Source organism: Variovorax sp. 05L425 (assembly GCF_056397705.1).
Genome location: NZ_JBFTNY010000038.1, coordinates 1 through 41,602, shown reverse-complemented (window position 1 = coordinate 41,602; position 41,602 = coordinate 1). Strand labels below are relative to the sequence as shown.

At 66.2% G+C, this 41,602-nt stretch carries 41 protein-coding genes; 13 read left to right on the top strand and 28 right to left on the bottom strand.

The window, feature by feature from the left end; translation table 11 throughout:
* Positions 1–220 precede the first annotated feature (220 nt).
* The gene (gene urtE / locus AC1DN9_RS28155; protein ID WP_478105464.1) at positions 221–913 is read left to right on the top strand and encodes an urea ABC transporter ATP-binding subunit UrtE; all 693 of its coding nucleotides are present in this window, start codon (positions 221–223) and stop codon (positions 911–913) included.
* Here urtE and AC1DN9_RS28150 read toward each other — a convergent pair whose 3' ends face one another.
* Positions 914–1,594, bottom strand: coding sequence for an anti-sigma factor family protein (locus AC1DN9_RS28150; protein WP_478105462.1), 681 nt, complete (start codon positions 1,592–1,594; stop codon positions 914–916). It lies immediately after the preceding gene.
* On the bottom strand, positions 1,581–2,156 hold the full coding sequence (locus AC1DN9_RS28145; RefSeq protein ID WP_478105460.1) for a sigma-70 family RNA polymerase sigma factor: 576 nt from the start codon (positions 2,154–2,156) through the stop codon (positions 1,581–1,583). The genes AC1DN9_RS28150 and AC1DN9_RS28145 overlap by 14 nt, the downstream gene beginning before the upstream one ends.
* Before the next feature lie 142 nt (positions 2,157–2,298).
* Here AC1DN9_RS28145 and AC1DN9_RS28140 point away from each other — a divergent pair, with 142 nt between their 5' ends.
* On the top strand, positions 2,299–3,510 hold the full coding sequence (locus AC1DN9_RS28140) for a YVTN family beta-propeller repeat protein (protein ID WP_478105458.1): 1,212 nt from the start codon (positions 2,299–2,301) through the stop codon (positions 3,508–3,510).
* On the opposite strand, the gene AC1DN9_RS28135 is transcribed toward AC1DN9_RS28140, so the two are convergent.
* Positions 3,497–4,399 (bottom strand): LysR substrate-binding domain-containing protein, encoded by a 903-nt coding sequence (locus AC1DN9_RS28135; RefSeq protein WP_478105456.1) that lies wholly within the window; start codon positions 4,397–4,399, stop codon positions 3,497–3,499. The genes AC1DN9_RS28140 and AC1DN9_RS28135 overlap by 14 nt on opposite strands.
* Positions 4,400–4,500: 101 nt before the next feature.
* On the opposite strand from AC1DN9_RS28135, the gene AC1DN9_RS28130 reads away from it, so the two are divergent.
* The 3 genes from AC1DN9_RS28130 to AC1DN9_RS28120 all read left to right on the top strand — a co-directional run bounded on the left by AC1DN9_RS28130 (position 4,501) and on the right by AC1DN9_RS28120 (position 7,768).
* On the top strand, positions 4,501–5,667 hold the full coding sequence (locus AC1DN9_RS28130; RefSeq protein WP_478105454.1) for a mandelate racemase/muconate lactonizing enzyme family protein: 1,167 nt from the start codon (positions 4,501–4,503) through the stop codon (positions 5,665–5,667).
* 25 nt (positions 5,668–5,692) lie between these two features.
* The gene (locus AC1DN9_RS28125) at positions 5,693–6,667 is read left to right on the top strand and encodes a tripartite tricarboxylate transporter substrate-binding protein (RefSeq protein WP_478105452.1); all 975 of its coding nucleotides are present in this window, start codon (positions 5,693–5,695) and stop codon (positions 6,665–6,667) included.
* A gap of 156 nt (positions 6,668–6,823) precedes the next feature.
* Entirely contained in the window at positions 6,824–7,768 is a 945-nt protein-coding gene (locus tag AC1DN9_RS28120; protein ID WP_478105450.1) for a VTT domain-containing protein, read from the top strand.
* Here the strand turns inward: AC1DN9_RS28120 and AC1DN9_RS28115 are convergent, their stop codons facing one another.
* The 12 genes from AC1DN9_RS28115 to modB all read right to left on the bottom strand — a co-directional run bounded on the left by AC1DN9_RS28115 (position 7,769) and on the right by modB (position 21,507).
* The gene (locus AC1DN9_RS28115; protein ID WP_478105448.1) at positions 7,769–9,193 is read right to left on the bottom strand and encodes an MFS transporter; all 1,425 of its coding nucleotides are present in this window, start codon (positions 9,191–9,193) and stop codon (positions 7,769–7,771) included.
* Positions 9,194–9,219: 26 nt separating this feature from the next.
* Positions 9,220–10,050 carry an urease accessory protein UreD gene (locus AC1DN9_RS28110; RefSeq protein ID WP_478105446.1) on the bottom strand — a complete coding sequence of 277 codons (831 nt, stop codon included), beginning with the start codon at positions 10,048–10,050 and terminating at the stop codon, positions 9,220–9,222.
* A gap of 36 nt (positions 10,051–10,086) precedes the next feature.
* Entirely contained in the window at positions 10,087–10,557 is a 471-nt protein-coding gene (locus tag AC1DN9_RS28105) for a group II truncated hemoglobin (protein ID WP_478105444.1), read from the bottom strand.
* Positions 10,558–10,632: 75 nt separating this feature from the next.
* Positions 10,633–13,380: a winged helix-turn-helix domain-containing protein gene (locus tag AC1DN9_RS28100; RefSeq protein ID WP_478105442.1), complete on the bottom strand. Its 2,748-nt coding sequence runs from the start codon at positions 13,378–13,380 to the stop codon at positions 10,633–10,635.
* 30 nt (positions 13,381–13,410) lie between these two features.
* The gene (locus AC1DN9_RS28095; RefSeq protein ID WP_478105440.1) at positions 13,411–14,592 is read right to left on the bottom strand and encodes a lipid-transfer protein; all 1,182 of its coding nucleotides are present in this window, start codon (positions 14,590–14,592) and stop codon (positions 13,411–13,413) included.
* Positions 14,589–16,472: an acyl-CoA synthetase gene (locus AC1DN9_RS28090; RefSeq protein ID WP_478105438.1), complete on the bottom strand. Its 1,884-nt coding sequence runs from the start codon at positions 16,470–16,472 to the stop codon at positions 14,589–14,591. Before AC1DN9_RS28090 ends, AC1DN9_RS28095 begins: the two co-directional genes overlap by 4 nt.
* 7 nt (positions 16,473–16,479) lie before the next feature.
* The gene (locus tag AC1DN9_RS28085) at positions 16,480–17,613 is read right to left on the bottom strand and encodes a DUF5938 domain-containing protein (RefSeq protein WP_478105436.1); all 1,134 of its coding nucleotides are present in this window, start codon (positions 17,611–17,613) and stop codon (positions 16,480–16,482) included.
* A 28-nt stretch (positions 17,614–17,641) separates the two neighbouring features.
* Positions 17,642–18,412, bottom strand: a complete 771-nt coding sequence (locus AC1DN9_RS28080) for an SDR family NAD(P)-dependent oxidoreductase (protein ID WP_478105435.1) — start codon at positions 18,410–18,412, stop codon at positions 17,642–17,644.
* On the bottom strand, positions 18,409–19,170 hold the full coding sequence (locus AC1DN9_RS28075) for an SDR family NAD(P)-dependent oxidoreductase (protein ID WP_478105433.1): 762 nt from the start codon (positions 19,168–19,170) through the stop codon (positions 18,409–18,411). The genes AC1DN9_RS28080 and AC1DN9_RS28075 overlap by 4 nt, the downstream gene beginning before the upstream one ends.
* Before the next feature lie 109 nt (positions 19,171–19,279).
* On the bottom strand, positions 19,280–20,059 hold the full coding sequence (locus AC1DN9_RS28070) for an ABC transporter ATP-binding protein (protein ID WP_478105430.1): 780 nt from the start codon (positions 20,057–20,059) through the stop codon (positions 19,280–19,282).
* Positions 20,056–20,805 carry a molybdate ABC transporter substrate-binding protein gene (gene modA, locus AC1DN9_RS28065; RefSeq protein ID WP_478105428.1) on the bottom strand — a complete coding sequence of 250 codons (750 nt, stop codon included), beginning with the start codon at positions 20,803–20,805 and terminating at the stop codon, positions 20,056–20,058. Before modA ends, AC1DN9_RS28070 begins: the two co-directional genes overlap by 4 nt.
* Positions 20,806–20,823: 18 nt before the next feature.
* A complete protein-coding gene (gene modB / locus AC1DN9_RS28060; RefSeq protein ID WP_478105425.1) occupies positions 20,824–21,507 on the bottom strand; it encodes a molybdate ABC transporter permease subunit in 684 nt (227 codons plus the stop codon).
* 110 nt (positions 21,508–21,617) lie between these two features.
* Here modB and AC1DN9_RS28055 point away from each other — a divergent pair, with 110 nt between their 5' ends.
* Positions 21,618–21,842: a hypothetical protein gene (locus AC1DN9_RS28055; protein ID WP_478105423.1), complete on the top strand. Its 225-nt coding sequence runs from the start codon at positions 21,618–21,620 to the stop codon at positions 21,840–21,842.
* Positions 21,843–21,845: 3 nt separating this feature from the next.
* Here AC1DN9_RS28055 and tsaA read toward each other — a convergent pair whose 3' ends face one another.
* Genes tsaA through AC1DN9_RS28040 form a run of 3 tightly spaced genes read right to left on the bottom strand, consistent with a single transcriptional unit; the run spans position 21,846 to position 23,577 of the window.
* Positions 21,846–22,331: a tRNA (N6-threonylcarbamoyladenosine(37)-N6)-methyltransferase TrmO gene (gene tsaA, locus AC1DN9_RS28050; protein WP_478105421.1), complete on the bottom strand. Its 486-nt coding sequence runs from the start codon at positions 22,329–22,331 to the stop codon at positions 21,846–21,848.
* A complete protein-coding gene (locus tag AC1DN9_RS28045; RefSeq protein ID WP_478105419.1) occupies positions 22,328–22,675 on the bottom strand; it encodes a winged helix-turn-helix domain-containing protein in 348 nt (115 codons plus the stop codon). The genes tsaA and AC1DN9_RS28045 overlap by 4 nt, the downstream gene beginning before the upstream one ends.
* Positions 22,672–23,577, bottom strand: a complete 906-nt coding sequence (locus AC1DN9_RS28040; protein WP_478105417.1) for a LysR family transcriptional regulator — start codon at positions 23,575–23,577, stop codon at positions 22,672–22,674. Before AC1DN9_RS28040 ends, AC1DN9_RS28045 begins: the two co-directional genes overlap by 4 nt.
* A 102-nt stretch (positions 23,578–23,679) precedes the next feature.
* Between AC1DN9_RS28040 and AC1DN9_RS28035 the strand changes: the two genes are divergently transcribed.
* Both AC1DN9_RS28035 and AC1DN9_RS28030 read left to right on the top strand, forming a co-directional pair.
* Complete coding sequence (locus AC1DN9_RS28035) at positions 23,680–24,546, top strand: oxidoreductase (RefSeq protein WP_478105414.1); 867 nt, start codon at positions 23,680–23,682, stop codon at positions 24,544–24,546.
* Positions 24,543–24,686, top strand: coding sequence for a hypothetical protein (locus AC1DN9_RS28030; RefSeq protein WP_478105412.1), 144 nt, complete (start codon positions 24,543–24,545; stop codon positions 24,684–24,686). Before AC1DN9_RS28035 ends, AC1DN9_RS28030 begins: the two co-directional genes overlap by 4 nt.
* A gap of 4 nt (positions 24,687–24,690) precedes the next feature.
* Here the strand turns inward: AC1DN9_RS28030 and AC1DN9_RS28025 are convergent, their stop codons facing one another.
* Positions 24,691–25,212, bottom strand: coding sequence for a nucleoside deaminase (locus AC1DN9_RS28025; protein ID WP_478105410.1), 522 nt, complete (start codon positions 25,210–25,212; stop codon positions 24,691–24,693).
* Between the two features lie 195 nt (positions 25,213–25,407).
* Between AC1DN9_RS28025 and AC1DN9_RS28020 the strand changes: the two genes are divergently transcribed.
* Positions 25,408–26,499 carry an aromatic ring-hydroxylating dioxygenase subunit alpha gene (locus tag AC1DN9_RS28020; RefSeq protein WP_478105408.1) on the top strand — a complete coding sequence of 364 codons (1,092 nt, stop codon included), beginning with the start codon at positions 25,408–25,410 and terminating at the stop codon, positions 26,497–26,499.
* A gap of 15 nt (positions 26,500–26,514) precedes the next feature.
* Positions 26,515–26,913, top strand: coding sequence for an OsmC family protein (locus AC1DN9_RS28015; protein WP_478105406.1), 399 nt, complete (start codon positions 26,515–26,517; stop codon positions 26,911–26,913).
* A 19-nt stretch (positions 26,914–26,932) separates the two neighbouring features.
* Here AC1DN9_RS28015 and AC1DN9_RS28010 read toward each other — a convergent pair whose 3' ends face one another.
* The 5 genes from AC1DN9_RS28010 to AC1DN9_RS27990 form a co-directional block, all read right to left on the bottom strand.
* Positions 26,933–27,247: an EthD family reductase gene (locus tag AC1DN9_RS28010; RefSeq protein WP_478105404.1), complete on the bottom strand. Its 315-nt coding sequence runs from the start codon at positions 27,245–27,247 to the stop codon at positions 26,933–26,935.
* A gap of 74 nt (positions 27,248–27,321) precedes the next feature.
* Positions 27,322–28,092 (bottom strand): ABC transporter permease, encoded by a 771-nt coding sequence (locus AC1DN9_RS28005; protein ID WP_478105402.1) that lies wholly within the window; start codon positions 28,090–28,092, stop codon positions 27,322–27,324.
* A gap of 6 nt (positions 28,093–28,098) precedes the next feature.
* A complete protein-coding gene (locus AC1DN9_RS28000; protein ID WP_478105400.1) occupies positions 28,099–28,953 on the bottom strand; it encodes an ABC transporter ATP-binding protein in 855 nt (284 codons plus the stop codon).
* Entirely contained in the window at positions 28,953–29,981 is a 1,029-nt protein-coding gene (locus AC1DN9_RS27995; RefSeq protein WP_478105398.1) for an ABC transporter substrate-binding protein, read from the bottom strand. The genes AC1DN9_RS28000 and AC1DN9_RS27995 overlap by 1 nt, the downstream gene beginning before the upstream one ends.
* A gap of 103 nt (positions 29,982–30,084) precedes the next feature.
* A complete protein-coding gene (locus AC1DN9_RS27990) occupies positions 30,085–31,002 on the bottom strand; it encodes a LysR family transcriptional regulator (RefSeq protein WP_478105396.1) in 918 nt (305 codons plus the stop codon).
* Positions 31,003–31,208: 206 nt separating this feature from the next.
* On the opposite strand from AC1DN9_RS27990, the gene AC1DN9_RS27985 reads away from it, so the two are divergent.
* Positions 31,209–32,531, top strand: coding sequence for an MFS transporter (locus tag AC1DN9_RS27985; protein ID WP_478105394.1), 1,323 nt, complete (start codon positions 31,209–31,211; stop codon positions 32,529–32,531).
* Between the two features lie 20 nt (positions 32,532–32,551).
* The gene (locus AC1DN9_RS27980; RefSeq protein WP_478105392.1) at positions 32,552–33,781 is read left to right on the top strand and encodes a M20 aminoacylase family protein; all 1,230 of its coding nucleotides are present in this window, start codon (positions 32,552–32,554) and stop codon (positions 33,779–33,781) included.
* A gap of 115 nt (positions 33,782–33,896) precedes the next feature.
* On the opposite strand, the gene AC1DN9_RS27975 is transcribed toward AC1DN9_RS27980, so the two are convergent.
* From AC1DN9_RS27975 to gcl, 4 genes are all read right to left on the bottom strand, one after another.
* A complete protein-coding gene (locus tag AC1DN9_RS27975; protein WP_478105390.1) occupies positions 33,897–36,197 on the bottom strand; it encodes an NADP-dependent malic enzyme in 2,301 nt (766 codons plus the stop codon).
* Positions 36,198–36,850: 653 nt separating this feature from the next.
* Complete coding sequence (locus AC1DN9_RS27970; protein WP_478105388.1) at positions 36,851–37,747, bottom strand: 2-hydroxy-3-oxopropionate reductase; 897 nt, start codon at positions 37,745–37,747, stop codon at positions 36,851–36,853.
* A 24-nt stretch (positions 37,748–37,771) separates the two neighbouring features.
* Positions 37,772–38,551, bottom strand: coding sequence for a hydroxypyruvate isomerase (hyi, locus tag AC1DN9_RS27965; RefSeq protein WP_478105386.1), 780 nt, complete (start codon positions 38,549–38,551; stop codon positions 37,772–37,774).
* 19 nt (positions 38,552–38,570) lie between these two features.
* Positions 38,571–40,364: a glyoxylate carboligase gene (gene gcl, locus AC1DN9_RS27960; protein ID WP_478105384.1), complete on the bottom strand. Its 1,794-nt coding sequence runs from the start codon at positions 40,362–40,364 to the stop codon at positions 38,571–38,573.
* 110 nt (positions 40,365–40,474) lie between these two features.
* On the opposite strand from gcl, the gene AC1DN9_RS27955 reads away from it, so the two are divergent.
* The gene (locus tag AC1DN9_RS27955) at positions 40,475–41,377 is read left to right on the top strand and encodes a LysR family transcriptional regulator (protein ID WP_478105382.1); all 903 of its coding nucleotides are present in this window, start codon (positions 40,475–40,477) and stop codon (positions 41,375–41,377) included.
* The last annotated feature ends 225 nt before the right edge of the window (positions 41,378–41,602 follow it).

The following is a 41,602-nucleotide window of genomic DNA, read 5'->3' as shown; positions in this document are numbered from 1 at the left end:
AGCTTCAGGCGGATCAGGGCCGCGTGTGTTTGAGCGAAGCGAGTTTCACGCGGACCCCGCCTGAAGCGAGCACCGCAGGTTGCCCGAAGCGAAGCGCAGGGACACGCACAGTGGGGTCGCCTTTCTTTTGCTTACTTTTCTTTGGCGAAGCAAAGAAAAGTAAGTCGCCCGCCGGGGCGAGACCCGGCCAACAGCCGAACAACCCCAACGGAGCCCAAAAATGCTAACCGTAAAAAACATCCACCAGTACTACGGCGGCTCCCACATCCTGAGAGACGTCAGCCTACAAGCCCACCTAGGCAAAGTCACAGTCCTCCTAGGCCGCAACGGCGTAGGCAAGACAACGCTGCTCAAGTCCCTCATGGGCCTGGTCCCCATCAAAAGCGGCACCATCGAATTCAACGGCACCCCCATCCAAAAAAAGACCCCCTACGAAAGAGCCAGATCAGGCATGGGCTTCGTCCCCCAAGGTCGCGAAATCTTCGCCCGCCTCACGGTAGAGGAAAACCTCCGCATGGGCCTGGCCTACAAATCCGGCAGCACCCCCATCCCCCCGGAGCTCTACGACCTATTCCCCGTCCTCAAGCAGATGCTCAACCGCCGCGGCGGCGACCTCTCGGGCGGCCAGCAGCAGCAACTCGCCATCGCCCGCGCCCTTGCGCCGAAGCCCAAGCTCCTGATCCTCGACGAACCCACAGAAGGCATCCAGCCCAGCATCATCAAGGACATCGGCCGCGTGATCCGCATGCTCGCCGACCGTGGCGACATGGCCATCGTGCTGTGCGAGCAGTACTACGACTTCGCGCAGGAACTGGCCGACGACTACCTCGTGATGGAGCGCGGCGAAGTCATCGCGCGCGGCCTCGGCAAGGACATGGAAGCGCAGGGCGTGCGCCAGCTGGTCGCGATCTGATCAGCGCGCAGGCGGTTCCGCAGACGCCATCCGCTCTCGCGCGAGCTTCGCGAAGGCCTGCAGCTCGGCGGCGTTGAGATCCGACACAGCCCACGCCTGCATCCCGTCTTCCGTCCACTGCACGAGGTTGTAGCCGCGTCGCGCAAGAAGCCGAGGCGGCTTCGACTTGTCGGCAGGTGCAGGCCAGACGAAGAGATTGACGATGTGCTGCCCGGACCGATAGACCATCGCGGCGACCGGCCGGCCGTCGATGAAGTCGAGACGGGCCCCGACCAGAGGCTGACCCTCCGCACCGAGGTCGACCACCGGCGGCGAGAAATCGAGCTTGCCCGCGAACCACGGCTTGACGGTGTGATGGTCCGACGACGCAACGTCGGTGAGATGGGCCGCCATGAGCGAACGCACATGACTGTCGGTAACGGCATCACCGAGCGCTTCCGGTGCGGGCCCGAGCAGCAGGGTGAACGCAAGGCCCCAGGCCGTGGCTGCACCAGCGCCGAAAAGAGCGATCGCCTGCAGCCAGCGCCAAGACCTGGCCGGGGGCGGCCGGCGGACCACCGCCTGCATGTCCGAATTGCGCAGTTCGGCACGGATGCGGTCGGCCAACCCAGCGGGCGGTGCATGCCGAGTCGCCTCGCGACGAATCAGCAAGCCCAGTTCGTCGTCTTCAGGTGCTTGCATCGCGCTGCGCTCCGGGTTTCGCGGGGGGTGCTTCTTCGCGCAACGCCTCGCGCAGCAGGGCGCGGGCGCGCGACAGGCGCGACATCACGGTGCCGACGGGAATGCCGGCGATGCGTGCGATCTCTTCATACGACATCTCTTCCAACTCCCGAAGCACGATCACCTCCCTGAACGGTGGCGCGAGCGCTTCAATGGCGGTATCGACGCGCCGGCCGAGCGCGCGGCGCTCCCACGTCGTCGCCGGATCACCGCCGTCGCGCGGACGGGACCCGATGCCCGGCTCGTCCACGCCGCTGTCGCGCACCTCGTCGAACTCGACCTGATCGGCGAGATGGCGGTGCTGGCGCATCGCGTCATAGCACGCGTTGCGCACGATGCCCAGGAGCCATGGCCGGGCGCTCTCGCCGCGCAGGTCGTCGTAGAAGCGAAAGGCGCGCAGACAGGCCTCCTGCACCGCGTCCTCGGCCTGCTGGTCGTCGCGCAGCAGCCAACGCGCCAGGTTGTAGGCGGCGGGCAGGTGCGGCAGGGCCGCGGTCTCGAATCGGCGCGTGCGGTCGTTCAACGAATTCCTTCCCTGTATGACGGGACGCGTCGCCGATTTATTCCGTCAGTCGCAAAAGCGGGAATCGGGAATAGGCAAGGGCCGCGGGCCGTCATGCGTGATGGCGATTCTGTCCCTTCTCGCTGCATCAAGGAGCCCCTTCATGAAACCTTCATCGATCCTCGTCGCCGCACTTGCGGCTATCTGCGTGGCCGCCTCGGCCGCCGCCGCGGGCCCCAAGGCCTATGTGGGCAACTTCAAGGACAACACCGTCAGCGTCATCGACACCGGCGCCGGGAAAGTCGTCGCGACAGTGCCGGTGGCGACCGGCCCTGACGGCATCGCGGTCACGCGCGACGACGCGCAAGTCTTCGTCAGCGGCTCCGGGGCGACCAGCCTCAGCGTGATCGACACCGCGAGCGACAAGGTCACGGCCACCGTCGAAGTCGGCAAGGGGCCGCAGGGCCTCGCGCTCACGCCGGACGGCCGCTGGCTGCTGGTGGCAGTCAACGGCGACGACCGTGTCGCCGTGGTCGACACCAAGACGCATGACATCGCCGCCACCGTGCCGGTGCCCAAACCGCACACCATTGCGGTCCGGCCCGACGGAAAGCAGGCCTATGTCTCTTCGCAGGCGCCGGGGAACTTCGCGCTGGTGGTCATCGACCTGACTTCGCGCACCGTGGCAACCAGCGTGCCGGTCGAGAAGACGCCGCGAGACCTCGAATTCGGGCCCGACGGCAAGGCGCTCTACGTCACATTGGCGGGCGTCAGCGCGGTGCAAGTGTTCGACCCCGCATCGAACAAGGTGGTGGGCGAGATTCCGACTGGTGTCTCGCCGCATGTGGCGCACCATTTCGCCGACACACGCTCGGGCGTGGTGGTGGTGCAGGGGCCGGGTGAGCTGATGCTCTTCGACCCTGCCACGCGATCTGCAACCGGCAGCGTCGCCGTGGGCAAGCAGCCGCACTGGGTCGATGTGCTGCCCGATCACGCGAAGGTGATGGTCACCAACGAAGGATCAAACGACGTCAGCGTGGTGCCCCTGGCTGGTGGGCCGGTTGCGACCATTCAGGTCGGTACGGCGCCGCGCAAGATCGCCATCCAGCACCGGGCCAGTGGCGGGACCACGGCCAAGGTCTCGATCGACAACTTCGCCTTCGGGCCGGCCCAGCTCGCGGTCGCCGCCGGCCAGCGCGTGACCTGGACCAACCACGACGGTGCCCCCCACGGCATCGCCTTTGCCGACGGTGCGCCGGGCATGGACCTGATGCTGCCGGGGCAGGACTTCAGCCGCACCTTTGCGAAGCCGGGCGTCTACGACTACGTCTGCGCCGTGCATCCCTACATGACGGCGCGCGTCATGGTGAACTGAGCGCCGTCTTCCAGAACGCCTCGGCAGCCTTTCCCAGGGGTTCGCCGTCGCGATAGAGCCGGATTTCCAGGGGGACGTTCCAGTCGTCGCCTGCGGCGGCTACGAGTCGACCCTGCGCGATGTCTTCTTCCACCAACGTCCGGGGCAGCCACGCGACGCCCCTCCCGTCCAGCACCATCGTCCTGAGGACGGAAGCGAGATGGGCCGTGAAAACGAACTGCACCGTCGAGGGCTCCAGCCTGCGGCCGACGACGGCCCGCATGATCCGTCCCAGCCCTGACTCCTCCGTGTACTGGAGCACCGGCAAAGGCAATCCGCCGCGGCGCGCCAGTTGATGGCGCGCTTTGCCCGATCCGTCCGGCGCCGACACCGCGATCAACATGTCCTCGCCGATCCGCGCCGACCGGTACGGCTCCGCATCCAGCGCTCCCTGCGCCTTGATGTGCGCATGGGTCAACACGAACTGGACCTTGCTCTGCAGCATCAGTGCTTCGCAACGCTGCAGAACATCGGACATGAGCTGCACCGGCCCGAGTGTCGTGTTCGACTCGAGGCTTCGCAGCCACCGCGGCAGGAACGTGAAGGAGAGCGCGTGTGTGGAAGCGATGCGCAATGTGACCGAACTGGCCTCGGCGACCTTCCTGGCTTCCCCCGGGACACGGGCGACCCTTGTGATCAATTCCTGCGCTACGCCTGCGAACCACTCGCCGACTTCTGTCAGCCTGGCTGGCTGCGAACTTCTGTCGAAGAGATCGGCACCGACCCACTCCTCCAGGGCGCGGATGCGTCGGCTGAACGCAGGCTGCGAGCTATGGCGGTCTTCCGCCGCGCGCGAGAAATTTCCCGTCGCGGCAAGCGCCACGAAGTCCTCAAGCCAGATCAGATTCATGAGCGGTTCGTCAGGTGCATGGAAGCAGCGAAAAAGAGCATTGGCCGAAAGAATCGGCATGGCGGACCATTCGGGCGATCAAGAACCATCTGGGACCCCGCATGAAGATCGTCGAAATTCGAGAGAAAACCATTCCCATCAGCTCGCCCATACGCAATGCCTACATCGACTTTAGCAAGATGACACTGAGCCTTGTCGCGGTGATCACCGACGTGATCCGCGACGGCAAGCCGGTGGTTGGCTACGGCTTCAACTCGAACGGCCGCTATGGGCAGGGCAAGCTGATGCGCGAGCGGTTCGTCCCGCGCATTCTCGAAGCCGATCCGGCTTCGCTCGTCGACGCGACGGGCGACAACCTCGACCCGCACAAAGTCTGGAACACCATGTTCACCAACGAAAAGCCGGGCGGCCACGGTGAACGCTCCGTGGCGATCGGGACCATCGACATGGCGGTCTGGGATGCGGTTGCAAAGATCGAGGGCAAGCCGCTTTTCCAGTTGCTCGCGGATCGCTACGGAGACGGCAAGCCGAACCGCAAGATCTTCGTCTATGCGGCCGGCGGCTACTACTACCCAGGGCAGGACCACAACAAGCTGAAGGACGAGATGCGCAGCTACATCGACCGGGGCTACACCGTGGTCAAGAAGAAGATCGGTGGTGCTTCGCTCGACGAGGACTTGCGCCGGATCGATTCGATCCTGAGCGTGCTGCAGGACGGGCAGAAACTGTGCGTCGACGCCAACGGTCGCTTCGACCTCGACACCGCCATCCAGTACGCGAAAGCGCTCTCGCAATACGACCTCTTCTGGTACGAGGAACCGGGCGATCCGCTCGACTTCGAGCTGCAGGCGACCTTGCGCAACTACTACAAGAACCCGATGGCCACGGGCGAAAACCTGTTCTCGATGCAGGACGCCCGAAACCTCATCCGATACGGCGGCATGCGCCCCGACCGCGACTGGCTGCAGTTCGATTGCGCGTTGAGCTACGGCCTGGTCGAGTACCTTCGCACGCTCGACATGCTGAAGGAGCATGGCTGGTCGGCCAGCCGCTGCATTCCGCACGGCGGCCATCAAATGTCGCTGAACATCGCGGCGGGTCTCGGACTGGGCGGCAACGAGTCTTATCCGGACCTGTTCCAGCCCTTCGGCGGCTTCCCCGACGGGCTGAAGGTCGACAACAGCCATGTGACCCTTCCGGACCTGCCGGGGATCGGCTTCGAGGGCAAGGCGGATCTTTACCGAGAGATGCAGGCATTGTCGGCCTGAGTAAATGAAAACAACTGGAGACAAAATGAAGCTGTTTCGAAACGCGCTGGTGGTCAGTCTGCTGGCAGTCAGCGCACTGGCCCGCGCCGATTTCCCCGACAGGCCGATCACGCTGGTCGTGCCATTTGCGCCGGGTGGACCAAGCGACAAGATCGCGCGCGATCTGGCCGAGGCGCTGCGCAAGCCGCTGGGTCAGACGATCATCGTGGACAACACGGCCGGCGCCGGCGGCACGATCGGATCGGCCCGCGTGGCACGGGCCAAGCCCGATGGCTACACGCTGCTCGTGCACCACATCGGACTCGCGACCTCGCCATCGCTGTATCGAAAGCTCAGCTACAAGACGCCGGACGACTTCGAGTTCCTGGGGTTGATCAACGAGGCGCCGTCCACCCTGATCGGCAAGCCGATGCTCCCCGCAAGGAGCTTTGCCGATCTGCGCAAGTGGATCGATGCCAACAACGGCAAGGTGAATCTGGCAAATGCCGGGCTAGGTTCGGCATCGCACCTCTGTGGCCTGATGCTGCAAAGCGCGCTCAAGGTCGAAATGACCCCGGTTCCGTACAAGGGCACGGGGCCGGCGATGACCGATTTGATGAGCGGTCAGGTCGATCTGATGTGTGAACAAGCAACCAACGCGGTGCCGCAGATCGAAGGGCACACCGTCAATGCGTACGGGGTCACCAGCCTGCAGCGCCTCAAGCTGCCGGCGTTGCAGTCGGTCCCGACGTTGGCCGAATCCGGATTGCCCGATTTCAACGTGACCGTGTGGCACGGCCTCTACGCCCCGCACGGCACTCCGCCAGAAGTGATCGCAAAACTCAACGCCGCCCTTCGCGTGGCGTTGAAAGACCCGGAGCTGATCAAACGCGAAGAGGCGCTCGGCCTCACGATCGTCAGCGATGACCGGCTCAGTCCGGCTGGGCACAGGAAATTCGTGGAGACCGAGATGGCGCGCTGGTCGAAAGTCATCAAGGACGCCGGGCAATACGCGGATTGAGTCGGAAATCGGGCCGGTAGATCGCGCCCACTTCCGACATCTGCATACCCCTGCGTTCCCGCCCCGGACGCGCTACGCTCGGGGTTGATCCACAGCCCGAGACCCCGCCATGTCCCTGCGTCCGTCCGATCGTCCAATGCCATCCGGGAGCGCCGCGTGGACCGATTGACCGCGCTCATGGTGGAACACGCGGTGATGGTGGTGTTCATCGCCACTTTCGTTTCGCGTGTCGGGTTGCCCCTGCCGGCGGCGCCCTTGCTCGTGGTGGCCGGTGCGCTGGCCGCCGTGGCGCAGCCGGCGGTGCTCGTGGCCCTGGTGGTCGCGTCGTGGCTCGGCAGCGTGCTGGGCAACGGGATCTGGTTCTACCTGGGCCGCCTCTACGGCTATCGCTTCATGCGGCTTCTTTGCAAGATCTCGATCTCGCCCGATTCCTGCGTCCGCAGCAGTGAGACGCTGATCGGACGCTGGGGCGGCCTCTCGCTCGTGGCGGCCAAGTTCGTCCCCGGCGTCTCGGTCGTGGCGCCGCCGATGGCTGGTGCGCTGGGCATGTCGTCATTGCGCTTCCTCGCGTTCGAGACGGCGGGCGCGTTGATGTGGGCCGCGATTTTCATGGCCCTGGGCTGGCTCTTCCGCGACCAGATCCAGGCCGTGCTGGAGGCGCTGTCCGAGGCGGGCAGCATCGCAGGCGTTGCGCTGGTGGTGGTCGTGGCCGTGTTCGTGGCGTATCGCTACTGGCGACGCCGCACCATGCTGCGCCTCACGGGATTGCCGCGCGTCACCGTCGGCGAACTGCTGGGATTGATGAAGGGCGAGCCGCCGCCGATCGTGATCGACGTGCGTGGCGAAGGGGGCGTTCAGGTCGATCCGAGGCGTATTCCCGGTGCCTTGCCGATCTCGCTCAAGGAGATCCAGCAGCGGCGGGCCCAGCTTCCCTTCGAGGGCGAGGACCGCGAGATCATCCTGTATTGCAGCTGTCCGAACGAGATCTCGGCCGCGTTGGGGGCGCAGGTGCTGCTGGCGCGAGGGATGAAGCGTGCGCGGCCGTTGGCGGGCGGGCTGGAGGCCTGGGTCGAGGCCGGGCATCCGACCTTGCAATACTGATCAGCGATCGCCGGCGCCCAGCGGCGGCGCAATCTCTTCGAGCGGCTTGCGCTCCGCGTCCACCGCCCAGCGCAGCGCGAGAAGCCCTGCCACGATGACGAGCGCGGCGCCCACCGCATAGCCCGCGGCGACGGCGCCGCGGCTGCCGGTCTCGATCAGCGCGCCGAACAGCACCGGCGCGACGAAGCCGCCCGCACCGGTGCCCACCGCATAGAAGATCGAGATCGCGACCGCGCGCATCTCCAGCGGAAAGACTTCGCTGACCGTGAGATAGGCCGAGCTTGCCGCCGCCGAAGCCAGGAAGAACACCGCCGACCAGCACAGCGCCTGGCTGCGCGCATCGAGCCAGCCCTCCATGAAGGCCCAACCGGTCAACGCGAGCCCGACGCCCGAGAGGACATAGGTCAGCGCGATCATCCGGCGGCGGCCCACGCGGTCGAAGAGAGGGCCGAGCACCAGAGGCCCCAGCACATTGCCGAGTGCGAAGGGGAAGATGTAGAGCCCGACCTTGCCTTCGGGCACGCCATGGAAGCGCGTCAGCACCAGTGCGTAGGTGAAGAAGATTGCGTTGTAGAAGAAGGCCTGCGAAATCATCAGCGCCAGCGCGACCATGCTGCGCCGCGGGTAACGCCGCAACAGGACACCCGCAACTTCGCGCCAGCCCGGACGTGCGCTTCCGCCGAAAGTCACGTGGCCCACGGCGGCAGGCAGCGGGCCGTGTTGCGATGCCACCTCCGCCTCGATCTGCCGCACGATGGCTTCCGCCTCGTCCGCGCGGCCATGCGCCATCAGCCATCGCGGGCTCTCGGGCACGTCGCGCCGCACCAGCAGGATCGCCACTGCGAGCAGCGCGCCGAGCGCGAAGCCTGCGCGCCAGCCCAGGACCGGGCCGAGCACGCGCGGATCGAGCAGCCACAGGCTCAGGCCCGCGCCGAGCGCCGCACCGACCCAAAAGCTGCCATTGATCGCCAGGTTGACGCGGCCGCGCACGCGCGCGGGGATCAGCTCGTCGATCGCGGAATTGATGGCCGCGTATTCGCCGCCGATCCCCAGGCCGGTCGCGAAGCGGCACACGGCGAAAAAGGTGAAGCCGGGCGAGAAGGCCGTGGCCAGCGTCGCGGCCGCATAGATGGCAAGGGTGAGCAGGAAGAGCCGCTTGCGCCCCAGCCGGTCGGCGAGCCGCCCGAACACGAGCGCACCGATCACGGCGCCGGCAATGTAGAGCGATCCGGACGCGCCGATCTGTGCCGCATTGAGTGCCAGCGTGTCAGGCCGCTCCAGAACGCCGCCAATGGAGCCGACCAGCGTGACCTCGAGCCCGTCGAGGATCCATGCCACGCCGAGCGCAATGACGACGCGCCAGTGCCAGCGCGACCAGGGCAGGCGGTCGAGACGGGCCGGGATGTCGCTGCGCGTGGCGTCCATGTCGGCGTCGGTCCGGCCGCCTCCGTCTACATCGCCCAGATGCGCGGCGGCTGGCTGGGCAACTTCCAGAGTTCTGAACGCCAGGCCATCCAGACCCTGCGCAGCAACTGCATCGCCGGTTCGACCACTGGCGCGAGCGCCCGGAGGACGATGACTTCCGCGTGCGGGCTGGTGGCGCCTGCGCTCTCCTGCAACGCGTGGCCGTCGATCAGCGATCTCGCGACGTCGAGCGCGGCCTCGCGCCGCTCGCGTGCGATCGGCGAACCGGCGACGAAGAAGATCGATGCGATGCAGCGATGGCCGGCGAATCCCAGGGGGCTCTGGAGCAGCCGATGGTCGGACGCATCGATCCGGCCGCGTTCCAGCCACACGCCGGGCGCTTCGATGTGCTGCTGCAGCGTGCCTTGTTCGAAGGGCTTGCCGGCGTTGGGCAGGCCCAGGGCGGTAACGTCCCAGCCGATCAACTCGGCACCGGGCGCGGCGCGCAGCGTCAGGCGGTTCTCTGCGCGGCAGCCGCTGAAGCAGATGGCTTCGAGCGGCAACCATTCGAGCCGCGCGCCGGCGTCCAGCGTCAACTCGGCGCGTTGCAGCGCCAGTTCGCCATCGGAGCGGTAGAAGCGGCTCGCGCCCGGTGTCGTGATCAGGCCATGGCTACCCGCTGCGGCATGCACGCGGATGTCCAGCGTGTCGCCGCCCACCAGGCCGCCCGGCGGATGAACCAGCACGTTGTGGCAGACGGCATCGCCCTCGGGGTAGAGGCTCTGGAGGATGCGCAAGGGGCCGTCATGGGTGAATCGCGCAACGCTGCGGCGGTTTTCAAGCTGATAGTCGAGTTCGAGTCGCGCGTGCCATGGCATGGGCCAGAGTGTAGGCGCCATGCATCGGACCGAACTTCACCCGGTATAGGGCCCCTTGACCTCACCCCAGCCCCAACGGGGCATGGGCGCATCGGCGTCCACGGTGACGCCGGCCTGTGAGTTCATGACTGCGAGCCGGGAGCCCCACTCGAGATAGGCGACCAACGCCGATCGGAATTCGGGATCGTCCGGCATCGCCAGTTCATCTGCCGTTTCCAGAAGCAGCGCAACCCAGCGGCGACGCTGGTCTTGCTGCAAATGGCGGTTCAAGTGCTGCCGGATCATGTGCGGGTGCCCCCCGTGGCTCTTCGAGTAGTCCGTCGGGCCACCTAGCACTTCGCCGAGGAACGCAGCAACGTGGGCCGGATGATCGGCACCCATGTGCGCGAAGACCGGCGCCAGCAGTGCGTCGGCCTTGACGTGTTCATAGAACCGCGTCGTCAGCCGGAGCAGCGCGTCGCTGCCGCCGAGCCATTGATAGAGGGTCGGAACGTCGGAATCTGACATGGCCCGGGAAGTTGGTCGTTGGGACGCATTGTGCGAATGTCGGCAAGCCGCGGCAACTGCCCACATGGACAGGCCCTAGAGCAGCGAGATCTCCTGCGCACGCGCCAGGGCGCCGATGCGGTTCTTCACGCCGAGTTTTGCGAAGATGTTGTGCAGGTGCCATTTGACGGTCGCTTCAGAAAGAAACAGGCTCTGCGCCAGCTCGCGATTGCCCAGGCCCGCCTTGAGGAGCCGCAGGATCTTGAGTTCGCGCTCGGTCAGTTCCTCCGCCTCGGTGCGCTCGCGCGGTGCCGCGAGCGGCGCCGCCGACACGTTGCGGCCGCCCGCTTCGAGCAGTTGCTGCAAGTAGGCCACGGGCGCCAGCCCGTCCGCGGCGGTGCCGACGGCCGTGCGTCGCGCGCGGATGGCGTCGGCCATGTCCAGCAGCGACGGCTCCGCATCGAGGAGGCTGCGCAGCAGCCCGCACCGCGAAGCCAGCGCCAATGCCTCGTCGAGGGTGCGCAGCGCCTGGGCGGCCTCCTGCGACCGGTGCTGGTGCGCCGCCTTGAGCGCCAGCAGGCGCGCGGTCTGCGCCTGATGACCGTCGCGCTGGGCACGGCGCAGCGCGTCGTTCAGGGCGCCGACGGCGCTCGCGCCATTGCCTTGCGCGAGACGCAGCCGCAGGATCGAGAGACAGACGCTGTCTTCCTCGGGCGCGCCTTGCGCGGCGATGCCGGTCGCGCCGGGGCCGATGAAGCCATAGGACTGCGCTAGCCGCGTTGCGTCGTCGAGCGATGCGGCCTGCAGCCGCAAGGCGCAGCGTTGCGCCGCGAGGATGCGCGCGAGCCTCGGCAATCGCAGTCGATGCCCCAGTGACTCGCCTTCGAGCAGGCAGGCGTCCGCCGCCGCAAGATCGCCGCGCAGGCGAAGCAGCCGCGCGCGCGTGAGGTAGCCGGCCGCGCTCATTTCCACCAGACCATGCTCGTCGATGAACGGCAGTCCGAGTTCGAGGTAGCGCTGGGCCTGCGCGAGCTCACCCTGTTCGTAGCAGACCTCCGCCGCCAGCAGGGTCAGCATCGATCCCGCATAGGAGGCGACACCCAGGCTGGGCTCCACCGTCGCAAGACCGACGCGGGCCTGCGCCATGGCCTCCGGATAGTCGCCGCGGCGCATCGCGATCATCATGCCCAGCGCGCTGGCCCAGGCCAGGCCGTAGTGCGCGCCGCATTCCTCGAACGCGCGGCGCGCGATCGCGAGCGCCTGCAGTCCCTGCTCGAAGCCGTCGGTGGCGCAGCAGCCCGAAGCGAGCACGTTGGCCACCACGCCGGTGCGGAACGCATCCGCGCGCGGCCACGATCTCAGCCATGCCTCGCTCGCCGCCTTGGCGAGCAGGGGCTGGTCGGACAGCGCGTAGTACACGCAGCGAATCATCTCGACCATGCTGCGCACGGCTTCATCGCCATCGTCCGTGCAGGCGCTTTCGAGCGATCGGAGCTCCTGGTCGGCCTCCGCGTGGCGGCGGGTGAGCACCAGCGACCACGCATGGCCGGTGCGGATCTTGGGGCGCGCCAGGACCAGCGCCGGCGGAAGTCGTGTCAGCCAGCCGAGCAGCGTCGCATGCTCGCCGCGATGCTGGACGAGTTCCGCCGAGAACTCCGCGACCAGATCGGCAGCGCGCTCGATGTCTTGTCCATCGAAGGCATAGCGCACGGCCTCGTGCGGCAGTCGATGGCGGTTGAACCAGTCGCTCGCACGCAGGCACGCGGCGCGCGATGCCTCGGCAGGCCGTTCCTTGGCGCGGCCCCGCAGGTAGTCGGCGAAGAGATGGTGGTACCGGAACCAGGTGCGCGAGCGGTCGAGCCCCGAAAGGAACAGGTTGCGCGCCTCGATCTCGGCGAGCATCGAACGGCTGTCGCCGCGCTGCAGCACTTCGTCGCAGAACTCGGCGCAGAAGCGCTCGAAGCCGGCCGTGCCGAGCAGGAAGTCGCGCAGCTCGGGCCGCAGGCTGTCGAGCACCTGCTCGCCGAGATAGTCGGTGATGTCGCGATCGGTGCCCGAGAAGGCGGCGAGGAAGGCGTCCTTGTCCTCGCTTTCGCGCAGCGCGAGCGAAGCGAGTTGCAGGCCGGCGATCCAGCCCTCGGTGAGTTCGTGCAGGGTCCGGACCTGGCTGTGCTCCAGCGGCGCGCCGCCGACGCGGCCGACGAAGTCGGCAGCCTCGTCCAGTTCCAGACCAAAGTGCGACGCGCTCAATTCGAGCAGTTCGCCGCGCAGCCGAAGCTGGCTCAACGAAAGCGGAAGTCGCGTGCGGCTCGCGATCAGCAGCCCCGAGGTGGGCGGCAGGTGGGCCAGCAGCCATTCGAGCTTGCGGTGCACGGTCTCGTTGTGCACGAGATGAAAGTCGTCGAGCACCAGCATCAGCCGCCGATCGTGGCCCATCAGGTCATGCAGCAGCGAGGCCATCACGGCGTCGAGCGAGGCCATGCTGCCGCCCTCGATCTGCGCGAGCGCGCTGCGGCCCAGTCGTGGATCGGCGTGATGCAGGGCCGCGGCGACATAGCGGATGAAGTGCAAGGGATCGTTGTCCTCGGCGTCGAGGCTGAGCCATGCGCAGGTCACCCCGAGCGGCTCCAACTGCGCGACGAACTGCGCCAGTGCCGTGGTCTTGCCGTAGCCGGCGGCCGCCGTCACGCTGATCACACGGCGCGCCAGTCCCGCATGCAGGAGCGCCGAAAGCCGGTTGCGCTCGAGCAGGCTCAGCGAGAGTTGCGGCGGTGCGAGCTTGGACTCGACCAGTACCGTCGCCGATGGCGAAACCTCGCCCGACCTGCCTGCCGCCCGCGCCATGGGTGCTCCTTGCTGCACAACGAAGGGCGCTCAGTGTGCCTGATACAGCGTGACGACACACGCCCCGCCGAGCCCGAGGTTGTGCTGAAGCGCAACGCGTGCCCCGGGCACCTGCCGGTCGCCCGCGGCGCCGCGCAGTTGCCACACGAGTTCCGCGCACTGAGCGAGCCCCGTGGCGCCCAGCGGATGCCCTTTCGACAGCAGCCCGCCCGAGGGATTGACGACCCAGCGCCCGCCGTAGGTGTTGTCGCCGTCGAGCACCATCTGCTCGCCGCCGCCTTCTGCGACGAGGCCCAGCGCCTCGTAGGTCAGCAACTCGTTGGCGGTGAAGCAGTCATGGAGTTCGATCACGTCGATGTCCTCCGGCCCGATGCCGCCTTCGAGGTACACCTGCTGTGCGGCGCTCCGGCTCATCTCGAAGCCGACGAGCCTGCGCATGTCCTGTGAATCGAAACTGTCCGGGCGGTCGGTGGTCATCGCCTGCGCGGTGATGCGCACGGCGGTGCTCAGTCCGTGCCGCCGGGCGAAGCCTTCCGTGCAGAGTACGGCCGCGGCGGCACCACAGGTCGGCGGGCAGCATTGCAGCCGCGTCATCGGGTCGAAGACGGTGGGGGAGGCCATCACTTCTTCGAGCGTGACCGGATCGCGGAAGACGGCCAGCGGATTGCGCGCCGCATGGCTGCGCGCCTTGACCGCGATGCGCGCAAAGGTCTCGGCCTTCGTGCCGAAGTGCTCGGCATGCCAGCGTGCCGCGCCGCCGAAGTACTGCGCGGCGATCGGCGCGGTCTCCGGGCCCTGGATCGCTTCCATCGTGGCCTGGAAGCGGCCCAGCGGGTCCGGCCGGTCGGTGAAGCTTGCGCCCAGCGCGCCGGCCTTCATCTGCTCGAAGCCCAGCGCGAGTGCGCATTCGACCGCGCCGCTGGCCACGGCCTGCCGTGCGAGGAAGAGCGCGGTCGAGCCCGTCGCGCAGTTGTTGTTGACATTGACGACGGGAATGCCGCTCAGCCCGACCTCGTAGAGCGCAGCTTGCCCACAGGTCGAATCACCGAAGACGTAGCCGGCATAGGCCTGCTCGACGCGCAGGTAGTCCACGCCTGCGTCGTCCAGCGCCGCACGCGCCGCATCGGCGCCCATCCGGGGATAGGGCGCACTCCGGCCGGGCTTGGTGAAGGGCACCATGCCGACGCCGGCCACGCAAACGACGTTGTTCATTCATCTCTCCATGCGAGGGTCCATCGAACAGGCAGCGCACCGAGCCGGGCTTCGGTGGCCTGCATCAGGGTTTCGGCTTCCGGCCCCTTCGGGCGGCGGGCGGTCAGGCGCGCCTCCAGGCCGTGGCGCGGATGCGGCTCGACCGCCACCTGCACGTCCACGTCACCGCACACAGCCTGCACTGCTTCGGCGAGTGCGCGCGCGATGGTCTGCTGGCGCAGGGCGGGCTTGTAGATCTTGTTGACCGCGGTGAGCGGCATCGCTTCGAGCACCACCACGTCCACCGGCACCGCTGCGCGCTCCGTGATCGCGGTGCGTGCATGCGCAAGGATCTCCGCCGCGTCGCAACGCATGCCTTTGCGCAGCGTGACGTAGGCCATCGGCAGTTCGCCGGCGTGCGCATCAGGCTTGCCGACGGCTGCCGCCAGTTCGACCGCGGGGTGGCGCATCAGGCCTTCCTCGATCATCGCGGGATCGATGTTGTGGCCGCCGCGGATGATCAGGTCCTTGGCGCGGCCGGTCAGCCAGAAGTAGCCGCGCGGATCCTGCCGCCCCAGGTCGCCGGTGTTGAGCCAGCCGCCGTCGAGGCGGATGCCGGCGTCGTCGCTCTCGTTGACGTAGCCCGAGAAGACGAAGGGCCCGCGCAGGAGGATGGTGCCGATTTCGTCGACTGCCGCATCTCGTGCCACCTTGCCGTCGGCACCGAGATGCGCCACCTTCATCTCCTGGTAGGGCAGCCGCAGGCCGATCGAGCCGATCGCGCGGTCGCCGTCGCGCGGGTTCAACGAGCTGACGCAGGTCGCCTCGGTCATGCCGTAGCCTTCGAGCAGCTTGAGGCCGGTCGCGCGCTCGAAGCGCTGGAACAGCTCGGGCGCGAGCGGCGCCGCGCCGCAGATGGCGAAGCGCAATGAGCGGATGTTGGCGTCTTCGCGCGGCACGTTCAGAAGCGCGGAGAGCACCGTAGGCACGGCGCTGAAGAAGGTCGCGCGATAGCGTTCGACCGAACGCCAGAAGGCCGGAATGGTGCGCGGGTTGCGATAGCCGGCTGGCGACAGCAGCACCACGTGCGCGCCCACGCTGAACGGCGCCAGGCCCGTGACCATCATCGCGTTTGAATGGAAGAGCGGCAGCCCGCAGAGCAGGGTGTCGCTGGCGGTGATGTCGGTCACGGTCGTCACGGCCCAGGCATTGGCCGCTTCGTTGAAGTGCGTGCGGCGCGCGAGCTTCGGCGTGCCCGTGGTGCCGCCGGTGTGAAAGTACGAGCTGATGTCGTCGCCCGAAGGTGCCGACGGCGCGAGCAGTCGGCCGCCCGGCTGATCCGCAAGGAGCGCCTCGAAATCGAGTGCCCACGGCGGACAAGGGCCGATGCCGCCGACACGCAGCACGGCGCGCAGCGTCGGCACGCGCCCGCGCAGGGCTTCGACCTTTTCCCAGATGCCCGGCGTGTCGAGCCGGCCTTGCGCGACGAGCACCGACGCCCCCGCAGCCTGGAGGATGCCGGCCATGTGGTCGACCTCCAGGAACGGGTTGATCGGGTTCACGATGCCGACCGCCTCCGCACCCCAGAGCGTGAAGTGCGTCTCGGGCAGGTTGGGCAACAGGTACGCGACGACGTCGCGACGGCCGACGCCCAGGCTGTGGAAGGCGTTGGCCGCCTGCGTGACGCGAGCGAACAGTGTGGCGTAGTCGTAGAGCGTCTCGCCGCCGGACGGGTCGCCGTCGTGCACATAGGTCAGCGCCGGCGCCCGCGGCGTGGCGGCGGCCTGGCGGGCGATCGCGGCGTAGCTCGACACCGGCTGCGCCAGCCGGTCGCCGATCCGCACTTCCTCGATCGCTTCGATGTCCGCCAGGTTGCGCAGGGGTGGGCGAAGTCTCGTCATCGGCGCTTCAGGTCTCGACCCGGAGTTCCGGCTTGGCCACCAGCCCGAAGCTGCGCAGTACGCCGAGCAGCTCGTGGTGGCCGAAGGCCTGGCAGCCGGAGGCGAAGCCGACCCGCTTGGGCGGCTGCTGCAGCAGTGAGTAGGCGGCATGGGCCTGCAGCAGGCCGGTCTGCTTGTAGTTGCAGTTGCCGAAGATGACGCAGTGCGCGCGGCCGAGCGGCCCGGTCGCATGCACCGAATCGACCGACTTGTTCAGGCGCGGGTTCTCGCGCGGCGGCATGCTGTTCATCACGCCGGCGGCGGTCTTCGCCAGCGCGGCATAACGCTCGTCGGGCGGCATCCCTTCGGTGGCCTTCAAGGCCGCGGCAACGATCTGCGGCACGCCCAGCATCAGCGGCTTGTTGAAGACGCCGCCCAGCACCTTGACGTTGGCTACCCGCGGGTCCTTGCGGAACCACACCGGATGCGAGGTGCCGCCCCAAGGCAGGGCCAGCGCCATCTCGTGCTGGCCCGGGATGGCCAGGTTGTAGAGGCCGGCATCGGGTTGCCATTCGACCATCTGGTTCTGTTGCAAGAAGAAGGCCTTGGAGGTGGCGGCATTCACCAGGATGGTTTGCGTCGAGGCGATGGTCGGGCTGCCGCCCCAGAAGACCGCGATGTCCAGCGTGTCCAGGCCCGGCGTCTCCAGGCACAGCTGGGCCGCGATCTCGCCGGTGGTGTACATCTGCGCCAGGCCGGGCGACAGCAGCAGGCCGGCTTGCGCGAACTTCGTGCCGAACTCTTCCTCCAGCGTGATAAGCCAGTCTTGCTCGCCGGTGGTGTCGGTGTAGTGGCACTTGGCGGCGAGGCAGGCGTGGACCACCTCGGGGCCGAACTTGGCGAACGGGCCGACCGTGTTCAGCACCACCGAGGCGCCGGTGAAGAGCTTGGTCAGCGCTTCGGTGGTGTGCGCCACCTCGACCACTTCGTAGTCGGCGGTCTCGATGCCGGCCACATTGGACTTCATGGCCGCGTTCAGCTTCTCCGCGCTGCGGCCGGCGGCGATGAAGGGCACGCCGTACTCGCGCAGGTATTCGCAGACCAGCCGACCGGTGTAGCCGCTGGCGCCGTAGACGATGACGGGCTTCTTGCTTTTGCTCATGGTGTTCTTTCTCTGCTGTGTGGGGCGTTCAAAGAAGGGACGAACTCGCGCCGCCGTCGAGCACGAAGGCGCTGCCGTTCGAGAAGCTGGAGCGGCTCGATGCGAGGAAGACCGCGAGGTTTGCCACTTCCTCCGGCGTTCCGTAGCGACCCTGGCGCTGCGTGATCAACGCAGCGAAATCCGGCAGGTTGAGTTGCTTCTCGAATTCCTGTTTGTGGGACTTGACCAGATCGGTCTCGACGAAGCCCGGCAGGATCGCGTTCACGCGCACGTTGTGCGAACGCAGTTCGACCGCCGCGGTCTGCGTGAGCGACATCACGCCGGCCTTGGCCGCCGCGTAGCTGCCGATCAGCGGGCATGCGCCCTTGGCAGTGATCGAGGCCATGTTGATGATGCAACCGCCGCCCGCGGCGACCATTACCGGCGCGGCGTAGCGGATGCACAGGAACACGCCGTCGAGGTTGACCGAGGTGACCTCGCGCCATTGCTCGTAGCTCGTCTGCGCAAGTGGCGTGACCGTCGCGATGCCGGCGTTCGGCACCATGATGTCGAGGCGGCCGTGCCGCTTCGTTGCTTCGGCCACGAGCGCCTCGACCTGCGCCGGAACGCGTACGTCGCAGGTGAAGGCGCTGGCGCCAAGCAGCGAGCTCGCCACACGCTGCGCCGCGTTTGCGTCGATGTCCGAGACGATCACCTTGGCGCCCTCGGCGGCGTAGGCGCGTGCAATGGCTTCGCCCAGGCCTCTTCCCGCGCCGGTGACGATCGCGACCTTGTCCTTGAGAAGTTGTGCACCGTTCATAGCAATCCGGCAGACAGGCCGCCGTCCAGGATGTAGTGGGAGCCGGTGGTCCAGCTGGAGGCGTCGGACGCGAGGAAGGCGGTCATTTCAGCCACCTCCAGCGGCGTGCCGAGCCGTAGCTGCTTGGCCGCGACGAGCGCATCGAAGGGAACGCCGACGACCGCCTCGACCGTCGGGATCAGCCGTTCGACCATCGCCGTGCCGACGAAGCCTGGGCACACCGCATTGACGCGGATGCCGGTGGGTCGAAGCTCCGCAGCCGCGACGCGGCTGAGCTGGATCACCGCCGCCTTCGACGCGCAGTACGAACCGAACAGCGGCACGCCGTTGGTGCCGGCGAGCGAAGAGATGTTGACGATCGACCCGCGCCCCGATGCGGCCAGCGCCGCAAGCGAATGCTTCATGCCGAGGAAGACGCCCATCACGTTGATGTTCATGAGTCGGTTGAACTCTTCCTCGGTCTGGTCGAACAAGGGCTTCACGATTTCGATGCCCGCGTTGTTGACCAGCGTGTCCATGCCGCCAAAGGCGCTTGTGGTGGCTTCGACGGCGCGCGCGAAGTCGGCCGCCGAAGTGACGTCGCAGCGCACCGAGCGCGCCATCGGGCCGAGGGCGTCGGCCGTTTTCGCGGCGCCAGCCTCGTCGATGTCGGCGAGCATCACCTGCGCGCCGCGCTCGACGAAGAGCTCGGCGATCGCTCGCCCGAGGCCCTGCGCAGCGCCCGTGATGAGGGCCTTTCGGCCCTGCAGTTCGATCATGTGTTGTCTCCTGGATTCGAAATCAGGAGCGCTATTCGACGCCCGGGAGACCAGGATGCCGCCCACCTAAAGGTTGGTTTTTTCTGCTGCGGCGCAGCAGCGAATGTTGTTACTCGCCCTTCAGCAAGCGGCGCAACTTGCCGCGCAGCGGCGTTTCTTCCCGCAGTGATGCACCGCCGAGCTTCTGTGCCATGAGTTCGCGGCTGCTGCCGTCGCGCAGGTCGATCTCGCGCACCACCTGGCCAGCCTGGTAGACGAAGGCGACGTCGGCGAGTTCGAGCACGTCGTCGATGTCGTGCGTGATCATCAACACCGGAATTCCCCATTCGCGGCGCATGGTCGCGAGGTCTTGCCGAACACTGCTGCGCAGCATCGGATTGAGCGCTGCGAAGGGCTCGTCCAGCAGCAGCACCTGCGGTCGGCAGGCCAGCGCGCGAGCAAGCGCCACCCGCTGCTGCTGACCACCGGAGAGCGTCCGCGGCCTGCTGCCGGCCATGGCGGTCAGGTCGAAGCTCTCCAGCAAGGCATCGACACGGTCGCTGTCCTCTCGCGACATCCGGGGGTGACGCCACGACGTGAGTCCGAATGCGACGTTGTCGCGGACCGACAGATGCGGAAAGAGTGCGTAGTTCTGGAACAGGTAGCCGATGCGGCGCTCGGGTGTCGGAATGTCGATGTGCCGCGTGGAATCGAAGAGGGTGCGTCCGTCGAGCCGCACGTGGCCTCGCGCCGGGTGCAAAAGCCCTGCGATCGCCTGGAAGGTCAGCGACTTGCCTGCGCCGGAAGGGCCGTAGAGCGCCGCGAAGGGAACGTCCGTCGCGAAGCGCGCGGCAAGGTCGAATCGCCGGGCGTGGTCCGTGACTGTCAGCTGAAGATCGACATCGATCACGGTTTGCCGAAGCCGAAACGCGCCAGGGTCTGCTGTGCCACGTCGGTCGAAAGGAAGGCAATGAAGTCCTGCGCGAGGCCCTTTTCCTTGCTCTCGGCGACGACCGCGACCGGGTAGGTCACCGGCGTGTGACCCGACGTCGTGAGCACGACCTTGACCTTGTCGCCCATGATCGCCGCGTCGGTGCGGTAGACGAATCCTGCTTCGACCTCGCCGCGGCTCACGTAGTCGAGCACCTGCCGCACGCTGTCGGCCTGCACGAACTTGGGTTCGAGCGTGGTCCAGAGCTTGGCGCTGTCGAGCACTTCCTTGGTGTAGCGGCCCACCGGCACCGTTGCAGTCTTGCCGACGGCAATCTTCTTGACGGCAGACCCCGTCAGGTCTTGCAGCGACTTGACGCCCGCGCCTTCCTTGGCGGGTTCGATCAGCACCAGGCTGTTGCTTGCGAAGTTCTTGCGCGTGGCGGTGTCGATCAGCTTTTGGTCCGCGGCCCGGTTCATGGTTTCCTGGTCGGCGCTGGCGAAGACATCCACAGGCGCGCCCTGGCTGATCTGTTGCAGCAGCACGCCCGAAGCGGCGAAATTGAACCGGACCGTCGCGCCGGGCTTGGTGGCCTCGAACTTCGGCCCGAGTTCCTTGAACGCATCCGTCAGGCTCGCGGCCGCCGACACGGTGATCTGCTGGGCGGCAGCGCCCAAGGGCAGGGCCAGTGCGAGGACGAGGGCGGCGAGACGTGACGTGCGCATGATGCGGCTCCTTGGATTTCAACGGAGGGAGAAGAAGCGGTTCGACAGAACCAGCACGGTGATCGATAGCAGCGATGTGACGATCACAAGCACCAGCGCGAGATCGTCGTTGCCGGCCTGGGCTGCGTCATAAATCGCCATCGACAGGGTCTGGGTCTGTTTCGGGATGGACCCCGCCACCATCAATGAGGCGCCGAACTCCCCCATGGCCCGTGCGAAGGCCAGCAGCGTGCCCGCCAGGATGCCCGGCCATGCAAGCGGCAGCGTCACGCGCAGGAAGACGGAGAAGGGCGACTGGCGCAGGGTGCTGGCCGCCGCTTCGAGCGAGCGGTCGACGCCTTCGAAGGCGGCACTCGCCGACTTGAGCACCAGCGGCAGTGCCACCACGGCCGATGCCACGACGGCGCCATGCCAGCTGAAGATGATGGTGTAGTCGAAGTGGTCGCGCAGCCAGCCGCCGAGCGGACTGCGCCGGCCCGCAGCGACGAGGATGCCGTAGCCGATCACCGTCGGCGGCAGCACGAGCGGCAGCATGAACAGCGATTCGAGCACCGTGGAACCCGGGAACTGCTTGCGTGCGAAGACCCATCCGAGCGCCACGCCGGCCAGCAGTGCCAGCAGCGTGGCAAAAGCGGCGACCTTGACCGACAGCACCAGCGGTGACCAGTCCATCGAGGCAAGCAGCGAGGTCGTCGTGTTCATGAGGGAATCACGAGATTGTTACACACAGACAAGTTTGATGCGCTCAGCGAGGTTCGGATCTGGAAAGATGACAATCTCCATATACTGAAAGATACAGCGGCGCCAACATCATGCGACACCCCGAATACGACACCGTAGTCCATTCCGTCGCCGGTAAACCGGAGTTCCGCCGCGTCACGGAGGTTCACGAATGGCGCGTCGAGAAGGCGCTGGACGCCGACGGCTTCGTCATCTCGGTGGTGTCGGCCAACGGAGAGGCGCAATCTTTTCTGGTGGCGCGCACGGACGCGCAGGACATGGGCGACGTGCTGCGCCGGAAGGCCGGTCCGGGCTGAGGCTTACGCCATCCGGTCGTCCGACCGGGTCTCCAGCAACTGATCCAGCCTGGCGCCGAACCAACCCACGCGCTCCGTGCTGCGCACATCGAAACGCGGCACGTAGGGCTTGATGTCCAGCACCGGTGTCTGGTCAAGCATGTCGTTGCCGCTGAAATGAAGCGTGCACCCTTCGACCAACTCCAGCCGCACGATGGAAAGGCCGATCCGATTGGGCCGCGCCGGCGCCCGAGTCGCGAAAACACCGTGGGATTCGGTGTCGAGGAAGGGCACCACCTCGAGCAGTTCCCTGGCGCAGCGGTCCATGTGGGTCAGAAGGATCAGGAACTCGAAGCCCTCGATGTCCCGGAGTCCCGCCGCGAATTCGGGGAAGACCTCGACGCGGCCGGGTTCGTCGGGCGCGCCGGCCGTCTGGATCGGCATGCCGGCGACGTCGGTGAAGCGGCTGTGCACTACGCCGATGGGGCGGCAAGCGATCGTCATGGTCATTGCGCCAGCAGGCGGGTCAGTGCGGTGATGTCCGCCGCGGCGGCGACGCGCGCGGTGCTCTCGATGGCGCGGTAGTGCTGCACGATCTGCTCGCCGATCGGCGTGAGGGCCGTTCCACCGCCATGCGCGCCGCCGGCGGCTGTGGTCACGGCGGGTGAACTCAAGGCGCGGTTCATTTCGTCGATGAGCATCCAGGCACGCCGGTAGGACATGCCGAGCTGGCGCCCCGCGGCGGAAATGGAGCCGGTCTCCGCGATGGCTTCGAGCAACGCGATCTTTCCCGGGCCGATGGCGATGCTGTCGTCCCGGTAGATGCGCAGGCGGAACTGCACTTTGGATTTCATGCAGCGGAGGTTAATCGATCCCGCGCCAGATCCACGAAGGCACGCAGCTTCGGCGCCTGCGCCGCGCGCCGAGGGAAATAGAGGAACAGGCCCGGCTCCTCGAAGGCCGATTTGGGCAGCAGTTGGCGCAGGCGGCCGTCGCGCAGTTCGGCGCGGACCAGCGGCTCGAAGATGTAGGCAATGCCGACGTCAGCGAGTGCCAGTTCCTTGGCGTACAGCGCGTCGGTCACGCGGACCGTGCCCGTGACTTCGACGGCCACGTGCGCGCCCTTGTCACGCAGGTCCCAGGCGTACACGCCCCCCGAAGTCACGAACCGAAAGCCGATGCAGTTGTGCTGGGCGAGCGCGGCAATGTTGCGTGGCACACCAGCTTCCGACAGGTAGCACGGCGTCGCCACCAGGATGGCCTGGAACGGCGGCGTGAGACGCACCGCCACCATGTCCTGCGCGACCGTGTGTCCGAGCCGCACGCCGGCGTCATAGCCGGCGGCCACGATGTCGGTCAGTCCGTCGTCGCTCGTGACTTCGACCATGAGGTTCGGGTGGCGGCGCGCCATCTCGGCGATGAGCGGGGTGATGGCCATCGGCAGCGCCACATGCGGCGCATTGATGCGCAACACGCCGCCGACATGTCCCAGGGATTCGCCGAACCGGTCCACAGCATCGGCGATCTCGCCCATGGCGGGGCCGAGCAGGCCGATGAAGTTCTCGCCGGCCTCGGTCAACCGCACGCTGCGCGTGGTGCGGGCGAAGAGCGGCTGGCCGAGTTGGTCCTCGACCGCGCGCACGGCGTGGCTCACGGCCGATGCGCTCATGCCGAGTTCGGCCGCTGCCGCAGCGAAGCCGCCGCGCCGGTGCACCGCAAGCACGATCGCGAGATGAGGGAGGAGGGCGCGGTCCATTCATGCATCGTATCGCAAGGTACATTCGATTTATTCTGTCTAGTCGACGAATGAAGTTCCGGGAATAGTTGCACTCACGTACCAAACGCCAGAGGAACCGATATGTCGACCCTTGCCCCCGCTTCCGCCCTCACGCCCAAGACCTGGTTCATCACCGGCGCCGCCTCCGGCTTTGGCCGCGCGTTCGCCGAGCACGCGCAGGCGCAAGGCCACAACGTGGTCGCTACTGCGCGCGAGATCGATCGCCTCGCCGATCTGGTCGCGCTGGCGCCCGAACGGACCCTGGCCGTGCCGCTCGACGTCGACGCAGCCGGCGCCGCGGAGGTCGCCATCCAAGCAGCCGTCGCGCGTTTCGGTCGCATCGACGTGCTCATCAACAACGCGGGCTACGGAGTGGTCGGCGCGCTGGAGGAGACCTCAGACGCCGAACTGCGCGCGCTGATGAACACCAACTTCTTCGGCGCGATGGCGGCGACTCGCGCCGCTCTACCGGTGCTGCGCGCTCAACGTTCGGGAGCGATCGTCAACATGTCCAGCCTGGGTGGCCAGCTTTCCTTTGCGGGCTTCAGCGCGTACTCCGCATCGAAGTTCGCGCTCGAAGGCGCGTCCGAAGCCCTGGCGCAGGAAGTCGCTCCCTTCGGCATCAAGGTGCTGATCGTCGAGCCGGGCCAGTTCCGCACGCAGCTCGCCGGGAGCGGCATGCGGCACATGCCGTTGATCGAGGACTACCAGCCGGTGGTCGGCGGCACGCGTGAGTTCGCGCGCACCATGCACAACACCCAGCCCGGCGATCCGCGCAAGGCTGCCGCCGCGATCGAGCGGGCCTTGAACGATGCGCACACGCCCTTGCGCCTGCAACTGGGCGGGGATTCCATCGATGCGATCCGTGCCCACTCGGAAGCGCTTCTCAAGGACATGCAAGCCTGGGAGGCCGTGAGCCGCGGCACGGATTTCGTAACAAGCCCGTGATCGTCGCCTACAGCATCGACGGGAAGCCGCTGGACCGCAGCGGTATGGCGCGCCTTGTCGTGCCCGGCGACGTCAAGGCGGCCCGCTCGGTCTCGAACCTGGCTGCGATCGAAGTCGTCGCGCTGCCGGCTGCGCGTTGAGCTTTCAGGTTTTCCACGCCCCGGCGTGCGCCGCGCTGGCCTCGTCGATCAGCGCAGGGCCGATGCACTCGATCGGATGCGGCGACGCGCGGAACACGTCGCGGCACGACAACTCGGCATCGCGTTGATCGCCGTGTTCCCCGCGAAAGATGCGCAGTCGCTCCGCGTCGATGCCGAACACCACGCGGCCGATGTTGGACCAGAAGATGGCGCCGGCACACATGACGCAGGGCTCGCCTGACGAATAAATGGTCGCGCCGGCCAGTTCTTCCCGTGACAGCTTGCGTTCGCCGAGCATGCTCACTGCGTTGGTCTCGGCGTGGCCTGTCACATCGCCGGTTTCGGCCGTGTTGCAGTAGGCCTCGGCCAGGACCTCGCCCGCGGCGGAAACCACCACGGCGCCGAACGGGCGGTTGCCGCGGCGTCGCGCCGCATGCGACCAGACGATGGCCTTTCGGAGGTAGCGGCCATCGCGTTCGTCCAACTGAGTCTCGGGAGGAAGGAGGTCGGCAGGAAGTGCGCGCATGCCTGAATGTTACGTTCACCGCGCGCGGGCAGCATCGCGCTGTTGAAAATCGCGCGCCCAATCGGGCCCGCAACTTGCATCAGAACCCGCGCAGAGTAGAAGCGTTCAGCCCGGTGCGCCTGGATTCACAGGCGGCCCGTGGCGGGAAATTGCTCTTTCATGGTCGTCCCCACGCACAACCGAAGGAGTCTCTTCATGCTCGTCACGCAACAACCCGTCTTCCGCAAGTTCTGGCATGCCGTCATGCCGCTGGCCGACCTGCAGCAGGGGCCGAAGCCCTTCACGCTGCTCGGCGAGAGCATCGTCCTCTTCCTCGACGCTGACGGCCAGCCCGCAGCATTGCGCGATCGCTGCTGCCATCGCACGGCGAAGCTGTCGAAGGGCTGGTGCGTCGACCGCGAAGGCAAGGCCTGCGGTCAGGGCGCCATCCAGTGCGGCTATCACGGCTGGACGTATGACCGCGGCGGGCAGGTGATCCGCATCCCGCAGTACGAAGCCGACCGCAAGATCTCGCCTGAATACAAGACCACCGCCTACCACTGCACGGCGCGTTACGGCTACGCGTGGGTAGCGCTGGAGGAGCCGATCGCGGGCATTCCGGAGATCCCCGAGTTCGACGATCCGGGCTTTCGCACGATCCACCAGTTCTATGAAGAGTGGCAGACCAGCCCAATGCGTGCGCTGGAGAACTCCTTCGACAACTCGCACTTCAGCTTCGTGCATCGCGCAACCTTCGGCGTGGCCGCCAGCCCCAAGCCGAGCAAGTACGAACTGATCGAGAACGACAGCGGCTTCCATGCCGAGACGATCATCCAGGCGGTCAACCCGGCGAAGTTCCATGCCATCAGCGGCGTGACCGATCCGATCACCACGCGCCACATGCGCAACGCCTATTTCCTGCCGTTCTCGCGCCGGCTCGATATCGAATACCCGTCAGGCATCCGCCACATCATCATCAACTGCTTCACGCCGATCGACGACGGCCGCATGCAGTTGTGCCAATGGCTGTTTCGCAACGACAGCGAAGCCGATTGTCCGGCGCAGATGCTGATCGACTTCGACGAGGAGATCACGCGGGAGGACAAGGACATCCTCGAATCCACCGACCCCGATGCGCTGGTCGACACACGGCGGCGTGGCGTCGAATATTCGATGGAGTCCGATCGGCCCGGCATGTTGATCCGCAAGCATCTGATGCAACTGCTGGCAAAGCATGGTGAGGTCGAGATCCATCGCGGGATGCGCGTGGTGCCGCTCGCTCGGGCGGAGGCTACCATCGCGGCCTGACCTCAGGAGACCTTCATGAGCATCACAGTCCGCCGCGACGGCATCACCGGCACACGGCACATCGTCAAGATTCGCGCGCACGAGTTTGCGGTCGACCCATCGCCGGATCTCGGCGGCAAGGATGAAGGTCCTTTGCCGCATGATCTCTACGACGCATCGCTCGGTGCCTGCAAGGCGCTCACGGTGCTCGTCTACGCGCAGCGCAAGGGCATTCCAGTGGAAGAAATCGAAGTGATCGTCGACCGCGACGACAGCGAGGAGCGCAAGGGCACCTATCGGCTCGGGACTTCGTTGCGCGTCACGGGCGACCTGAGCGAGGCGCAGCGCGCCGACCTGCTGCGCGTGGCGGGCAAGTGCCCGGTGCACCGCCTGATGACCGAGGTCAAGACGGAAATCGAGACCCGCCTGGTCTGATAGGGCGGGGCCGCGGCGCTCAGCCGACCACCACTTCGCTGATCTGCATCTCCGGCTTCAGGTCGGTGTAGTTCGCGATATCGCCCAGGATCTCCTTCGCGTGCGGACCGAAGGCCGCCTGGAAGGTTTCGACCGAGTCGCAGAAGATGTGGCACATGCCGACGTACACCGGCGGCGTGCCGGGTGCGCCGCCGGCGATGCCCTTGTCGATGGTGTAGGACTTGCAGGCCTCGCCCATCAGCCGCTTGAGCAACGGCATGTGCGTGTCGCGGTAGTAGTCGTGGTCGAATCGGGCGCCCGGGGTGTGCGGATACATCACGCTGACTTTGATCATGCTCGTCTCCTTTGTGCAAGGAGGCGAGCATAGGAGATGCCGCGTGCGCCGTCGAGCGGCTTTCGGTCACTCGGTCACTCGTTCTGCGAACCGCGATGCGCCCAGGCGGTGGTGTGCTTCTCGATCACACTGAAGACCTCGTACATCCCCATTGCCATCGCGCCCACCACCATCAAGCCCGCGAAGGCCAGGCCCATCTGCATGGACGAACCGGCGGAGATCAGCAGATAGCCGATGCCCTCGTTGGAGGCCGTCATCTCCGACACCGTGGTGCCGACGAAGGCCAGCGTGATCGCGACCTTGAGCGAGCCGTAGAAATACGGCAGCGAGCGCGGCAGGCCGATCTTGATCAGCACGTCCCAGCGCTTGGCGCCCAGCACGCGCAGCACGTCTTCCAGCTCGGGTTCGAGCGTCGCGAGGCCGGTCGCGATATTGACCATGATCGGGAAGAAGCTGATGAGAAAGGCCGTCAGGATCGCCGGCCCGATGCCGATGCCGAACCACACGACCAGGATCGGCACAAACGCCGCCTTGGGCAGCGCGTTGAAGGCCGTCATCAGCGGATACACGGCCGAATAGGCGATGCGCGAACTGCCGATCACGAAGCCCAGCAGCACCCCGACGACGATGGCAATGCCGAAGCCAGCCATCGTGACCCAGAAGGTGCGCCACGCATGGCCGGCGATGATTTCCTTGAATTCCCAGAACTGCGTCCAGATGCGCCACGGGCTCGGGAAGATGAACTCCGACACGCCGAATCCCGAGCAGATGACCTGCCACAGCACGAGGACGGCGACCAGCAGCAGCCACGGCGACCAGCGTTCGATTTGCTTCTTGTTTTTCATCGTGTCTTATTGCGCCGCGGCTGTGGTGGTGCTGCTTCGAATCGCACCGATGTGGCTGCGCAGTTCGAGCACGATGTCGGTGAATTCCTTGGTGTAGGTCAGTTCGAGCTCGCGCGGTCGCGGCAGGTCGATGTCGCGTTTCACGACGAAGCGGCCAGGGCTCTTGCTCATCACGTACACGGTGTCGGCGAGGAACACCGATTCGCGCAGGTCGTGCGTGACCAGGATCACGTTGAACTGCTGCTCGGTCCAGAGGTCGCGCAGGATGCACCACAGCTCCTCGCGCGTGAAGGCGTCGAGCGCGCCGAAGGGCTCGTCGAGCAGCAGCATCTTGGGCTCATGGATCAGCGCGCGGCAGATGCTCGCTCGCTGCTGCATGCCGCCGGAAAGCTGCCACGGGAACTTGTCCTCATAGCCGCCGAGGCCGACCTTCTGCAGCAGGCGGCGGGCGCGCTCGACGTATTCCTTGCGCTTCGCCTTGAAGGTCGAGCGGTAGGGCTCGACGATCTCGAGCGGCAGCAGCACGTTGTCGACGGTGGTCCGCCACGGCAGCAGCGACGGCGCCTGGAAGGCCATCCCCGAGATCTTCAGCGGCCCGGTGACCGGTTCGCCGTCGATGCGGATCTTGCCCATCGACGGCATCCTGAGGCCCGTGGCGAGCTTCATGAACGTCGACTTGCCGCACCCCGAAGGCCCGACGATGGCGATGAATTCGCCGCGCTTCACCTTGAGGTCGATGGCCTCGACCGCGAAGTGATTGGCGCGCAGCAGCTCTTCGTTGTAGGCGAGCCAGACGTCCTGGAAGTCGACGAAGGGCGTGACGAGGGGCGCGACGAGGGGCGTGGTGTCCGACCCCTGCATTACTTGCGCAGGATGTTGAGGTCGGCGGACGCAGGCAGCATCGAACCGTTCCACACCGCATCAGGATTCACGCGCGTCTTGGTGCCGAAGGCATCCGACACCTGCGAGGCCATCAGCGCCAGACGGCCGGCGTTGACCTGGCCGAAGCCTTCGGTGCGGGCGTCGGGCGTGTTGACCACGGTGTCGATCGCGAGCTTGAGGCGGCGCGTCTCCAGTTCGCTGTTGACGATGCCGTCGCGCGCCTTGATCGATTCGATGGCGACGGCCGGATTGGCCATCACTTCCTTGGCGCCCTTCGTGAAGGCCATGAGGAAGGCCTTCACCGCCGCCGGGTTCTCCTTGATCAGCTTCGGCGACGCGATGATCGCGTTGCCGTAGAGCTTCACGCCGTAGTCGGGGTAGGGAAGGATCACCACGTCGGCCGTCTTGGCGCCGCGTGCTTCGAGATTGAGCAGCGACGTGAAGGTGAAGCCCGTGATGGCGTCGATGTCGCCGCGCATCAGCATGGTTTCGCGCAGGGTCGGGTCCATCGCAGTCCAGTTCACCGCGCCGATGTTGTTGGCCTTGGCGAAGATCGGGAAGGAGCGGCGGCCGGCGTCGAACACCGGTGCGCCGAGCTTCTTGCCGGTGAGGTCGGTGGGCTTGGTGATCCCGCTCTTCCTGAGCGTCATGACCGAGGCCGGCGTGTTGTTGTAGACCATCATCACCGCGACCGGCTTGTTCGGGCTGTCGGGGTTGTTGGCGTGGAACTCCATCAGCGCCGCTAGGTCGGCGAAGCCCATGTCATAGGCGCCCGAGGCCACGCGCGTGACGGCGCCGCCGGAACCATTGCCCGCGTCGACCGTGACGTCCAACCCGTTGGCCTTGAAGTAACCCTTGGCGGCAGGATGCGTGAAGAAGGCGCCGGGTCCCTCGAAGCGCCAGTCGAGCTGGAACTTGATCGGCGTCGTCTCGGCGTGGGCGATGCCCAGGCCGAAGCTGAGTGCCGAAGCGGCGAGGAAGGACTGAAGCAATTGGCGCTTGTTCATGCAGAGAGATTCCGTGATTGATGAGTGCACGGAATTGAAGCAAAAACGATGCCGGCACGCACTTGGTGCGAACCCTTTCGACGAACCCATGGCGTGCGTCGAGCTACGGGCGCGGCGGGCGGGTGCGCGCCTGGTGGCGCACCTCCTTGGTGAATTCCGTACAGACATGCGTCATCAGGTCGACCGAGCGATAGACCAGGAAGACGGCGAAGTCCGGCAACTCGTCGCTGATCGGCAGGCGGTCCAGTGCGCTCCTGTTCAGAACGAGAGGGCCGGTTCCGTTCAGGACGAAATCGGACCACATGCTGATCAGGTCCGTGTTGGTGGCGAGCTGCAAACCCAGCAGGTTCGACGCGCTCTGCACGATCCGCTTGGGCATGCCCAAGCCATGCAGGCGCATCAGGCTGGCCAGCGGACTGCCCGGATCGTCGAGGGGGTCGAGCACCAGCCAGTCGGCGTCGAGCAAAGGCTGCAAGCGGGTCGTGCGTCGCAAGGGATGGCCGGCGCGCACCGTCAGATGCATGCCGACCGAGAAAAGCGGTTCCCACTGAAAGGCGACGGTTCCGGGTCCGCTGTTGGTCGAGATCAAGCCGATGTCGAGCCGGCCCTCGCGCAGTCCTTCCAGGATCTGCTGCGGGCGCAGCTCGAAGGCGCGCAGCACCACATGCGGAAATTGGCGCCGGAACGCCGCAATGGCTTCGGGCAGCGGGCCGCTCGACGCCACCGCGGTGAATCCGATGTTGAGCTGCCCCTCGGCGTGGCCCCGGATCGCCTCGATGTCTTCGAGTGCGTGGCGCAGTTCCTGTTCGACAACGCTGGCCCGCTTGAGCAGCGCCGCGCCGTAGGGCGTGAGGCTGACGCCGCGCATCGATCGCGACATGAGCGTCACGCCGAGTTCTCGTTCGAGCTCGGAGATCGCCTTCGACAGCGCCGGCTGCGTGGTGTGCGAGGCGCGTGCGGCTTCGTGGATGCTGCCGTGCTGGGCCACTGCCAGCAGGACACGCAGCTGTTGCAGTTTCATCGTGTCTTCATGCCTGGAGGTTCTCGGTAGTTGCCCCAATAGCCATCTGACCCCGCATATGACGGGGATGTCGTTTGGTTATCGGCGTGAAATTTTGTGATTCTGCGCTTTCGCGGAATGCCGGAATACTTCGCCGGCGGTGTGCCGCAACACCCGCTACACCTCGCCCACGAATCCCCGCCTCAACCTGATCGTCAAGACCACCCATGAGCGAATCGACCTTGTCCGCCCGCCCGATCCTGGGCTCCGCCCCGCCCGCCGATGTCGTGCACGGCAGGCGCCGCCAGAGCCAGGCGCGCCTGATCGCCGCCTGCTCGATCGGCAACGCGCTGGAGATGTACGACTTCACCGTCTACAGCTTTTTCGCGCTGCTGATCGGCAAGCTCTTCTTTCCGTCGGACAGCCCGTACGGTTCGTTGCTGCTGGCCGTGGCCACCTTCGGCATCGGCTTCGTGATGCGGCCGCTGGGCGGCCTCGTGATCGGCAACTACGCCGATCGTCATGGCCGCAAGGCCGCCATGACGCTGACCATCGGGCTGATGGTGGCCGGCACGCTGTGTCTCGCGTTCGCGCCGACCTATGCAGTGGCGGGCGTCTTCGGCTCGCTCGTGATCCTGGCCGGGCGTCTTTTGCAAGGCTTCTCCCTCGGCGGCGAGATCGGTGCTTCCACCGCCATGCTGATGGAAGCCGGTGGGATCAAGGGCCGCGGCTTTCGCGTCAGCTGGCAGCTTGGCAGCCAAGGCATTGCCGCGGTGCTGGGGGCGCTCACGGGCGCGGTGCTGTATGCGTCGCTGCCGCAGGCTTCGCTGGAGAGTTGGGGCTGGCGCGTGCCTTTCGTGCTGGGCCTGCTGATTGCGCCGGTGGGTCTTTACATCCGCAATCAACTCGATGAAACCCACGTGGCCGAGGCCAGCGCGCCGAGTCCGCTGGGCACGCTGTTCCGTGAACATGGCGGTACGGTGATCAAGGGCATCCTGACGATCATCGGCGGCACCGTCGCCACGTACCTGGTGATCTACTTCATGCCGACGTACATGATCCGTGTGCTCCATCTGCCGCCGTCGTTGTCGCTGCTGTCGGGCGTTGTCACCGGCCTGGTCGGGCTCGTGGCTTCACTGGCTGCCGGATTCATGGCCGACCGCCTGCAGCGCCGCAAGCCGCTCGTGCTCGGCTCGATGCTGTTCGCAGTGCTCGCGCTGTATCCGTCCTTCTGGCTGATGACCCATTACCCGAGCGTGCCGCTGGTGCTGATTCTGTCGGCGCTGCTGACCGCCGCCGTCTATCTGGGCTCCACGCCGATGCTGCTGATGCTGATGGAGCTTCTGCCGGCCAAGGTGCGGGCCAGCGGCCTGTCGGTGATCTACGCGGTCGGCGTGACGGTGTTCGGCGGTTCCTGCCAGCTGATCGTCACCTGGCTGCTGGCCACGACCGGGAATCCGATGGCGCCGGCCTTCTACATGATGGCCTGCGGCATCGTGACCCTGATTGCAGTCATGAGCATCCGCGAAACACGGCATCAAGAACGTTGAGATCGAGAAAGGAACACCCCATGAGTCGCCAACCCACCCTGGCCCCATTTCAGACGCTGCCGCACCTGTTGCCGAAAATCCAGATCGACGCCGAAACCTTCGTCGGCATTCGTCGCCAGATTCACGCCGAGCCCGAACTCGGCTTCGAGGTGGGCGCCACCAGCAGGTTGGTCGCCAGCCTGCTCGAAAGCTGGGGCTACGAGGTGCATACCGGCATCGGCCGCAGCGGCGTGGTCGGGCAACTCAAGCTCGGCAACGGCACGCGCCGCCTCGGCATTCGCGCGGACATGGATGCGCTGCCCATCGTCGAAGCCACCGGATTGCCCTACGCGAGCCGCCAGCACGGCCGCATGCACGCTTGCGGCCACGACGGCCACACCGCCATCCTGCTGGCGGCGGCCAAGGCGCTGGCCGACACCCGCAACTTCGACGGCACGCTGAACCTGATCTTCCAGCCCGATGAAGAGAACCTTTGCGGCGCGCGCGCGATGATCGAGGACGGGCTGTTCGAGCGCTTTCCGTGCGACGCTGTCTATGCCCTGCACAACATGCCCGGCGTGGCTGCGGGCAGTTTTCGGGTGATGTCCGGCCCGGTCACCTTTTCATCGGATGTCGCCGACGTCACCATCAAGGGTGTGGGCGGCCACGGCGCGATGCCGCACCGCTCGCGCGACCCGATCGTGGCCGCCGCCGCCATCGTCACGGCCTTGCAAACCATCGTTGCGCGCAATGTGGCGGCGGACGATGTGGCGGTCGTGTCGGTCGGCTTCATTCGCGGCGGCGCCACCCACAACGTGATTCCCGAATCCGTCACGCTCGGGCTGAACGTGCGCGCGGCGCAGCCCGCGACGCGTGAAATGGTGGAGCAGCGCATTCGCGAGGTCGTGAATCTCACGGCCCAGGCCCATGGCGTGCACGCGGAGATCGACTATCGACAGCTCACGCCGCCAGTGGTCAACACCGAGGCGGAAACCCAGCTGATGCAACAGGTCTGCACCGACCTCGTCGGCGCGGACAAGGTTCTCACGCAGGCGCCGAAGGGCATGGGGGGGAGCGAGGACTTCGCCTGGATGCTCAAGGAAATGCCGGGGTGCTATGTGCTGCTCGGCAACGGTGAAGGAGAGTTCGGCGGCTGCATGGTGCACAACCCCGGTTACGACTTCAACGATCGCGTGCTGCCACTGGGCGCAGCCTGCTGGGTGCGCTTGGCGGAGGCCTATCTCTCCCCCAGGTTGGCTCACTGCGTGTAGCCGCCCACCCCCTCACCGGGGGCGACACCTGCGGTCTGGCGGAGCCAGTCCCGCGGTGTCTCACGAACAGGCCTGGCTGCGCCGGCCCCTGCCGGACACCAGGGGGCGCAAGTCTTTACCGGGTTGAGTTCGCGTTGGCTACTGCCAGCGCGGTCATGTTGACTACACGGCGGACGGTGGACGACGGGGTCAGGATGTGCGCCTGCCCTTCAGCGCCCATGAGGATGGGGCCTACCGTCACGCCGTTGCCGCCGGTCATCTTCAATACGTTGAAGAGGATGTTGGCGGCGTCGAGGTTGGGGCAGATCAGCAGGTTCGCCTCGCCGGTCAGCGGGCTTTCGGGCAGCGCCTTGCGCCGCACATCCTCGGACAAGGCGGCATCGCCGTGCATCTCGCCGTCGCACTCGATGTCGGGTGCCATCTTGGCGAACAGGTCGCGCGCGAGCCGCATCTTGCGGGCCGATGCACGCTCGGACGAACCGAAGTTGGAATGCGACAGGAAGGCCACCTTGGGCGGCAACCCGAAGCGGCGCACTTCCTCGGCCGCCATCATCGCGATGTTCGCGAGCGTTTCGGCGCTCGGATCTTCATGCACGCTGGTGTCGGCGATGAACAGCGTGTACTTTTCGAGCGTGAGCGCATTGAGCGTCGCGAAGCCCGGGGCGCCGCGCTTCAGTCCGAGCACGTTGTTCAGGATCCGCAGGTGGCTGTCGAAGCGCCCGACCAGTCCGCACAGCATCGCGTCGGCGTCGCCCAGATGGACCATCAGCGACGCAATGGTCGTGTTGGAGCGGCGCACCATGGCCTTCGACGCCTCGGGCGTGATGCCGCGGCGGCCCATGATCTTGTGATACGCCTCCCAGTAGGTTCTGAAGCGCGGATCGTCTTCCGGATCGACGCAGTCGACGTCGGTGCCCAATTTGATGTGCAGGCCGGCCTTCTGGATGCGGGATTCGATGACCGCCGGGCGGCCCACGAGGATGGGCTTGGCGAGCCCTTCGTCGACAGCTAGTTGGGCCGCGCGCAACACGCGATCGTCCTCGCCTTCGGCATAGGCGACGCGCTTGGCGGTTGCGCACTTCGCGGCGGTGAACACCGGGCGCATGAACATGCCGGTCTGGTAGACGAAGCGCGTCAGATGCTGGCGATAGGTCTCCAGGTCTTCGATGGGGCGGGTTGCGACGCCCGAGGCTTGCGCTGCCTTGGCGACTGCCGGCGCGATGCGCAGGATCAGGCGTGAGTCGAAGGGCTTGGGGATGATGTAGTCGGGGCCGAAGGCGAGCTCCTGGCCGGCGTAGGCGGTGGCGACTTCCTCGCTGATGTCGGCCTTGGTGAGGTCGGCGATCTCGCGCACGCAGGCGAGCTTCATTTCTTCCGTGATCTTGGTGGCGCCGCAATCGAGCGCGCCACGGAAGATGTACGGGAAGCACAGGACGTTGTTGACCTGGTTCGGATAGTCCGAGCGGCCGGTGGCGACGATGCAGTCGGGCCGCACCTCCTTGGCGAGTTCAGGCCGGATCTCGGGCTCGGGATTGGCGAGCGCGAGGATGATGGGCTGGCTGCCCATGCTCTTGACCATGTCCTGCGAGACGACGCCGGGCGCCGAGCAGCCGAGGAATACGTCAGCGTCCTTCATGACGTCGGCGAGCGTACGGGCGCCGGTGTCCTTTTGCGCGTAGCGGGTCTTGGAATCATCGAAGCCGCCGGGGCGGCCGATGTAGATCAAGCCTTTCGAGTCGACCGCGTAGATGTTCGCGGGCTTGGCGCCGAGGCCCACCATCACATCGAGGCAGGCAATGGCAGCCGCACCAGCGCCGGAGACGGCGATCTTGACGTCCTCGATCCTCTTGCCGACAAGCTCCAGGCCGTTGATGAGCGCGGCAGCCGAGATGATGGCCGTGCCGTGCTGGTCGTCGTGAAAGACGGGGATGTTCATGCGCTCGCGCAGCTTCTTCTCGATGTAGAAGCACTCGGGCGCCTTGATGTCTTCGAGGTTGATGCCACCCAGCGTAGGCTCGAGCGCGGCAATGATCTCGACGAGCTTGTCGGGGTCGTTCTCGGCAAGCTCGATGTCGAAGACGTCGATGCCGGCAAACTTCTTGAACAGGCAACCCTTGCCTTCCATGACCGGTTTGCTGGCCAGCGGGCCGATGTTGCCCAGGCCGAGCACGGCGGTGCCGTTGGTGACAACGCCGACGAGGTTGCCGCGCGACGTGTATTCGGCCGCAAGCGAAGGGTCGGCCTCGATGTCGAGGCAAGGGTAGGCCACGCCAGGGGAGTAGGCGAGCGACAGGTCGCGTTGATTCAGAAGGGGCTTGGTGGGCGAGATCGAGATCTTGCCTTTGACAGGCGAACGGTGGTATTCGCGCGCTGCGTCGCGCAGTGCCTGTTCGGCGGGGGAAAGTGCGTTGGCCATCGGGGTCTCCTTGCTTCTTGGCTCAGGAGAGAGGCTAACCCAAAGTTCGATGTGACAGGGGGGAATGCGCTTGGTAGTTGCTCTGCTTTTTTTCTGGACTATTCATATGTGGAACGGGGATGCTTGGGTTGTTTTCTTAGGGAAGCGGGGTGCTTGTTTTGGGGGTCCGCCCGGTATGCGGTGCGCCCTGCGCGACCCCGCTGCGCCGGCCCTTCGGGCTTCCTTGCGGTGCTCGCTTCAGGCGGGGTCCGCGTGAAACTCGCTTCGCTCAGACACACGCKGCCCTGATCCGCCTGAAGCTGCGCTCCTCAGCGGCGCAGAAGGGTCGCGCAGGGCGCACCGCATACCGGGCTCCGTGGTTGACGAGGGGATGCGCGCGCCTCGAACGCCGACAGCTTGCGCGTTCATCACAGCGACGGCGGCGGACAAATCACCCCCAACCTACCTGCGGAGGCGGGCGGTGTGCGCTGGGCCGGCCGTTGAGGCACCGCCGAGCAGCGCAGCGGTACGCGGATCAGGGCCGCGCGTGTTTGAGCGAAGCGAGTTTCGCGCGGACCCCGCGTACCGCGAGCAGCGCAGGGCAGCCCGAAGGGCCGGTGACGTCGGCCGGCCCAGCGCACACCGCCCGCCTCCGCCACCCCCCCCCCAACACCTCAAGACGCAACAGGATGCTGCGCCATCGCCTCCAGCGCACGCACCAGCGCAGAGTGATCTTCCTGCCCGTATCCCAACGCAGCACAAGCATTCATGAGTTGCGCAGCACTCGCCGTCTGAGGAAGCGCCACGCCAATCGACCGCGCACCTTGCAGCGCCAGGTTCAGATCCTTCTGATGCAGAGCGATCCGGAACCCCGGCGCGAACGTGCGCTTGATCATCCGTTCGCCGTGCACCTCAAGAATGCGCGAAGCCGCAAAGCCACCCATCAGCGCCTGCCGCACCTTTGCGGGATCAGCGCCTGCCTTGGAGGCGAACACCAGCGCTTCGCCCACAGCCGCAATGTTGAGCGCCACGATGATCTGGTTGGCGACCTTGCACACCTGCCCATCGCCCACGCCGCCGACCAATGTGATGTTCTTGCCCATCTTCTCGAGCAGGGGACGCACGCGGCCGAATGTTGTCTCGTCGCCGCCGCACATGATCGTGAGGCTCGCCGCCTTCGCGCCCACTTCGCCGCCCGAAACTGGTGCGTCGACATAGCCGCAGCCCAGATCGATGATCCGCTTGGCGAAGTCCTTGGTTGCGATCGGATCGATCGAACTGCAGTCGACCACGATCTTGCCCTTCGACAAGCCCGCCGCCACGCCGCCTTCGCCGAACAGCACCTTCTCCACATCCGGCGTGTCCGGCACCATGATGAAGACGATGTCCGCCTGCTGGGCGACTTCGGTGGCCGATGCACAGACCATGGCCCGCGAGGCAAAGGGCTCCGGCGTGCCGCCGCGCGTGTTCACATAGAGCTGATGGCCCGCGTCGAGCAGGTGGCCGGCCATCGGCGCGCCCATGATGCCGAGGCCGATGAAGCCGATCTTCTGTGCGTTGGTGTTGGACATGTCGCGAGATTTCCTTGTCTTGATTCAGTGAACGAGCGCGGTGCGCCATCCGAGGCCGTCGACGGTCGTGCCGCGCGGCTTGTATTCGCAGCCGATCCAGCCGGCATAGCCCAGCGAATCGATGTGATTGAAGAGCCACGGGTAGTTGATCTCGCCCGTGCCCGGCTCGCCACGCCCAGGGTTGTCGGCCAACTGGATGTGGCCGATGCGCGTGATGTTCTTCGTCAGCGTGTTGCCGAGTTCGCCTTCCATGCGCTGCGCGTGGTAGATGTCGTACTGCACCAGCAGGTTGGACGAACCGACCTCGTCGATCAACGACAGCGCCTGGTCGGTCCGCGTCAGGTAGAAGCCCGGGATGTCGAAGCTGTTGATGGGCTCGATCAGCAGGCGGATGCCCGCGCCTTGCAGTTCCTTCGCCGCGAAGCGCAGGTTGTCGACCACCACCTTGCGCGCGTCGGCGGCCGTCTGGCCTTCGGGCAGTTTGCCAAGCAGGCAGTTGACCTGCGGGCACCCAAGCGCCGTCGCATAGTCGATCGCGCGCGCCACGCCTTCGCGAAACTCGCCGACGCGATCGGCATGGCAGCCGATGCCGCGCTCGCCGCCGTCCCAGTTGCCGGCGGGCAAGTTGTGCAACACCTGTTCGAGGCCGTTGCCACGCAGCGCAGCGGCCAGCTCCTTCTTGTCGTAGGCGTACGGGAACAGGTACTCAACGGCTTTGAATCCCGCCTTGGCGGCGGCCTCGAAGCGCTGCATGAACGGCAGCTCGTTGAACAGCATCGTCAGATTGGCTGCAAATTTGGGCATGGTCTTGTCTCCTCGGGAATCAGTCCAGCATCGAGGCGGCAATCGCGGTCGGTGCATCTTCCGTGCTTTCGGCGAGCGCCTCGAACTCGTTGATGGCGTCGATCTCGGTGCCCATCGCGATGTTGGTCACGCGTTCGAGCATCACCTCGATCACCACTGGCACGCTGAACTCGGCCATGAGCTTCTCGGCCTGCATGATCGCCGGCGTCATCTCTTCCTGCTTGTAGACACGGATGGCCTTGCAGCCGAGGCCTTCGACCACCTTGAGATGGTCGACGCCGTAGCTGCGCTCCACGCCGCTGTCCTCGTCGGCGTTGATGTTGTCGAAGCCGAGCTGCACGCAGTAGTCCATCTCGAAGCCGCGCTGCGCCTGGCGGATCAGGCCGAGGTAGGAGTTGTTGACCACGATGTGGATGTACGGCAGCTTGAACTGCGCGCCCACCGCGAGCTCTTCGATCATGAACTGGAAGTCGTAGTCGCCCGAGAGCGCGACGATCTTGCGGCTGGGGTCTGCCGCTCGCACGCCGAGCGCGGCAGGGATGGTCCAACCCAGCGGGCCGGCTTGCCCGCAGTTGATCCAGTGGCGCGGGTTGTAGACGTGCAGGAACTGCGCTGCGGCAATCTGGGAGAGCCCGATGGTGCTCACGTAGCAGGTGTCGTTGCTGAAGTTGTTGTTCATGCACTGGTACACGCGCTGCGGCTTCATCGGCACGTCCGCGAAGTTGGTCTTGCGAAGCATGGTCTTCTTGCGGTCGCGGCATTCGCCGGCCCACTTGCTGCGGTCGGGCAACCGGCCCTTCGCCTTCATTTCCTCCGCGACCTGCACGAAGAGTTCCAATGCGGCCTTCGCGTCGGACACGATGCCGAAATCGGGCGTGAACACGCGGCCGATCTGCGTGGGCTCGATGTCGACGTGCACGAAGGTGCGGCCCTTGGTGTAGACGTCGACCGAACCTGTGTGCCGGTTGGCCCAGCGGTTGCCGATGCCGAGCACGAAGTCGCTCGCGAGCATCGTCGCATTGCCGTAGCGGTGGCTGGTTTGCAAGCCGCACATGCCGGCCATCAGCGGATGGTCATCGGGAAGCACGCCCCAGCCCATCAACGTGGGAATCACCGGAACGCCCGTCGCTTCGGCAAAACGGACGAGCAGGTCGCTTGCATCGGCATTGATGATGCCGCCGCCGGCCACGATGAGCGGGCGTTCTGCCGCATTGAGCATCGCGATCGCTTTTTCGATTTGGGCGCGCGTGGCGGCCGGCTTGTAAGGCTGCAACGGCGTGTAGGCGTCAATGTCGAACTCGATCTGCGCCATCTGCACATCAAAGGGCAGGTCGATGAGCACCGGGCCCGGTCGGCCCGAGCGCATCAAATGAAAGGCCTGCTGGAAGACCTGCGGCACCTGGCCCGGCTCGCGCACCGTGACCGACCACTTGGTCACCGGCTTGGAGATCGATTCGATGTCCACCGCCTGGAAGTCTTCCTTGTAGAGCCTTGCGCGCGGTGCCTGTCCGGTGATGCAAAGGATCGGGATCGAATCCGCCCAGGCCGAGTAGAGGCCGGTGATCATGTCCGTGCCGGCGGGGCCGGAGGTGCCGATGCACACCCCGATGTTGCCCGCCACGGCGCGCGTGTAACCCTCGGCCATGTGCGAGGCGCCTTCGACGTGGCGCGCGAGGATGTGCGCGATGCTGCCCTGCTTGCGAAGTGCGGAATAAAGCGGATTGATGGCGGCACCGGGCACGCCGAAGGCTTGGGTCACGCCTTCTTTTTCCATCACCAACACGGCGGCCTGGGCCGCGGTCATCTTTGCCATGTCTGTTCTCCTTGGGATGCATCGACTGTAGGAATTCGAGGCACCCGGCAGAAGACGGCGCGGGGCCATAAAGCCTATTCCTGGATGGAATAACTGGCTACGATCCAGCGATGGACAGACTGCAAGCAATGGAGATGTTCGTGCGCGTGGTGGAGACCGGCAGCTTCTCCAAGGCGGCGCGCGAGTTCAACACCACCCAGCCCACCGTGACCAAGCAGGTCGCGGCGACCGAGGCACGCCTGAAGGTGCGGTTGCTCAACCGCAATACGCGCGGCGTCAGCCTGACGGAAACGGGCGCGCTCTACTACGAGAAGTGCAAGGCCATCGTGCGCGACGCGGAGGAGGCCGAGAGCATCGTGAAGTTGCGGCAATCACAGGCGCAAGGGTTGCTGCGCATCGGCACTTCCACAGCCTTTGGCCGCCGCATCGTGGTGCCGCTCGCGCTCGAATTCATGGCGCGCCATCCGCAAGTGCAGGTCGACCTGAGCTTCGAGGATCGCTACGTGGACTTGGTGGCGCAGGGCATCGACGTGGCGATCCGCATGGGCAAGCTCGCCGATTCGTCACTGGGCGCGCGATTCCTGGGCATGAATCCGTGGGTCATGGTCGCCGCTGCGGACTATCTGAAGGAGCACGGAACGCCGAAGAGGGCGCAGGACCTGAGCGCCCACGTGGCACTGATCTACAGCAGCGTGGTTGGCGACGATGTCTGGCACATCCACACGCCGAAGGGAGAGCCGGTTTCGGTGCCGGTGTCGGGCCGGCTGCGCTCCAACAACGTATCCGCGGTGCTGGCCGCCGCGCGCGCGGGCCTGGGCATCGCGCTGATGCCGCGCTACGTGGCGAGCGACTCGCTGGCCTCGGGGCAGGTGGTGGAGGTGCTGGCAGACCACGCGCTGGCCGAGCAGGAAATCCACGCGGTGTTTCCATCGCCCAAGCTTGTGCCGGGGAAGGTGTCGAGCTTCGTGGCTTTCCTGCAAGGGCGCTTTGGTGAGAGGTGGTGGGCGCGCTGAAATCTGCAGTGGTAGGCTTTCGGGGTCACACATCCGAAGTCAACCAAGAAAGCCTTGACTCGCCTTGCGAGGACTTGGCCGCTGACCCATGCCCATCACAGATGCCAGCAATTTCGTCTTCTTCCAGCTGATCAACGACTACCTCCGCGACGAGATCAATACCTTCCAGTGGAACCTGCTGACGAGCATGGCGCAGTTCGTCGGCGCGATCGGGCTGATTCTGCT

What these genes read in the sequence shown, in the direction of transcription:
- AC1DN9_RS28135 (WP_478105456.1), bottom strand. Translation starts at nt 4,399, where the DNA reads ATGAATCTGATCTGGCTTGAGGACTTCGTGGCGCTTGCCGCGACGGGA.
- AC1DN9_RS27955 (WP_478105382.1), top strand. Translation starts at nt 40,475, where the DNA reads ATGGACAGACTGCAAGCAATGGAGATGTTCGTGCGCGTGGTGGAGACC.
- AC1DN9_RS27995 (WP_478105398.1), bottom strand. Translation starts at nt 29,981, where the DNA reads ATGAACAAGCGCCAATTGCTTCAGTCCTTCCTCGCCGCTTCGGCACTC.
- AC1DN9_RS28000 (WP_478105400.1), bottom strand. Translation starts at nt 28,953, where the DNA reads ATGCAGGGGTCGGACACCACGCCCCTCGTCGCGCCCCTCGTCACGCCC.
- modB (WP_478105425.1), bottom strand. Translation starts at nt 21,507, where the DNA reads ATGAACACGACGACCTCGCTGCTTGCCTCGATGGACTGGTCACCGCTG.
- hyi (WP_478105386.1), bottom strand. Translation starts at nt 38,551, where the DNA reads ATGCCCAAATTTGCAGCCAATCTGACGATGCTGTTCAACGAGCTGCCG.
- AC1DN9_RS28055 (WP_478105423.1), top strand. Translation starts at nt 21,618, where the DNA reads ATGCGACACCCCGAATACGACACCGTAGTCCATTCCGTCGCCGGTAAA.
- AC1DN9_RS28150 (WP_478105462.1), bottom strand. Translation starts at nt 1,594, where the DNA reads ATGCAAGCACCTGAAGACGACGAACTGGGCTTGCTGATTCGTCGCGAG.
- tsaA (WP_478105421.1), bottom strand. Translation starts at nt 22,331, where the DNA reads ATGACCATGACGATCGCTTGCCGCCCCATCGGCGTAGTGCACAGCCGC.
- AC1DN9_RS28105 (WP_478105444.1), bottom strand. Translation starts at nt 10,557, where the DNA reads ATGTCAGATTCCGACGTTCCGACCCTCTATCAATGGCTCGGCGGCAGC.
- AC1DN9_RS28125 (WP_478105452.1), top strand. Translation starts at nt 5,693, where the DNA reads ATGAAGCTGTTTCGAAACGCGCTGGTGGTCAGTCTGCTGGCAGTCAGC.
- AC1DN9_RS28005 (WP_478105402.1), bottom strand. Translation starts at nt 28,092, where the DNA reads ATGAAAAACAAGAAGCAAATCGAACGCTGGTCGCCGTGGCTGCTGCTG.
- AC1DN9_RS28100 (WP_478105442.1), bottom strand. Translation starts at nt 13,380, where the DNA reads ATGGCGCGGGCGGCAGGCAGGTCGGGCGAGGTTTCGCCATCGGCGACG.
- AC1DN9_RS28130 (WP_478105454.1), top strand. Translation starts at nt 4,501, where the DNA reads ATGAAGATCGTCGAAATTCGAGAGAAAACCATTCCCATCAGCTCGCCC.
- modA (WP_478105428.1), bottom strand. Translation starts at nt 20,805, where the DNA reads ATGCGCACGTCACGTCTCGCCGCCCTCGTCCTCGCACTGGCCCTGCCC.
- AC1DN9_RS28010 (WP_478105404.1), bottom strand. Translation starts at nt 27,247, where the DNA reads ATGATCAAAGTCAGCGTGATGTATCCGCACACCCCGGGCGCCCGATTC.
- AC1DN9_RS28075 (WP_478105433.1), bottom strand. Translation starts at nt 19,170, where the DNA reads ATGATCGAACTGCAGGGCCGAAAGGCCCTCATCACGGGCGCTGCGCAG.
- AC1DN9_RS28040 (WP_478105417.1), bottom strand. Translation starts at nt 23,577, where the DNA reads ATGGACCGCGCCCTCCTCCCTCATCTCGCGATCGTGCTTGCGGTGCAC.
- AC1DN9_RS28140 (WP_478105458.1), top strand. Translation starts at nt 2,299, where the DNA reads ATGAAACCTTCATCGATCCTCGTCGCCGCACTTGCGGCTATCTGCGTG.
- AC1DN9_RS28080 (WP_478105435.1), bottom strand. Translation starts at nt 18,412, where the DNA reads ATGAACGGTGCACAACTTCTCAAGGACAAGGTCGCGATCGTCACCGGC.
- urtE (WP_478105464.1), top strand. Translation starts at nt 221, where the DNA reads ATGCTAACCGTAAAAAACATCCACCAGTACTACGGCGGCTCCCACATC.
- AC1DN9_RS27980 (WP_478105392.1), top strand. Translation starts at nt 32,552, where the DNA reads ATGAGTCGCCAACCCACCCTGGCCCCATTTCAGACGCTGCCGCACCTG.
- AC1DN9_RS28085 (WP_478105436.1), bottom strand. Translation starts at nt 17,613, where the DNA reads ATGAGCAAAAGCAAGAAGCCCGTCATCGTCTACGGCGCCAGCGGCTAC.
- AC1DN9_RS28025 (WP_478105410.1), bottom strand. Translation starts at nt 25,212, where the DNA reads ATGCGCGCACTTCCTGCCGACCTCCTTCCTCCCGAGACTCAGTTGGAC.
- AC1DN9_RS27990 (WP_478105396.1), bottom strand. Translation starts at nt 31,002, where the DNA reads ATGAAACTGCAACAGCTGCGTGTCCTGCTGGCAGTGGCCCAGCACGGC.
- AC1DN9_RS28110 (WP_478105446.1), bottom strand. Translation starts at nt 10,050, where the DNA reads ATGCCATGGCACGCGCGACTCGAACTCGACTATCAGCTTGAAAACCGC.
- AC1DN9_RS27975 (WP_478105390.1), bottom strand. Translation starts at nt 36,197, where the DNA reads ATGGCCAACGCACTTTCCCCCGCCGAACAGGCACTGCGCGACGCAGCG.
- AC1DN9_RS28035 (WP_478105414.1), top strand. Translation starts at nt 23,680, where the DNA reads ATGTCGACCCTTGCCCCCGCTTCCGCCCTCACGCCCAAGACCTGGTTC.
- AC1DN9_RS27985 (WP_478105394.1), top strand. Translation starts at nt 31,209, where the DNA reads ATGAGCGAATCGACCTTGTCCGCCCGCCCGATCCTGGGCTCCGCCCCG.
- AC1DN9_RS28095 (WP_478105440.1), bottom strand. Translation starts at nt 14,592, where the DNA reads ATGAACAACGTCGTTTGCGTGGCCGGCGTCGGCATGGTGCCCTTCACC.
- AC1DN9_RS28020 (WP_478105408.1), top strand. Translation starts at nt 25,408, where the DNA reads ATGCTCGTCACGCAACAACCCGTCTTCCGCAAGTTCTGGCATGCCGTC.
- AC1DN9_RS27970 (WP_478105388.1), bottom strand. Translation starts at nt 37,747, where the DNA reads ATGTCCAACACCAACGCACAGAAGATCGGCTTCATCGGCCTCGGCATC.
- AC1DN9_RS28015 (WP_478105406.1), top strand. Translation starts at nt 26,515, where the DNA reads ATGAGCATCACAGTCCGCCGCGACGGCATCACCGGCACACGGCACATC.
- gcl (WP_478105384.1), bottom strand. Translation starts at nt 40,364, where the DNA reads ATGGCAAAGATGACCGCGGCCCAGGCCGCCGTGTTGGTGATGGAAAAA.
- AC1DN9_RS28115 (WP_478105448.1), bottom strand. Translation starts at nt 9,193, where the DNA reads ATGGACGCCACGCGCAGCGACATCCCGGCCCGTCTCGACCGCCTGCCC.
- AC1DN9_RS28045 (WP_478105419.1), bottom strand. Translation starts at nt 22,675, where the DNA reads ATGAAATCCAAAGTGCAGTTCCGCCTGCGCATCTACCGGGACGACAGC.
- AC1DN9_RS28090 (WP_478105438.1), bottom strand. Translation starts at nt 16,472, where the DNA reads ATGACGAGACTTCGCCCACCCCTGCGCAACCTGGCGGACATCGAAGCG.